The sequence below is a fragment of the Streptomyces sp. NPDC006393 genome, assembly GCF_040628575.1.
Taxonomy (GTDB): domain Bacteria; phylum Actinomycetota; class Actinomycetes; order Streptomycetales; family Streptomycetaceae; genus Streptomyces.
The window spans coordinates 1-55,463 of the sequence record NZ_JBEXZD010000004.1; the positions used below are offsets into that span (position 1 = coordinate 1).

The 55,463-nt window shown below is 71.6% G+C and carries 55 protein-coding genes and 5 pseudogenes (1 of these 60 running past the window's edge); 38 read left to right on the plus strand and 22 right to left on the minus strand.

Going from position 1 to position 55,463, the window contains the following annotated elements:
* On the minus strand, positions 1-1,535 hold a 1,535-nt coding region (locus ABZ484_RS02995), incomplete at its 3' end, for a transketolase (protein ID WP_358864137.1).
* A gap of 664 nt (positions 1,536-2,199) precedes the next feature.
* On the opposite strand from ABZ484_RS02995, the gene ABZ484_RS03000 reads away from it, so the two are divergent.
* The 3 genes from ABZ484_RS03000 to ABZ484_RS03010 all read left to right on the plus strand — a co-directional run bounded on the left by ABZ484_RS03000 (position 2,200) and on the right by ABZ484_RS03010 (position 4,798).
* Entirely contained in the window at positions 2,200-3,153 is a 954-nt protein-coding gene (locus ABZ484_RS03000; RefSeq protein WP_358864273.1) for a heme o synthase, read from the plus strand.
* Positions 3,154-3,242: 89 nt separating this feature from the next.
* Entirely contained in the window at positions 3,243-3,584 is a 342-nt protein-coding gene (locus tag ABZ484_RS03005) for a hypothetical protein (protein ID WP_358864138.1), read from the plus strand.
* Between the two features lie 107 nt (positions 3,585-3,691).
* Entirely contained in the window at positions 3,692-4,798 is a 1,107-nt protein-coding gene (locus tag ABZ484_RS03010) for an amidohydrolase family protein (protein ID WP_358864139.1), read from the plus strand.
* An 88-nt stretch (positions 4,799-4,886) separates the two neighbouring features.
* Here ABZ484_RS03010 and ABZ484_RS03015 read toward each other — a convergent pair whose 3' ends face one another.
* From ABZ484_RS03015 to ABZ484_RS03030, 4 genes and pseudogenes are all read right to left on the minus strand, one after another.
* Positions 4,887-5,897, minus strand: a complete 1,011-nt coding sequence (locus ABZ484_RS03015) for a COX15/CtaA family protein (protein ID WP_358864140.1) — start codon at positions 5,895-5,897, stop codon at positions 4,887-4,889.
* A gap of 55 nt (positions 5,898-5,952) precedes the next feature.
* Entirely contained in the window at positions 5,953-6,762 is an 810-nt protein-coding gene (locus ABZ484_RS03020) for an ABC transporter permease (RefSeq protein ID WP_358864141.1), read from the minus strand.
* A complete protein-coding gene (locus tag ABZ484_RS03025; protein WP_358864142.1) occupies positions 6,759-7,736 on the minus strand; it encodes an ABC transporter ATP-binding protein in 978 nt (325 codons plus the stop codon). Before ABZ484_RS03025 ends, ABZ484_RS03020 begins: the two co-directional genes overlap by 4 nt.
* Positions 7,737-7,767: 31 nt before the next feature.
* Positions 7,768-8,065: pseudogene (locus ABZ484_RS03030) on the minus strand (aminoglycoside N(3)-acetyltransferase); the annotation flags it as partial.
* Positions 8,066-8,371: 306 nt separating this feature from the next.
* Between ABZ484_RS03030 and ABZ484_RS03035 the strand changes: the two are divergent.
* The 10 genes from ABZ484_RS03035 to ABZ484_RS03080 all read left to right on the plus strand — a co-directional run bounded on the left by ABZ484_RS03035 (position 8,372) and on the right by ABZ484_RS03080 (position 16,013).
* A complete protein-coding gene (locus ABZ484_RS03035; protein ID WP_358864143.1) occupies positions 8,372-9,127 on the plus strand; it encodes a metalloregulator ArsR/SmtB family transcription factor in 756 nt (251 codons plus the stop codon).
* Entirely contained in the window at positions 9,124-10,545 is a 1,422-nt protein-coding gene (gene sufB / locus ABZ484_RS03040; RefSeq protein ID WP_358864144.1) for a Fe-S cluster assembly protein SufB, read from the plus strand. The genes ABZ484_RS03035 and sufB overlap by 4 nt, the downstream gene beginning before the upstream one ends.
* A gap of 60 nt (positions 10,546-10,605) precedes the next feature.
* A complete protein-coding gene (gene sufD, locus ABZ484_RS03045; protein WP_358864145.1) occupies positions 10,606-11,790 on the plus strand; it encodes a Fe-S cluster assembly protein SufD in 1,185 nt (394 codons plus the stop codon).
* Positions 11,787-12,110 carry a non-heme iron oxygenase ferredoxin subunit gene (locus ABZ484_RS03050; protein ID WP_306183726.1) on the plus strand — a complete coding sequence of 108 codons (324 nt, stop codon included), beginning with the start codon at positions 11,787-11,789 and terminating at the stop codon, positions 12,108-12,110. Before sufD ends, ABZ484_RS03050 begins: the two co-directional genes overlap by 4 nt.
* Positions 12,111-12,117: 7 nt before the next feature.
* Positions 12,118-12,903, plus strand: coding sequence for a Fe-S cluster assembly ATPase SufC (gene sufC, locus ABZ484_RS03055; protein ID WP_358864146.1), 786 nt, complete (start codon positions 12,118-12,120; stop codon positions 12,901-12,903).
* Positions 12,900-14,156 (plus strand): cysteine desulfurase, encoded by a 1,257-nt coding sequence (locus ABZ484_RS03060; RefSeq protein ID WP_358864147.1) that lies wholly within the window; start codon positions 12,900-12,902, stop codon positions 14,154-14,156. Before sufC ends, ABZ484_RS03060 begins: the two co-directional genes overlap by 4 nt.
* 20 nt (positions 14,157-14,176) lie before the next feature.
* Entirely contained in the window at positions 14,177-14,638 is a 462-nt protein-coding gene (gene sufU, locus ABZ484_RS03065) for a Fe-S cluster assembly sulfur transfer protein SufU (protein ID WP_358864148.1), read from the plus strand.
* Entirely contained in the window at positions 14,635-14,967 is a 333-nt protein-coding gene (locus ABZ484_RS03070) for a metal-sulfur cluster assembly factor (protein WP_030182234.1), read from the plus strand. Before sufU ends, ABZ484_RS03070 begins: the two co-directional genes overlap by 4 nt.
* Positions 14,968-15,093: 126 nt before the next feature.
* Positions 15,094-15,414, plus strand: a complete 321-nt coding sequence (locus ABZ484_RS03075; RefSeq protein WP_030182230.1) for a multidrug efflux SMR transporter — start codon at positions 15,094-15,096, stop codon at positions 15,412-15,414.
* Positions 15,414-16,013, plus strand: coding sequence for a TetR family transcriptional regulator C-terminal domain-containing protein (locus ABZ484_RS03080; RefSeq protein ID WP_358864149.1), 600 nt, complete (start codon positions 15,414-15,416; stop codon positions 16,011-16,013). The genes ABZ484_RS03075 and ABZ484_RS03080 overlap by 1 nt, the downstream gene beginning before the upstream one ends.
* Here ABZ484_RS03080 and ABZ484_RS03085 read toward each other — a convergent pair.
* Positions 15,940-16,875, minus strand: a complete 936-nt coding sequence (locus tag ABZ484_RS03085; RefSeq protein WP_358864150.1) for a winged helix-turn-helix transcriptional regulator — start codon at positions 16,873-16,875, stop codon at positions 15,940-15,942. The genes ABZ484_RS03080 and ABZ484_RS03085 overlap by 74 nt on opposite strands.
* A gap of 109 nt (positions 16,876-16,984) precedes the next feature.
* Between ABZ484_RS03085 and ABZ484_RS03090 the strand changes: the two genes are divergently transcribed.
* Positions 16,985-18,214 (plus strand): MFS transporter, encoded by a 1,230-nt coding sequence (locus ABZ484_RS03090; protein ID WP_358864151.1) that lies wholly within the window; start codon positions 16,985-16,987, stop codon positions 18,212-18,214.
* Positions 18,215-18,902: 688 nt separating this feature from the next.
* Positions 18,903-19,892, plus strand: coding sequence for a 2,3,4,5-tetrahydropyridine-2,6-dicarboxylate N-succinyltransferase (dapD, locus tag ABZ484_RS03095; protein ID WP_358864152.1), 990 nt, complete (start codon positions 18,903-18,905; stop codon positions 19,890-19,892).
* 445 nt (positions 19,893-20,337) lie between these two features.
* On the opposite strand, the gene ABZ484_RS03100 is transcribed toward dapD, so the two are convergent.
* The gene (locus ABZ484_RS03100; RefSeq protein ID WP_358864153.1) at positions 20,338-20,595 is read right to left on the minus strand and encodes a hypothetical protein; all 258 of its coding nucleotides are present in this window, start codon (positions 20,593-20,595) and stop codon (positions 20,338-20,340) included.
* A 77-nt stretch (positions 20,596-20,672) separates the two neighbouring features.
* Between ABZ484_RS03100 and ABZ484_RS03105 the strand changes: the two genes are divergently transcribed.
* Positions 20,673-21,002 (plus strand): hypothetical protein, encoded by a 330-nt coding sequence (locus ABZ484_RS03105; RefSeq protein ID WP_358864154.1) that lies wholly within the window; start codon positions 20,673-20,675, stop codon positions 21,000-21,002.
* 198 nt (positions 21,003-21,200) lie between these two features.
* Here the strand turns inward: ABZ484_RS03105 and ABZ484_RS03110 are convergent, their stop codons facing one another.
* The 3 genes and pseudogenes from ABZ484_RS03110 to ABZ484_RS03120 all read right to left on the minus strand — a co-directional run.
* Positions 21,201-21,659, minus strand: a complete 459-nt coding sequence (locus ABZ484_RS03110; RefSeq protein ID WP_358864155.1) for a hypothetical protein — start codon at positions 21,657-21,659, stop codon at positions 21,201-21,203.
* 156 nt (positions 21,660-21,815) lie between these two features.
* Positions 21,816-22,166, minus strand: coding sequence for a hypothetical protein (locus ABZ484_RS03115; RefSeq protein ID WP_358864156.1), 351 nt, complete (start codon positions 22,164-22,166; stop codon positions 21,816-21,818).
* A gap of 68 nt (positions 22,167-22,234) precedes the next feature.
* Positions 22,235-22,508 (minus strand): annotated as a pseudogene (locus ABZ484_RS03120) (IS110 family transposase); the annotation flags it as partial.
* Between ABZ484_RS03120 and ABZ484_RS03125 the strand changes: the two are divergent.
* The 3 genes and pseudogenes from ABZ484_RS03125 to ABZ484_RS03135 all read left to right on the plus strand — a co-directional run bounded on the left by ABZ484_RS03125 (position 22,441) and on the right by ABZ484_RS03135 (position 23,562).
* A pseudogene (locus ABZ484_RS03125) lies at positions 22,441-22,783 on the plus strand (hypothetical protein). The pseudogenes ABZ484_RS03120 and ABZ484_RS03125 overlap by 68 nt on opposite strands.
* Before the next feature lie 5 nt (positions 22,784-22,788).
* Positions 22,789-23,095: pseudogene (locus ABZ484_RS03130) on the plus strand (conjugal transfer protein TraS); the annotation flags it as partial.
* Between the two features lie 218 nt (positions 23,096-23,313).
* Positions 23,314-23,562, plus strand: a complete 249-nt coding sequence (locus tag ABZ484_RS03135) for an SCO4226 family nickel-binding protein (protein ID WP_358864157.1) — start codon at positions 23,314-23,316, stop codon at positions 23,560-23,562.
* Positions 23,563-23,680: 118 nt separating this feature from the next.
* On the opposite strand, the gene ABZ484_RS03140 is transcribed toward ABZ484_RS03135, so the two are convergent.
* Positions 23,681-24,196: a hypothetical protein gene (locus ABZ484_RS03140; protein WP_358864158.1), complete on the minus strand. Its 516-nt coding sequence runs from the start codon at positions 24,194-24,196 to the stop codon at positions 23,681-23,683.
* Positions 24,197-24,228: 32 nt separating this feature from the next.
* Entirely contained in the window at positions 24,229-25,146 is a 918-nt protein-coding gene (gene dapA, locus ABZ484_RS03145) for a 4-hydroxy-tetrahydrodipicolinate synthase (protein WP_358864159.1), read from the minus strand.
* Positions 25,147-25,355: 209 nt separating this feature from the next.
* Between dapA and ABZ484_RS03150 the strand changes: the two genes are divergently transcribed.
* The 6 genes and pseudogenes from ABZ484_RS03150 to ABZ484_RS03175 all read left to right on the plus strand — a co-directional run bounded on the left by ABZ484_RS03150 (position 25,356) and on the right by ABZ484_RS03175 (position 28,996).
* Positions 25,356-25,496 (plus strand): hypothetical protein, encoded by a 141-nt coding sequence (locus tag ABZ484_RS03150; protein ID WP_358864160.1) that lies wholly within the window; start codon positions 25,356-25,358, stop codon positions 25,494-25,496.
* Positions 25,493-26,017, plus strand: a pseudogene (locus ABZ484_RS03155) (hypothetical protein); the annotation flags it as partial. The gene ABZ484_RS03150 and the pseudogene ABZ484_RS03155, both read left to right, overlap by 4 nt.
* Positions 26,018-26,485: 468 nt before the next feature.
* Positions 26,486-26,923 (plus strand): phage holin family protein, encoded by a 438-nt coding sequence (locus ABZ484_RS03160; RefSeq protein ID WP_358864161.1) that lies wholly within the window; start codon positions 26,486-26,488, stop codon positions 26,921-26,923.
* Positions 26,920-27,474, plus strand: a complete 555-nt coding sequence (locus ABZ484_RS03165; protein ID WP_358864162.1) for a DUF3618 domain-containing protein — start codon at positions 26,920-26,922, stop codon at positions 27,472-27,474. The genes ABZ484_RS03160 and ABZ484_RS03165 overlap by 4 nt, the downstream gene beginning before the upstream one ends.
* A 177-nt stretch (positions 27,475-27,651) precedes the next feature.
* A complete protein-coding gene (locus tag ABZ484_RS03170; protein ID WP_358864163.1) occupies positions 27,652-28,248 on the plus strand; it encodes a helix-turn-helix domain-containing protein in 597 nt (198 codons plus the stop codon).
* 13 nt (positions 28,249-28,261) lie between these two features.
* Positions 28,262-28,996 (plus strand): SRPBCC domain-containing protein, encoded by a 735-nt coding sequence (locus tag ABZ484_RS03175; RefSeq protein WP_358864164.1) that lies wholly within the window; start codon positions 28,262-28,264, stop codon positions 28,994-28,996.
* Between the two features lie 40 nt (positions 28,997-29,036).
* Here the strand turns inward: ABZ484_RS03175 and ABZ484_RS03180 are convergent, their stop codons facing one another.
* Positions 29,037-30,863: an endonuclease/exonuclease/phosphatase family protein gene (locus ABZ484_RS03180; protein ID WP_358864165.1), complete on the minus strand. Its 1,827-nt coding sequence runs from the start codon at positions 30,861-30,863 to the stop codon at positions 29,037-29,039.
* Between the two features lie 298 nt (positions 30,864-31,161).
* Here ABZ484_RS03180 and ABZ484_RS03185 point away from each other — a divergent pair, with 298 nt between their 5' ends.
* From ABZ484_RS03185 to ABZ484_RS03195, 3 genes are all read left to right on the plus strand, one after another.
* Entirely contained in the window at positions 31,162-32,607 is a 1,446-nt protein-coding gene (locus ABZ484_RS03185; RefSeq protein WP_358864166.1) for a hypothetical protein, read from the plus strand.
* A 278-nt stretch (positions 32,608-32,885) separates the two neighbouring features.
* Positions 32,886-34,340 (plus strand): alkaline phosphatase PhoX, encoded by a 1,455-nt coding sequence (locus ABZ484_RS03190; RefSeq protein ID WP_358864167.1) that lies wholly within the window; start codon positions 32,886-32,888, stop codon positions 34,338-34,340.
* Between the two features lie 506 nt (positions 34,341-34,846).
* Positions 34,847-36,430, plus strand: a complete 1,584-nt coding sequence (locus ABZ484_RS03195; RefSeq protein WP_358864168.1) for a TROVE domain-containing protein — start codon at positions 34,847-34,849, stop codon at positions 36,428-36,430.
* Between the two features lie 48 nt (positions 36,431-36,478).
* On the opposite strand, the gene ABZ484_RS03200 is transcribed toward ABZ484_RS03195, so the two are convergent.
* The gene (locus ABZ484_RS03200) at positions 36,479-36,904 is read right to left on the minus strand and encodes a nuclear transport factor 2 family protein (RefSeq protein WP_358864169.1); all 426 of its coding nucleotides are present in this window, start codon (positions 36,902-36,904) and stop codon (positions 36,479-36,481) included.
* Between the two features lie 104 nt (positions 36,905-37,008).
* On the opposite strand from ABZ484_RS03200, the gene ABZ484_RS03205 reads away from it, so the two are divergent.
* Positions 37,009-37,584, plus strand: a complete 576-nt coding sequence (locus ABZ484_RS03205; RefSeq protein WP_358864170.1) for a helix-turn-helix domain-containing protein — start codon at positions 37,009-37,011, stop codon at positions 37,582-37,584.
* A gap of 29 nt (positions 37,585-37,613) precedes the next feature.
* On the opposite strand, the gene ABZ484_RS03210 is transcribed toward ABZ484_RS03205, so the two are convergent.
* From ABZ484_RS03210 to ABZ484_RS03240, 7 genes are all read right to left on the minus strand, one after another.
* The gene (locus ABZ484_RS03210) at positions 37,614-38,870 is read right to left on the minus strand and encodes a TerD family protein (protein ID WP_358864171.1); all 1,257 of its coding nucleotides are present in this window, start codon (positions 38,868-38,870) and stop codon (positions 37,614-37,616) included.
* 130 nt (positions 38,871-39,000) lie between these two features.
* The gene (locus ABZ484_RS03215) at positions 39,001-39,990 is read right to left on the minus strand and encodes a zinc-dependent alcohol dehydrogenase family protein (RefSeq protein WP_358864172.1); all 990 of its coding nucleotides are present in this window, start codon (positions 39,988-39,990) and stop codon (positions 39,001-39,003) included.
* Entirely contained in the window at positions 39,987-40,814 is an 828-nt protein-coding gene (locus tag ABZ484_RS03220; protein WP_358864173.1) for a carbohydrate ABC transporter permease, read from the minus strand. The genes ABZ484_RS03215 and ABZ484_RS03220 overlap by 4 nt, the downstream gene beginning before the upstream one ends.
* On the minus strand, positions 40,811-41,749 hold the full coding sequence (locus ABZ484_RS03225) for a sugar ABC transporter permease (RefSeq protein WP_358864174.1): 939 nt from the start codon (positions 41,747-41,749) through the stop codon (positions 40,811-40,813). The genes ABZ484_RS03220 and ABZ484_RS03225 overlap by 4 nt, the downstream gene beginning before the upstream one ends.
* Positions 41,746-43,119: a sugar ABC transporter substrate-binding protein gene (locus tag ABZ484_RS03230; RefSeq protein ID WP_358864175.1), complete on the minus strand. Its 1,374-nt coding sequence runs from the start codon at positions 43,117-43,119 to the stop codon at positions 41,746-41,748. Before ABZ484_RS03230 ends, ABZ484_RS03225 begins: the two co-directional genes overlap by 4 nt.
* Positions 43,120-43,241: 122 nt before the next feature.
* Complete coding sequence (locus tag ABZ484_RS03235; RefSeq protein WP_358864176.1) at positions 43,242-44,015, minus strand: DeoR/GlpR family DNA-binding transcription regulator; 774 nt, start codon at positions 44,013-44,015, stop codon at positions 43,242-43,244.
* 323 nt (positions 44,016-44,338) lie between these two features.
* Positions 44,339-45,148 carry an NAD(P)-dependent oxidoreductase gene (locus tag ABZ484_RS03240; protein ID WP_358864177.1) on the minus strand — a complete coding sequence of 270 codons (810 nt, stop codon included), beginning with the start codon at positions 45,146-45,148 and terminating at the stop codon, positions 44,339-44,341.
* A gap of 228 nt (positions 45,149-45,376) precedes the next feature.
* On the opposite strand from ABZ484_RS03240, the gene ABZ484_RS03245 reads away from it, so the two are divergent.
* Positions 45,377-46,327 (plus strand): 5-dehydro-4-deoxyglucarate dehydratase, encoded by a 951-nt coding sequence (locus ABZ484_RS03245; protein WP_358864178.1) that lies wholly within the window; start codon positions 45,377-45,379, stop codon positions 46,325-46,327.
* Positions 46,324-47,490, plus strand: coding sequence for a hypothetical protein (locus ABZ484_RS03250; RefSeq protein ID WP_358864179.1), 1,167 nt, complete (start codon positions 46,324-46,326; stop codon positions 47,488-47,490). Before ABZ484_RS03245 ends, ABZ484_RS03250 begins: the two co-directional genes overlap by 4 nt.
* A gap of 532 nt (positions 47,491-48,022) precedes the next feature.
* Here the strand turns inward: ABZ484_RS03250 and ABZ484_RS03255 are convergent.
* Positions 48,023-49,267, minus strand: a complete 1,245-nt coding sequence (locus ABZ484_RS03255; RefSeq protein ID WP_358864180.1) for an MFS transporter — start codon at positions 49,265-49,267, stop codon at positions 48,023-48,025.
* Between the two features lie 156 nt (positions 49,268-49,423).
* Here ABZ484_RS03255 and ABZ484_RS03260 point away from each other — a divergent pair, with 156 nt between their 5' ends.
* The 7 genes from ABZ484_RS03260 to ABZ484_RS03290 all read left to right on the plus strand — a co-directional run.
* Positions 49,424-50,023, plus strand: a complete 600-nt coding sequence (locus ABZ484_RS03260; RefSeq protein WP_358864181.1) for a TIGR03086 family metal-binding protein — start codon at positions 49,424-49,426, stop codon at positions 50,021-50,023.
* A gap of 171 nt (positions 50,024-50,194) precedes the next feature.
* A complete protein-coding gene (locus ABZ484_RS03265) occupies positions 50,195-50,851 on the plus strand; it encodes a GntR family transcriptional regulator (protein WP_358864182.1) in 657 nt (218 codons plus the stop codon).
* On the plus strand, positions 50,848-51,771 hold the full coding sequence (locus ABZ484_RS03270) for a dihydrodipicolinate synthase family protein (protein ID WP_358864183.1): 924 nt from the start codon (positions 50,848-50,850) through the stop codon (positions 51,769-51,771). Before ABZ484_RS03265 ends, ABZ484_RS03270 begins: the two co-directional genes overlap by 4 nt.
* Positions 51,768-53,498, plus strand: coding sequence for an L-arabinonate dehydratase (gene araD / locus ABZ484_RS03275; protein WP_358864184.1), 1,731 nt, complete (start codon positions 51,768-51,770; stop codon positions 53,496-53,498). Before ABZ484_RS03270 ends, araD begins: the two co-directional genes overlap by 4 nt.
* A gap of 115 nt (positions 53,499-53,613) precedes the next feature.
* Positions 53,614-54,549 carry a sugar ABC transporter permease gene (locus tag ABZ484_RS03280; protein WP_358864185.1) on the plus strand — a complete coding sequence of 312 codons (936 nt, stop codon included), beginning with the start codon at positions 53,614-53,616 and terminating at the stop codon, positions 54,547-54,549.
* Positions 54,550-54,557: 8 nt separating this feature from the next.
* The gene (locus tag ABZ484_RS03285) at positions 54,558-55,430 is read left to right on the plus strand and encodes a carbohydrate ABC transporter permease (protein WP_358864274.1); all 873 of its coding nucleotides are present in this window, start codon (positions 54,558-54,560) and stop codon (positions 55,428-55,430) included.
* Positions 55,431-55,438: 8 nt separating this feature from the next.
* Positions 55,439-55,463 carry the start of a Gfo/Idh/MocA family oxidoreductase gene (locus tag ABZ484_RS03290; RefSeq protein WP_358864186.1) on the plus strand. The gene runs 1,133 nt beyond the window's last position, so the window shows 25 of its 1,158 coding nt (coding positions 1-25); its start codon is at positions 55,439-55,441; the stop codon falls past the right edge of the window.

A 55,463-nucleotide genomic window follows, 5' to 3' on the forward strand; every position in this document is an offset into this window, starting at 1 on the left:
AGGCCCGGGATGGCGCGCAGCGAGGCCAGGTGCTCGACCGGCTGGTGGGTGGGGCCGTCCTCGCCCAGGCCGATGGAGTCGTGCGTCCACACGTACGTCACCGGCAGGTGCATCAGCGCCGACAGGCGCACGGCGTTGCGCATGTAGTCGGAGAACACCAGGAAGGTGCCGCCGTAGACGCGGGTGTTGCCGTGCAGCGTGATGCCGTTCAGCTCCGCGCCCATCGAGTGCTCGCGGATGCCGAAGTGGATGGTGCGGCCGTACGGGTCCGCCTCGGGCAGCGGGTTGCCCTCGGGCAGGAACGACGACGTCTTGTCGATCGTGGTGTTGTTCGAACCGGCCAGGTCGGCCGAGCCGCCCCACAGCTCCGGGATCACCTCGCCGAGGGCCTGGAGCACCTTGCCGGACGCGGCACGCGTGGCCACGCCCTTGCCGGCCTCGAACACCGGGATCTTCTCGTCCCAGCCCGTCGGCAGCTCGCCCTTCGCGATGCGGTCGAACTCGGCGGCCCGCTCGGCGTTCGCCTCGCGCCAGGCCTGGAAGGACTTCTCCCACTCGGCCTTCGCCTGCCGGCCGCGCTGAAGGGCCTGGCGGGTGTGGCCGATGACCTCGTCCGCGACCTCGAAGTGCTGCTCGGGGTCGAAGCCCAGGACGCGCTTGGTGGCGGCGACCTCGTCCTCGCCGAGCGCCGAGCCGTGCGCGGCCTCGGTGTTCTGGGCGTTCGGGGCCGGCCAGGCGATGATCGAGCGCATCGCGATGAAGGACGGCCGGTCGGTGACGGCCTTGGCCTTCTGGATCGCCTCGTGGATCGCCTGCGGGTCCAGATCGCCGTCCGCCTTGGGCTCCACGCGCTGTACGTGCCAGCCGTAGGCCTCGTAGCGCTTGACGGTGTCCTCGGAGACGGCCGTCTCGGTGTCGCCCTCGATCGAGATGTGGTTGTCGTCCCACAGCAGGATCAGGTTGCCCAGCTTCTGGTGGCCCGCCAGCGAGGACGCCTCGGCCGAGATGCCCTCCTGGAGACATCCGTCACCGGCGATGCAGTAGATGTAGTGGTCGAACGGGGACTCGCCCGCGGGGGCCTCGGGGTCGAACAGGCCGCGCTCGTAGCGGGCGGCCATCGCCATGCCCACCGCGTTCGCCACGCCCTGCCCCAGCGGGCCGGTCGTGGTCTCCACGCCCGCCGTGTGCCCGTACTCCGGGTGACCGGGGGTCTTGGATCCCCAGGTGCGGAAGGCCTTCAGGTCGTCCAGCTCCAGGCCGAAGCCGGCCAGGTACAGCTGGGTGTAGAGGGTCAGCGAGGAGTGGCCGGCGGACAGCACGAAACGGTCGCGCCCCACCCACTGCGGATCCGCCGGGTCGTGCCGCATCACCTTCTGGAACAGGGTGTAGGCGGCAGGAGCCAGGCTCATCGCCGTACCGGGATGGCCGTTGCCGACCTTCTGTACGGCATCGGCGGCCAGGACGCGCGCGGTGTCCACCGCACGCTGGTCCAACTCGGTCCACTCGAGGTCTGTGGTGGTCGGCTTGGTGCTCACCCTGGGTCAGGGCTCCTCTCCACATGTCGGATGCCGGCACACGTGAGCGCGCACCGGCTGCCGGCGTTTCTCGCGTCGGCCGGCCGTTGCTGAGCCTACCCCCGTAAGGACGTGCATTTTTTCGAGTCATTCCAGACTGCCGGGACTCTTCGAAATCCGCCTCCCGACTGGCCGGAACCATATTCGGCAACTGAATACGAAGCCGCTCATCCGATCGCTCAATCGAGCTGCCGCGCGCCCGTCGGAAGGGTGTCGGAAGAGTGTCGGAAGGGCGTCGGGAGAGGGGCCGGAAGGCTGTGGGGAGAGGGGCCGGAAGGGTGTCGGGAGGGATGCTGGAAGGTGTCCGAAGCCCATGTGGAAGGTGTTCCGAAAGACTGTTCCCTTCACTATTGCGAAAGACCGCCCACCCGTCGCCTCGGTCGCCGTTCCGGCAGGTCCGCTCGCATCGCCGTTCCGGTCGCGTTCCGGTCGCCGTACCGGTGGGTCCACCCGCGGCGCCGTTGCGGAGAGCCGCCCACCCGCCGCGGGGCCCGTCGCCGGGGCCCCGGCCAACACGACCCGACCCCCGCGAAGGCCGGGGTCTGGGCAACGTCTACAGTGGCGTGGTACGCGCGAGCCTTGCCGGAGTTCACGGGGTGGGTTCGCTGGGATGTCTCTGTCAGGGGTGTGCGTGACGGCCGTCGAATCCCGTCCAGCGGGTGTGCTCGGTGCGAGCCAGAGCCCGAGCCGCAGGCCGTTCGGGGCCCGGATCAAGGCGTTCGTGGCTCTGACGAAGCCGCGGATCATCGAGCTGCTGCTCATCACCACCGTTCCGGTGATGTTCCTGGCACAGCAGGGCGTGCCCGACCTCAAGCTGGTGCTGCTGACCTGCGTCGGCGGCTACCTGTCCGCGGGCGGCGCCAACGCGCTGAACATGTACATCGACCGCGACATCGACGCGCTCATGGACCGCACCTCGCAGCGCCCGCTGGTCACCGGGATGGTCAGCCCCCGCGAGTGCCTGGTCTTCGGCATCACCCTCGCGGTCGTCTCGACGCTGCTGTTCGGCCTCACCGTCAACTGGCTGTCGGCGTGGCTGTCGCTCGGAGCGCTCCTCTTCTACGTCGTCGTCTACACGATGATCCTCAAGCGGCGCACGTCGCAGAACATCGTCTGGGGCGGCATCGCCGGCTGCCTGCCGGTGCTCATCGGCTGGTCGTCCGTCACGAACTCCATGTCGTGGGCGCCGGTCGTCCTCTTCCTCGTGATGTTCTTCTGGACGCCGCCGCACTACTGGCCGCTGTCCATGAAGGTCAAGGAGGACTACGCGCGCGTGGGTGTGCCGATGCTTCCGGTCATCGCCTCCAACAAGGTGGTCGCCCGGCAGATCGTCATCTACAGCTGGGTGATGGTCCTTGTCTCCCTGCTCCTGACCCCGCTCGGCTACACGGGCTGGTTCTACACGGTGGTCGCGCTCGCGGCGGGCGGCTTCTGGCTCTGGGAGGCGCACGGGCTGCAGAACCGGGCCAAGGCCGAGGCGACCGGCGCGAAGCTGAAGGAGATGCGGCTGTTCCACTGGTCGATCACCTACGTGTCGATCCTCTTCGTCGCGGTCGCGGTGGACCCCTTCCTGCGCTGAGACGACTCGCCTGTGACGGGCGGGGTGCGTGGTCAAGGCCACGCACCCCGCCCGTCGCCGTTCGATCTACCCGTCGGTAGGCTCCTGCCATGGCAGACACGCAGCAGGTTGACCCGGTTGACCCCAAGGCCGGGCGCAAGGCGACCCGCCTCGCCCAGCGGATCGGTTCCTTCTCCAAGGCCCACGGCGGCGCCGAGGGCCAGGTCGCGTACATCGGGCAGCGCGGCGCCCGGATCGTCCTCGTCGGCGAGGACGGCGCCTGGGGCGACATCGTGGCCCCCACGTACGCCATCGCCGAGGAGGCCGTGCGGAAGTCCGGGATCACCGTCCACGAGTCGTTCGACGGCGAGTTCGCCGCCAAGGTGAGGACGGGCCCCTACGAGTGGTCCCGCATGGCGGGCATCCAGCTGGGCGGCCCGAGCAACCGCTGAACGCGGCTCGACCAACCGCTGAACAAGGACGCCGGGCGAGCAACACCTGAGAGCCGGTTCACCCGTTAGGCCCCGTGGAGGAAGTGGTCCACCCACGGGAGAACCGGATGATCGAGACGCCGTCCCTCGTGGACCAGTACTGCCACGGCGTACTGAGAACGGAGCTGGGCCTCGGCACCTTCGAGGCCCAGTTGGCCCGGACCGAGGGCCCGCCCGCGCCCGGCACCACCCTCTTCGACACCCAGACCGGCTTCGCCGTACGCCGCTGGTGCCCCCCGCTGCTCGGCCTGGAGCCGCACTGCGCGCCCGCCCGCTATCTCGCCCGGCGCCGGGAACTGGGCGTCCTGGAGGCAGGCCGCAGACTGCTGCGCGGCAGCGGCATCACGACGTACCTCGTCGACACCGGGCTGCCCGGTGACCTCACCGGCCCGGGCGAGATGGCCTCGGCGGGAGGCGCCGCCGCGCATGAGATCGTGCGCCTGGAACTCCTCGCCGAGCAGGTCGCCGACACCTCCGGCACCGTCGAGTCCTTCCTCGCCAACCTCGCCGAGTCGGTGCACGGCGCCGCCGCGCACGCCGTCGCCTTCACCTCCGTGGCGGGCGTACGGCACGGTCTGGCGCTCGCGCCCGAGCCGCCCGGACCGGGGGAGGTGCGGGGCGCCGCGGGCCGCTGGCTGGCCGGGCGGCGGGTCGGCGGGGAGCTGAGCGATCCGGTGCTGCTGCGCCATCTGCTGTGGATCGCGGTGGCCTCCGGGCGGCCCCTCCAGCTGCACGCGGGCCTCGGCGAGCCGGGCCTGCGCATCGACCGCACCGATCCGGTGCTGCTCACGGACTTCGTACGGGCGACGGCGGGCCTGGGCACGGACCTCGTCCTGCTGCACGGCTACCCCTACCACCGCCACGCCGCCCACCTGGCCGGCGTCTTCCCGCATGTGTACGCCGACTCGGGCGCCGCCCTGGTGCGCACCGGGGCCCGGGCCGCCACGATCCTCGCCGAGATCCTGGAACTCGCCCCCTTCGGCAAGATCCTCTTCTCCAGCGGCGCCCATGGACTGCCCGAGCTGCACGTGGTGGGGGCGCGTCTGTTCCGCGAGGCGCTGGCGAGGGTGCTCGGCTCCTGGGTCGCGGAGGGTGCCTGGTCGCCGGACGACGCGCAGCGGGTCGCGGGGCTGGTGGCGGCGGGGAACGCGCGGCGGGTGTACGGGCTGGAGTGACCGGAGCGACCCCTCAAGGCGCCCGGCCCGCTCCTGCCCTGCCCCGCGCGAGGGCGGGGCAGGGGCCTCAGGGCCTCGGGCCGGGGCCCTACGCCTTGGCCAGGGAGGCGGCCCCGGCGGGCTGCTCCTGGAGGTCGGTCACCGTCTCGGGCCGCTCGCGCAGCGACAGCAGCACCCGCAGCACCCCGATCCACATCAGGCACGAGCCCAGCATGTGGAGACCGACCAGGGCCTCGGGGAGGTGGGTGAAGTACTGGATGTAGCCCACCGCACCCTGGCACAGAAGCACGATGAACAGGTCCCGGGTGCGGTCCAGCGGCCCCTTCGGCGCGTCCACGGCCTTCAGCACGAACCACAGCGCGAACGTCAGCGTCACCACGATCCAGGCCAGCACCGCGTGCAACTTGGCGACCGTCTCCCAGTCGATCGGGATGCGGGCCACCTCCTTGGAGTCGCCCGCGTGCGGACCCGCCCCGGTCACCACCGTGCCCACGGCGATCAGCAGGCCGCTCGCCGCGACCAGGAACCACACCAGCTGCTGCACCGCCCTGCCGACCAGCGGACGCGGTGCCGTGTCACCCTCGCGGGAGCGCTGCCACATCACCGTGGCGACCGTGATCAGCGCCGTGGACAGCAGGAAGTGGGCCGCCACGGTGTAGGGGTTCAGGCCGACGAGGACCACGATGCCGCCGAGCACCGCGTTGCCCATGACGATCCAGAACTGCCACCAGCCCTGCCGGGTCAGGCTGTGCCGCCACGGCTTCTGCGAGCGGGCGGCGATGATCGCCCAGCCGACGGCGGCGCACAGCACGTACGTCAGCATGCGGTTGCCGAACTCGATCACACCGTGGAAGCCCATGGCCCGGGTGGTGGTCAGCGAGTCGTCCGTGCAGGTGGGCCAGGTGGGGCAGCCCAGACCCGAGCCGGTCAGGCGGACGGCGCCGCCGGTGACGACGATGACGACCGCCATGGCGAGCGCGGCGAGGGCCGCCCGCTGGACGGTCCGCGGGTGCGGGCTCCAGCGTTCGGCGATGAAGGCGAGCGGGTTGCGCACGACGGACAGGGCGTCGTCGCGGGTCAGCTTTGGCACGCGGTCCATCGTAGGGCGCCGCTTGTGCACGCTTTCACGAGGGTCCATCGGATGCCTCCCGGTCCTACTCCCAGCGGAAGAGCTTTCCGGCGGCGGCCAGCCCCACGACCGCCCACACGGCGAGGATCCCCAGGTCGCCCCACGGCATCCCGGCGCCGTGCTGGAGCACGTCCCTGAGGCCGTCCGAGAGGGCGGAGATCGGCAGCAGGCCGAGCACGTGCTGCGCGGCAGGCCCGAACTTCTCCAGCGGCACGATCACGCCGCCGCCGACGAGCAGCAGCAGGAAGACCAGGTTGGCGGCGGCCAGCGTCGCCTCGGCCTTGAGCGTGCCCGCCATCAGCAGGCCGAGCCCCGAGAACGCGGCCGTGCCGAGGACCAGCAGGAGCAGGACGGCGAAGGGGTCGCCGTGCGGGGACCAGCCCAGCGCGAAGGCGATCACGGTCAGCAGGAGGACCTGGAGGACCTCCGTGACCAGCACCGACGCCGTCTTGGCGGTCATCAGACCCCACCGGGGCAGCGGCGAGGAGGCCAGCCGCTTCAGGACGCCGTAGCGCCGCTCGAAGCCCGTGGCGATGGCCTGGCCGGTGAACGCCGTCGACATCACGGCGAGGGCGAGGATGCCGGGTGTGAGGAAGTCCACGGCCTCGCCGGCGCCGGTGTCCACGATGTCCACGGAGCCGAACAGCACCAGCAGCAGCGTCGGGATCACGACGGTCAGCAGCAGCTGCTCGCCGTTGCGCAGCAGCATCTTCGTCTCCAGCGCCGCCTGCGCCGCGATCATGCGGGGGAGCGGGGCGGCGCCGGGGCGTGGGGCGTAGGTGCCGGTGGGCGTTCCGGCGGGGGTGCCGGCGGACGTGCCGGTGGTGGTGGTCACGAGCGCAGCTCCTTGCCGGTCAGCTCCAGAAACACGTCCTCCAGGGTGTGCCGTTCGACGGAGATCTTCTCCGGCATCACCCCGTGCTGCGCGCACCACGACGTGACCGTGGCGAGCAGCTGGGGGTCGACCTTGCCGACGACCCGGTACGAGCCCGGCGTCAGCTCGGCGGCGGTGCTGTCGGCGGGCAGCGCCTTGAGGAGGGAGGCGACGTCCAGGCCGGGCCGGCCGGTGAAGCGCAGGGTGTTCTCCGCGCCGCCGCGGCACAGCTCCTCCGGGGAGCCCTGGGCGATGACCCGGCCGGCGTCGATGACGGCCACGTCGTCGGCGAGCTGCTCGGCCTCCTCCATGTAGTGCGTGGTGAGGATCACGGACACCCCGTCGGCACGCAGGTCGCGCACCAGGTCCCAGGTGGCGCGGCGGGCCTGCGGGTCGAGTCCGGCGGTCGGCTCGTCTAGGAAGACGAGCTCGGGCCGGCCGACCACGGCCATCGCGAGCGCGAGCCGCTGCTGCTGCCCGCCGGACAGCCGCCGGTAGCCGGTGCGCCCGCAGCTGCCCAGGCCCAGGCGCTCGATCAGCTCGTCCACGTCCAGCGGGTGGGCGTGCAGCTTGGCGACGTGCCGCAGCATCTCGTCGGCCCGTGCGCCGGAGTAGACGCCTCCGGACTGGAGCATGACGCCGATCCGGGGCCGCAGCTCGGCGGACTGCCTGACCGGGTCGAGGCCGAGGACGCGCACCGTGCCGGAGTCCGGCTTCCGGTACCCCTCGCAGGTCTCGACCGTGGTCGTCTTGCCCGCGCCGTTGGGACCGAGTACGGCGGTCACACCCGCCCGGGCCACCAGGTCGAGGCCGTCCACCGCGGTCTTCGTGCCGTACCGCTTCACCAGGGACCGGACCTCGACGACCGGGTGCGACGCGAGGCGGCTCCCTGAGGGGTGGTGGTCGGGAGACGGGCGGGCGGGCTCACTTCGCATGGGTCCAGAGTCTAGGGACGCGCCGGACGGATCAGGCGGCCGGGTGCGGGAAGTCCTCCTCACGGGGGCGGTGCGCCGGAAGCCGGCGCCCGGCGTACGCCACCGCGTCCGCCGGCGGGAACGGACGCGCCCCCGCCGTGCCCACCGTCCCGCGTGCCACCGGACGGTCCCGTTCGAAGTCGTGCCCGAGTTCGTCGAAGCGTTCGAAGGTGATGGTCACCTCGCTCACCACCTTCCAGCAGCAGCACGCGGGCCCCGGCGGCCTCCAGCCGGGCGAGCCGGCTCCGCTCGCCGAGCCGGCAGTCGGCGGCGTGGCCGTCCACGATCTGCGCGACGGCGCCGCCGCAGACCCGTTCGGGCGAACCGAGGGAGGGACGGACGAGGAGGGTCTCGCCGGGGCGGACACCGAGCGCGCGCCTGCTCAATGATCATGGTCCGGGTGGCAAGAGGGCCGGTCACGGGGGGTGTGGGCGTGGTCCGGCAGTGTGGTGCACGGTGCCGGGCGGAGTCACCGGTCCGATCGGCCGGTCACCGTTTCCGCAGGTCGGATTAGGTTTGCCTAAGTGACGCAGGGCACCGTCCGCTCGGACCAGGGTCGCTTGTCAGGCTCTCGGGAATTACGCAACAATGGCGTTGTGAAAAACGTCGGCGAGGCTCGGGAGACCCCCACGGGGACCCCTCAGGAGGAGCTCGCGGCCGGGATGCGCTCGGATCGTTCCACGCGCAACCGGGTCGCGCGGTCCATCCTGGACCACGGCCCGTCGACCGTCGCCGAGCTGGCCGGCCGGCTCGGGCTCACCCAGGCGGCCGTGCGGCGCCATCTGGACGCCCTGGTCGCCGACGACGTGGTGGAGGCGCGCGAGCAGCGGGTGTACGGGGCGCGGACACGCGGCCGGCCCGCCAAGGTCTTCGCGCTCACCGACTGCGGCCGGGACGCCTTCGACCAGTCGTACGACGCGCTCGCCGCGGACGCGCTGCGCTGGATCGCCGAGCGAGAGGGCGGGCAGAAGGCCGTCGCCGCGTTCGCCCGGGCCCGGATCGCCGCGCAGGCGAGCGCGTACCGCAAGGCGATCGAGGGTGTCAGCCCCGACAAGCGGGCCGAAGCACTGGCCAAGGCGCTGAGCCGGGACGGGTACGCTGCTACGGCGCGCAGCGCGCCCCTCCCGCACACGGGCGAGCAGCTCTGCCAGCACCACTGCCCGGTGGCGCATGTCGCGGAACAGTTCCCGCAGCTGTGCGAGGCGGAGACGGAGATCTTCGCCGAGCTGCTGGGAACCCACGTCCAGCGACTGGCGACCATCGCCCACGGCGACGGCGTCTGTACGACGTTCATCCCCCAGATTTCCACTGACGACGCATCTGCAAGCACGGCCGGGAGGAACCCCGCATGACTCTCCCCACGGAGACTGCTCACCCCGAACTCGAGGGCCTGGGCAAGTACGAATACGGCTGGGCCGACTCCGACGAGGCCGGTGCCGCTGCCAGGCGCGGTCTGGACGAGGAGGTCGTCAAGGACATCTCCGGGAAGAAGTCCGAGCCGGAGTGGATGACCAAGCTCCGCCTCAAGGGCCTCCGGCTCTTCGAGAAGAAGCCCATGCCGAACTGGGGCTCGGACCTGTCGGGGATCGACTTCGACAACATCAAGTACTTCGTGCGCTCCACGGAGAAGCAGGCGGAGTCCTGGGAGGACCTGCCCGAGGACATCAAGAACACCTACGACAAGCTGGGCATCCCCGAGGCGGAGAAGCAGCGCCTCGTGGCCGGTGTCGCGGCGCAGTACGAGTCGGAGGTCGTCTACCACCAGATCCGCGAGGACCTGGAGGAGCAGGGCGTCATCTTCCTGGACACCGACACCGCGCTGAAGGAGCACCCGGAGCTCTTCAAGGAGTACTTCGGCACGGTCATCCCGGCCGGTGACAACAAGTTCGCCGCGCTGAACACCGCCGTGTGGTCCGGCGGCTCCTTCATCTACGTGCCGCCGGGCGTCCACGTGGAGATCCCGCTCCAGGCCTACTTCCGGATCAACACCGAGAACATGGGCCAGTTCGAGCGGACCCTGATCATCGTCGACGAGGGCGCCTACGTGCACTACGTCGAGGGCTGCACCGCTCCGATCTACAAGAGCGACTCCCTCCACAGCGCCGTCGTCGAGATCATCGTCAAGAAGAACGCCCGCTGCCGCTACACGACCATCCAGAACTGGTCGAACAACGTCTACAACCTGGTCACCAAGCGTGCCGTGGCCTACGAGGGCGCGACCATGGAGTGGGTCGACGGCAACATCGGCTCCAAGGTGACGATGAAGTACCCGGCCGTCTACCTGATGGGCGAGCACGCCAAGGGCGAGACCCTGTCCATCGCCTTCGCCGGCGAGGGCCAGCACCAGGACGCGGGCGCCAAGATGGTCCACATGGCGCCGAACACGTCGTCCAACATCGTCTCGAAGTCCGTGGCGCGCGGCGGCGGCCGTACGTCCTACCGCGGCCTGATCGAGATCGGCGAGGGCGCCGCCGGGTCGAAGTCGAACGTGCTGTGCGACGCGCTGCTGGTCGACACCATCTCCCGGTCGGACACCTACCCGTACGTCGACGTCCGCGAGGACGACGTGTCCATGGGCCACGAGGCCACGGTCTCCAAGGTCTCCGAGGACCAGCTCTTCTACCTGATGAGCCGCGGCCTGAGCGAGGACGAGGCGATGGCGATGATCGTGCGCGGCTTCGTCGAGCCGATCGCCAAGGAGCTGCCCATGGAGTACGCGCTCGAGCTCAACCGGCTGATCGAGCTGCAGATGGAGGGCGCGGTCGGCTGACCGCCGCCGCAGGACCCCCGTCAAGCCCTTACGCAACGGAAAGCGAGCAATACGACAGCCATGGCCGAGGCCCAGAACATCCCCGTGGGTTCCACCACCGCGGGCTCGATCGCGGTCGCCGCCGAGTCGACCGTCGCCACGCGCATGAGCGCGCCCCCGTCCTTCGACGTGGCGGACTTCCCGGTCCCGCACGGCCGCGAGGAGGAGTGGCGGTTCACCCCGCTGGAGCGGCTGCGCGGTCTGCACGACGGCACCGCCACCGCGACCGGCACCGGGGTGAAGGTGGACGTCCAGGCTCCCGAGGGCGTCACCGTCGAGACCGTCGGCCGCGACGACGCCCGGCTCGGCCGGGCCGGCACGCCGGTGGACCGCGTCGCCGCCCAGGCCTACTCCGCCTTCGAGCAGGCCTCCGTCGTGACCGTCCCCAAGGAGACCGTCCTCACCGAGCCGATCCGCGTCGCCGTGCACGGCGAGGGCGGCGTCGCCTACGGTCACCAGGTCATCGAGCTCGGGGCCTTCGCCGAGGCCGTCGTCGTCATCGACCACACCGGTGACGCGGTGCTCGCCGCCAACGTCGACTACGTCCTGGGTGACGGCGCCAAGCTGACCGTCGTCTCCGTGCAGGACTGGGAGGAGAAGGCCGTCCACGTCGCCCAGCACAACGCGCTGGTCGGCCGGGACGCCTCCTTCAAGTCGGTCGTGGTCACCTTCGGCGGCGACCTGGTCCGGCTGAACCCGCGCGTGACCTACGCCGGCACCGGCGCCGAGGCCGAGCTGTACGGCCTGTACTTCACCGACGCCGGGCAGCACCAGGAGCACCGCCTGCTGGTCACCCACAACACCCCGCACTGCAAGTCGAACGTCGCCTACAAGGGCGCGCTCCAGGGCGACGCCGCGCACGCCGTGTGGATCGGTGACGTGCTCATCGAGGCCGGCGCCGAGGGCACGGACACGTACGAGATGAACCGCAACCTGGTGCTGACCGACGGCGCCCGGGTCGACTCCGTGCCGAACCTGGAGATCGAGACCGGCGAGATCGTCGGCGCCGGACACGCCTCCGCCACCGGCCGCTTCGACGACGAGCAGCTCTTCTACCTGATGGCCCGCGGCATCCCGGAGCACGAGGCCCGCCGCCTGGTGGTCCGCGGCTTCTTCGCCGAACTGGTCCAGCAGATCGGTGTCACGGACATCGAGGAGCGCCTGCTCGCCAAGATCGAGGAAGAGCTGGAGGCGTCGGTCGGATGAGCGCCGCCTTCGTACGCGTCTGCGGGCTGAGCGAGCTGGAGGACGACACCCCCAAGCGGGTGGAGATCGACGGCACACCGATCTCGGTCGTCAGGACCGAGGGCGAGGTGTTCGCCATCCACGACATCTGCTCGCACGCGAACGTCTCGCTCGCCGAGGGCGAGGTCGACGACTGCCACATCGAGTGCTGGCTGCACGGCTCGCGCTTCGACCTCCGCTCCGGCAAGCCGGACGCCCTGCCCGCGACGCGCCCCGTCCCCGTATACCCCGTCAAGATCGAAGGGGACGACGTTCTCGTCTCCCTCACCCAGGAGTCCTGAGGCACCCATGGCAACGCTTGAAATCCGAGACCTGCACGTCACCGTCGAGGCCGACAACGCCACGAAGGAGATCCTCAAGGGCGTCGACCTGACCGTGAAGCAGGGCGAGACGCACGCCATCATGGGCCCCAACGGCTCCGGCAAGTCGACCCTCGCCTACTCGCTCGCGGGTCACCCGAAGTACACGATCACCGGCGGCACCGTGCTGCTCGACGGCGAGGACGTCCTGGAGATGTCCGTCGACGAGCGCGCCCGCGCGGGCCTGTTCCTGGCGATGCAGTACCCGGTCGAGGTTCCCGGCGTCTCCGTCTCCAACTTCCTGCGCACCTCCGCCACCGCGATCCGCGGCGAGGCCCCCAAGCTGCGCACCTGGGTGAAGGAGGTCAAGGAGACCATGGAGCGGCTCCACATGGACCCCTCCTTCGCCGAGCGCAACGTCAACGAGGGCTTCTCCGGCGGTGAGAAGAAGCGCCACGAGATCCTCCAGCTCGAGCTGCTCAAGCCGAAGATCGCGGTCCTCGACGAGACGGACTCCGGCCTGGACGTCGACGCCCTGCGGATCGTCTCCGAGGGCGTGAACCGCGTCCGCGAGACCGGCGAGGTCGGCACGCTGCTGATCACGCACTACACGCGCATCCTGCGCTACATCAAGCCCGACCACGTCCACGTGTTCGCCGGCGGCCGCATCGTCGAGTCCGGCGGCCCCGAGCTCGCGGACAAGCTGGAGAGCGAGGGCTACGAGGCTTATGCGAAGCAGGACGTAGTCCACACGAAGGGTGGCGCATCCGAGTGACACAGCTGCCGGGCCTCCTCGACACCGAGGCGATCCGTAAGGACTTCCCCGTCCTGGACCGGCTGGTCCACGACGACAGGAAGCTCGTGTACCTGGACAACGCGGCGACCTCGCAGAAGCCGCGCCAGGTGCTGGACGCCCTGAGCGAGTACTACGAGCGCTACAACGCCAATGTCCACCGCGGTGTGCACGTGCTCGCCGAGGAGGCCACGGCGCTGTACGAGGGCGCGCGCGACAAGGTCGCCGCGTTCATCAACGCGCCCAGCCGCGACGAGGTGATCTTCACCAAGAACGCCTCCGAGTCGCTCAACCTCGTGGCGAACATGCTCGGCTGGGCCGACGAGCCCTACCGGGTGGACTCCGACACCGAGATCGTCATCACCGAGATGGAGCACCACTCCAACATCGTGCCCTGGCAGCTGCTGGCGCAGCGCACGGGCGCGAAGCTGAAGTGGTTCGGCCTCACGGACGACGGTCGGCTCGACCTGTCCCGCATCGACGAGGTCATCACGGAGAAGACGAAGATCGTCTCCTTCGTGCTGGTGTCCAACATCCTCGGCACCGTCAACCCGGTCGAGGCGATAGTGCGCCGCGCCCAGGAGGTCGGCGCGCTGGTCTGCGTCGACGCCTCGCAGGCCGCCCCGCACATGCCGCTGGACGTGCAGGCGCTCCAGGCCGACTTCGTGGCCTTCACCGGCCACAAGATGTGCGGCCCGACGGGCATCGGCGTGCTGTGGGGCCGCCAGGAACTCCTGGAGGACCTGCCGCCCTTCCTGGGCGGCGGCGAGATGATCGAGACGGTGTCGATGCACTCGTCGACGTACGCCCCCGCCCCGCACAAGTTCGAGGCGGGCACCCCGCCGATCGCGCAGGCGGTCGGTCTGGGCGCGGCGATCGACTACCTCAACGCCATCGGCATGGACAAGATCCTCGCCCATGAGCACGCGCTCACCGAGTACGCGGTCAAGCGCCTGGCGGAGGTCCCGGACCTGAGGATCATCGGCCCGACCACGGCCGAGGACCGGGGGGCCGCGATCTCCTTCACCCTGGGCGACATCCACCCGCACGACGTGGGCCAGGTCCTCGACGAGCAGGGCATCGCGGTCCGGGTCGGCCACCACTGCGCCCGCCCGGTGTGCCTGCGCTACGGAATTCCTGCGACCACGCGAGCGTCGTTCTATCTGTACTCCACGCCGGCCGAGATCGACGCACTGGTCGACGGCCTGGAGCACGTACGGAACTTCTTCGGCTGACGGGACGGACGAGCGATCGCATGAAGCTGGACTCCATGTACCAGGACGTCATCCTGGACCACTACAAGAACCCGCACGGGCGTGGTCTTCGGGACGGCGACGCCGAGGTGCACCACGTGAACCCGACGTGCGGCGACGAGATCACCCTTCGCGTGAAGTACGACGGCACGACGATCAAGGACGTCTCGTACGAGGGCCAGGGCTGCTCCATCAGCCAGGCCTCGGCCTCGGTGCTCAACGAGCTCCTCGTCGGCAAGGAGCTCGCCGAGGCGCAGAGGATCCAGGAGACCTTCCTGGAGCTGATGCAGTCCAAGGGCAGGATCGAGCCCGACGACGCGATGGAGGACGTCCTGGAGGACGCGGTCGCGTTCGCCGGGGTGTCCAAGTACCCGGCCCGGGTCAAGTGCGCTCTGCTGAGCTGGATGGCCTGGAAGGACGCGACGGCCCAGGCTCTGGACGGCGCCGAAAGGAAGACGGCATGACCGACACCGCAGAACTGAAGCCGGTCTCGGAGGAGGAACTCCGCGAGGCCCTGATGGACGTCGTCGACCCGGAGCTGGGCATCGACGTCGTCAACCTCGGCCTGATCTACGGCATCCACATCGACGAGTCGAACATCGCGACCGTCGACATGACCCTGACGTCGGCGGCCTGCCCGCTGACGGACGTCATCGAGGACCAGGCCAAGTCCGCCACGGAGGGCCTCGTCAACGAGCTGCGCATCAACTGGGTCTGGATGCCGCCGTGGGGCCCCGACAAGATCACCGACGACGGCCGCGAGCAGCTGCGCGCGCTCGGCTTCAACGTCTGACGGGACTCCGACGTCCGACGGAGACTCGACGTCCGACACACGAGAACGGCGAGGTCCGCACGGACCTGGCCGTTTTTCGTCCCACCGATATGTACGCTCGTACACAACCCTCGCTAGGCTCCCGCCATGGGATATGTGATGCTCGCGGGCGCCATCACCGCCGAAGTCGCCGCCACGACGGCCATGAAGTACAGCGACGGCTTCAGCAGACTCGGACCGTCCCTGGTCACCCTCGTCGGCTACGTCCTGTCCTTCTTCCTGCTGGCCCAGACCCTCAAGAGCGTCGCCATCGGCACGGCCTACGCCATCTGGGCCGGAATCGGCACGGCGGCCGTCGCCGCGCTCGGCCTGGTCCTCTTCGGGGAGGGCCTGAGCACGGCCAAGGTCGCCGGAATCGTGCTGATCATCGGCGGAGTGGTGGTGCTGAACCTGGGCGGGGCCCACTGATGGCCCGCCGCTACGACCCCGAACGCCGGCAGCGGATCATCGACGCGGCGATCCGCGTGGTGGGACGGCAGGGCATCGCCGGCCTGAGCCACCGCTCGGTCGCGGCGGAGGCCGACGTCCCACTGGGCTCCACGACGTATCACTTCGCCACCCTGGACGACCTCCTGGTCGCCGCGCTGCGCCAGGCGGAAGAGGGCTTCGCCAAGGCGGTCGCGACCCGCGGCGGCCTGACCGACCCGCACACGGACCTGGCCACGGACCTCGCCGGCCTGATGGGGGAGTGGCTGGCGGGCGACCGCACCGGCGTCGAGCTGGAGTACGAGCTCTACCTCGCCGCCCTGCGCCGCCCCGCCCTGCGCCCCGTGGCCGCCGAGTGGGCCGAAGACCTGGCCGCCCTCCTGGCCCACCACACCGACCCGCTGACGGCGAAGGCGCTCGTGGCACTGATGGACGGCATCTGCCTCCAGGTACTGCTCACGGACACGCCGTACGACGAGGACTACGCGCGCGAGGTGCTCGCCCGGGTCATTCCACCGGGTCCGTCTGCTCGCCCTTGCCCGGAACGTCCTCGTCAGGGTCCCCCTGGTTCAGACGCCTGACCGTCTCGAGGGCCGCGTCGACACTGCCCGCCACGTCCGTGATCGGGTACTGCACGCTCCGTACGACACGCTCGCGGTCGACGACCAGGGTGAGCCGCTTGAGACGGCCGGTGCCGGCCGCGCGGAACGTCGGCAGGCGCAGGGCGGCGATCAGGGACAGGTCGGCGTCGGACAGCAGCGGAAAGCCGAGCCGCTCCTTCGCCGCGAACGCCCGCTGCTCGTCCGGGCGTTGGGTGGAGACACCGTGCACCGTGGCGCCGGCCGCGGCGAACTCGGCGAGCCGGTCGCGGTAGGTGCAGGACTCCAGGGTGCAGCCGGGGGTCCCGGGGATCTCCGACCAGCCCGGAGGGTAGGCGTCGGCGCGGGCGTAGGCGCCGGGGAAGCAGTAGAGGACGGTGTACGGGGTGTGCGCGGCGACCGGGTCGCGCGCCGTCCCCTCGTCGTCCAGCAGTTTCAGCTCGGGAATCCGGGTTCCCGCCAGTTCGTGGACCCGCCGGGCCTCCGCGGAGGCCTCCTCGGCCGTCGCGGTCGTGCGGCCGTCGCCCAGGATCCAGGCGTCCCCCCAGTCCTGGAGGGCGACGAGGACGGGCAGCAGGGCGCGACCGCGGGCGGTGAGGTGGTACTCGTGGCGCACGGGCCGCTCCTGGTAGGGCACCCGGGTGAGCACGTCCGCCTCGACGAGGAGGCGCAGCCGCTCGGTCAGCACCTTGCGGGACAGGCCGAGTTCGCGCTGCAGCTCGTCGAAGCGGCGTACGCCGCGCGCCGCGTCGCGCACGATCAGCAGGGTCCACCAGTCGCCGACGACGTCCAGGGCCTGCGCGATGGCGCAGGTGGCGTCCTCCAGGCTCGTCCTGCGGGCCATGACCCTCGTCCCTTCGTCCGTCAGCACGTTGACCCGAGGCTGCCATGCTGACATAGTCAGTTCCCAAAAGGAACTCACTCGTCGCGGGTGTGGGCACGGAGGGGGACGGGTGCGGACGCTGCGGGAAGTACCGCGCACGGTGTGGCTGCTGGCCGCCGGAACATTCGTCAACATGGTGGTGAGCGTCGGATTCGTCTACCTCTTCCTCTACCTGACCGGGCCGCGCGGGCTCGGCGTGGGCGAGGCGGGCCTGCTCAGCGGAGCCGGGGGAGTGGGGCTCGTCGCGGGCAACTTCACCGGCGGCTGGTACGGGGACCGGCTCGGGCATCGGCGGGTGCTGCTGGCCTCGGCCGCCACCTCCGGACTGCTGCTGGCCGCCGTGCCGGTGCTCCCGACCACCGCGCTGTTCCTCACCCTGCCCCTGTGCGAGTACGCCTCCGGGGTGCAGCGCGCCGCCAACTCCGCACTCGTCGCGGCCATCGTGCCCGAGGGGGCCCGCCGTCCCGCGTTCGCCGTGGTGCGGGCCGCGGCCAACGGAGGGTTCACCGTCGGCCCGGTGCTCGGCGCACTGGTGGCCACCCGGTTCTCCTACGACTGGCTGTACGTCGCCGACGGGCTCGGCAGCCTCGGTCTCGCCTGCTGGACCGCCCGGGTGGTACCCGCCCACGGGATCCGGCGGGTCCGCAAGGGCCATGACGCGGGCGGCGTGTGGCCGCAGCTCCGGGCGCGGCCGGCCGTGCTGGTGCTGCTGGCGGCGATCGTCGTCATCGACGTCGTCTACCGGCAGCAGTACTCCACCTTCCCGGTCTTCCTCGCCGACCACGGCATGGACACCCGCCTGTACGGTTCCCTGCTCGCCGTCAACGGCGGCGTCCTGCTGTGCCTGGAGCTGCCCACCGCGCTCGCGCTGCGCCGCCGCTCGCCCCTGCCCGTCGTCGGCTGCGGGCTGCTCCTCGTCGCCGCGGGCTTCGGCGCGCTGCTCCTCGGCGCCGTGACCACCACCGCCGTCGTCGCCATGACGCTGCTCACCCTGGGCGAGCTGCTCTACAAGACCACCGCGACCGCCTACGTCGCCGACCAGGCACCGGAGCACGTCCAGGGCCGCTTCCAGTCCCTGTACGCCGGCGTGTCCATCAGCGGCATGGTGCTGGCCGCACCCCTCGGCGGTGCGCTGTACGCCGCGGCGCCCGGACTCCTCTGGCCGCTGTGCACGGCCTTCGGCGCGGCGGCCGGTTGCGCGGTGCTGGCGGCCGGCCGACTCCGGACACCCGCGCACGGCCGACGACGCGACCGACACCCCACCCCGGAACCCGCGACCGAGCCCGCGCCTGGTGCCTGAGGCGTGCTTCCACACCCTCACATCGCGGCGTGCACGCGGCGGCCGTCTGACGGTGTGCCGGTGTGCCGGTGTGCCGGTGCCCGTAGCCTGGCGGGGTCTTGCCACCCGGCGCCTGACGGGTCCTTTCGCCCCGCCGTGTCACAGCGGGTGTGGTGGCGTCTGACGGGTCCTTTCGCCCCGCCGTGTCACAGCGGGTGTGGTGGCGTCTGACAGGCAGGTCCCTTCACCCCGCCGTTTCACAGCGCGTGTGGCGGCGCCTGACGGGTCCCGGCGGCCGCCGGGTCACGGCGCTCGTGCCGCCATCCGACGGCCACGTGCGTGCCGTCCGCCCAGTACCCGCGACCTGACGGAAACCTCGCGCCCGTCACCTGGCGAGGCGCTTGCCGCGCGTGGCCTGCCCCGGCCCTCGCGCGTGTGGCCTGGGCGGGTCCTCGCGCGTGTGGCCTGCCCCGGCCGTCGCGCGTGTGGCCTGGGCGGGTCCTCGCGCGCATGGCCTGGGGGCCTGGGCGGGTCCTCGCGTGTGTCGCTCGGCGGCTCTGGGGCGCGCCCACCAACCGGGCCGCTCCGCCACCCGCCCCCGGCGGCTCCAAGGCACACGCCCACGCCCCCCCGCCCCTCCGCCGCCCGCCACCTGAGACGCAGGCCCACTGGTTCGCCTCTCCGGCCCCGCGCCGGTTAGGTTTCCCCTATGACCGACACGACTGCTCTTCGCACCACCGGCGCCGTGGCCGCCGGGCTTGCCACGATCGCTTCCGACGGCACCGTTCTCGACACCTGGTACCCCGCGCCCGAGCTGACGGACGAGCCCGGCCCGGCCGGTACCGAGCGGCTGTCCGCCGAGCGGGCCGCGAAGCTGCTCGGCGGCGGCGCGGCCGCGGCGATCGGCCCGGACGCCCGCCGGGGCGTCGAGGTGGTCGCGGTCCGTACGGTCATCGCCTCGCTCGACGAGAAGCCGCTCGACGCGCACGACGTCTACCTGCGTCTGCACCTGCTCTCGCACCGCCTGGTCAAGCCGCACGGCCAGAGCCTGGACGGCATCTTCGGCCACCTCGCCAACGTCGCCTGGACCTCGCTCGGCCCGGTCGCCGTCGACGACATCGAGAAGGTGCGGCTCAACGCCCGCGCCGAGGGCCTGCACCTCCAGGTGACCTCCATCGACAAGTTCCCGCGCATGACGGACTACGTCGCCCCCGAGGGCGTGAGGATCGCCGACGCCGACCGGGTCCGCCTCGGCGCGCACCTCGCCGAGGGCACCACGGTGATGCACGAGGGCTTCGTCAACTTCAACGCCGGCACCCTCGGCACCTCCATGGTCGAGGGCCGCATCTCCGCCGGCGTCGTGGTCGGCGACGGCTCGGACATCGGCGGCGGCGCCTCCACCATGGGCACGCTGTCCGGCGGCGGCAATGTGATCATCTCCATCGGCGAGCGCTGCCTGGTCGGCGCCGAGGCGGGCGTGGGCATCGCGCTCGGCGACGAGTGCGTCGTCGAGGCCGGCCTCTACATCACCGCGGGCACCCGCGTGACCATGCCCGACGGCCAGATCGTCAAGGCCCGCGAGCTCTCCGGCGCCTCCAACATCCTCTTCCGCCGCAACTCGGTCACCGGCACGGTCGAGGCCCGCCCGAACAACGCGGTCTGGGGCGGCCTGAACGAGATCCTGCACAGCCACAACTGATCACGGGCGGCCGTGACGTGCGGCCGCCGCCTCGATGAACGTCCTGACCTGCTGCCGAGCTGTCGGCAGTTGTCAGCGTTGGTCATCACTGAGCGCCCTTCCACGGCCCGAGGACGGCCCGGGAGGGCGCTCGTCTCTGTGTGGTCCGGTGGCATTGATGTCAGCCGGTGATGTCAGCTTGGATCGGCCCGTGGACTTCAACGCCGTCAGCATCGACGTCGCGGATTCTGAGATCGTCGCTGGACGCATCATCTTCGGGATCAAGACGCCCCGCGAGCATCTCGGCTGCTCGCTGTGCCCGGTTTTGGAAGATTGCGTACGCGGGTGGGCGCTGCCCTGGAGAGACAGTGACCTGCGCGTTCCTGGGATGCTCACTGCCGTTCCCTGGTGTTCCCCGCCGGTGGCCGCTCGGTCGGGCACGCAAGGGGCACGGTGCCTACCAGGGCTATTCGTAGATCCGAGCGGCAGTCAGGGCACGCGCGAAGAACATCCAGTCACCTTCTGGTGGCAGGTCGTGCCCGAAGTTCCGGTACCACCCCGGAGACGCAGCGACCCAGGCCTCCAGGGCTTCCAGGAACCTGTCCAGCGTCGGGTTCTCCCACTGTTGGCTGTTGGCTGCGCAATCGGCACGAAGACGCGCCAGGAAGGCGCTGAAGGCCTCGCGATCGCCGATGTGATCGTCAGGCGCCAAGGGGCTCGTCATGACTGCGACCATAAAGGGCGCACACGGGCCTTCGTCGGGCTAGGTCCGCTAGCATCCCGGCCTCGAGGGGGGCGGACATGGCCTTGGGGCGTAAGGGAGCACGGCGCATAGTCGTCGACGGCACGGTCTACCGATGGCGACTGAGACGCAGGCCCACCTACAGCCAGGCTCTCTGCTGGTCGCCGTGCACTTACGCCGTGGAGCACGCGGGTCGTCCTGGAATGACGCTCGTCGTCACCACCAACCAGCCTCACCCTGGCAACTGGCTCGGCCGTCCCGGCAACCCGGTACTGCCCACTGATGTTGCCGATGCCATTGCATCCGCCCTACAGCAGGGCTGGGTGCCCACGTGCACAGGCCCACGGTTTCAGCTCGACCAGTCCGCCGGCTTCTCTCCCTTGCCTTGAGTCGGCTGGGAGAGCACCGCTTTAGGAGAGAGGGGCGGGAGTGAGGACGCTTACCCTGGAGCTTCGATACCTGGCTAGGCCACCGAGAACTCGGCTGCGAGACAACCAAGTTGACCGTGGCTGACCCTTGTATCTGGCATGACTGTGGCCCGCGCCGAGACGGCTCGTAACCTGGCAGGCTCCGCCGGTGCTCGGTGCTCAACCGCCGTAGCGGCTACGCAAATCCTCGGTGATTCGCGACATCAGCCCAATCGGATCCTCACGTGGTGTCTCCATCAGCGGACGTTCTGCCTGGGGATCGTAGGCAGTCAGCCCGGTCTCCTTCTCGACGATCGCGGCAAGCGCGGAGATCTGGCCGAGCACGACTGCAGCGTCGTCTCCCGCATGCCAGTAGGGCACAGTGATGGTCACCTCGTCACCGAATACGGACAGGTCGATGCCGGTGCCCGAGTGGCTCAGGTCCCGCGACTCCTGCTTGTACTCCGTGATCTCTACTTCGCCCAGCAGGGTCCGAGCCTGTGGCACTATTCGGTCCCAAGCTCCAAGGAGGTGCGCGGGGATCGGCTCGCTGTCTTCGGCTGCCTCCTCCATCGCCTCCAGGACCTCATCCCAGGATTGCCCGTCGCGTCGGTTCAAGAAGTAGATGTCGTAGCTCACTGCGTGATCGTAGGCACGTGAACACCGCGAGGGCAGGGCTGCTGAGGACGCTTGCCCCTGCTGACTCCGTCGCTCCGTTGGCAGCATCAGCTTCGGAAGCTTCATTTGGGGCGGGCAAGGCCCCTGAGCTGGGCGTGCGCTTGGCACCAGGTCTCATCACCCTTGGTCGCCTTCACCGTGATTCCCTGCTGTTCCCCGCTCTATCTGGTGCGCTTGTGGTGCGTCGGTCGTGTCTTGGCCTTGTGCCGTCAACTCGCCGGCTCCGCCGTACAGATCGGAGCGGAGACGCTCCTTGGCTGCCTCAAGGCGCGGACCGTAGTCGGGCATGAAGATCTCACTCAGCGTCTTGTCCAGCGTTCCGGAGATCGCGTAGATCGGCGACCAGACGGCTCGATCGTGCACGATCCCCTCAAGGTCGTCGGACCGGAACATGACTTGGTACAGCCAGTCCGACAGCACGAACGCTTGATCGCGCGTGAGCCTGATGGTGATCGCATCCTCATCCACGCGCCCAACCTAGCCCTCGACTGGTTGTGCCCAGCCGGCGGAGACAGACATCCGATGCGGTTGATCAGTCAAGCGGTGGCGGGGAAGGCGGTGTGTTCGTCGTAGGGGATGTGGTGGGTGAGGCAGTGGTGCAGGCGGTTGAAGAGGTTGCGTTGGGCTGCGACGTGGCGGTCTTCGGCGGCGCGGCGGCGGTCGTAATGGGCTCGTGCTCCGGGGGATGCGGTGAGGGCGGCGAAGGCCCAGATGTGGCCGGCTGAGGCGAGGCTGGTTCTTGATGTGCCTGGCCAGGACGGTGGTCTTGCGGCCGGAGGATCGGGTGAGGGGGCCACCCCCGGCGCTGCTTCATCAGGCGGGCAGGCATGAAGGACGCGGTGACCGGTGAGGCGCTGATGACCGTCGGCGTCGCCTACATCGACGAGGGCGAGTCGTCGCTGATCCAGGTCACCGTCCCGGAAAGCGGAGTGACCGAGGGCCTGACGGTCGGTGCTCCGGTCTCGCTGCCGGGTTTGGTGGCGCGGCCGTGGAAGAACGTCTTCAACGGCCAGGAGCGGCACGGCATCGCCTACCGGGCGACCGCTGTTGCTCCGGGTGCCTTCCCGATGGCTCAGGCGAGCTGATCGCTGTGACGGACATGGTTACGTTGGCCGAGCTGGGTGGTCCGCTCGCTGCGATAGGCGGCGCCGCCTACGCCCGTCACGCCTACCCGGCGGCGTACTGGTCCACGGTCGGGCTGCCGCTCTCGGTTGGCCCGGCTGCTGGCCTCGTACTCCTCGACCATGGACGCCTGCGGCCTGACCGTGCAGCCGTCCCGGTGGCGGGCGCTGGCCGTCCGGGCGACCACCCGCCGTGAGATCCGGCCGGTGCCTCCGCGTCGGGGCGTCATCCGGCCCACCACGACTGGCCTGCGCATGCGGCTGCGGCTGGCTCCGCCGAAACGGCCCCCCGGGGCAAGCTGATCCCCTGACCTGCACTGCAATCCGAACAGCCACGACTGATCACGGGCGGCCGCGACCGACGGCCGCCCCGGCGGTCAACGGTCTGGTCGCCGTCACGGTCGTACGGGGACAGGATGGAGATGACGGAAGTGGCCCAGCGGACTCGGCGGCGCCGAACGCCGGGACGCGGCAGCGGAAGGAGATGCGCCGCCATGCCCCAGTTCATGGATGTCCACCACGGGATGAAGGGCATCTCGGCCGACCAGCTGCAGAAGGCGCACCAGGCCGATCTTGCCATCGAGGACGAAGAAGGCGTCCACTTCGAGAAGGCCTGGGCGGACCCGGAGTCCGGCACGGTCTACTGCCTCTCCGAGGCCCCCTCGGCCGAAGCGGTCCAGCGCATCCACGAGCGCGCCGGTCACCGGGCCGACGAGATCCACCCGGTGCCCCTGACCTCGTGACCTAGGCCGTACCAAGGCCGTACCAAGGCCGTGACCAAGGCCCCCGCCCGCGACGACTCCCGGAACCCGAGGACGGACCGCGGGCGAGGGTGGCCGGCCGTGCGCACGGACGCCCTGTTCATGTCGCCGTGTCGCGACGCAGCGAGTCCGCGAACCTCGCGAGCGCCGTGAAGTCCGGCGTCCGCAGACCCACCCGCGGGTCCACGTGGTGCAGCAGAGCAGGGCCGGGATGCCCGGCCGTCACGTACGCGGTGTCCGCGGGGGTCTGCTCGTCGTCCACCCAGGCGAAGGGGCGGCCCGCCGCGTACGTCACGATCGCCTCCGTCTTCCAGTGGACGCCGTCGGGCCGGAAGGCGAACAGTCCGTCGCCGAAGTCGACGTACGGCAGTTCGGGCAGGCCGAGGACCGGGGCGATCCAGCGGTTCGCGGCGTCCATCCAGGTGGTGGCCCAGCACAGGTCGTAGCCCAGCTCCAGCAGCGCCGGGCCGTGCGACGGGTTCAGCCAGACCCGCAGCACCCGGCCCGGATGCAGTGCCACCCGGATCGTCGTGTAGCCCTCGGGGCGCCGCTCCGGCTGGGCAGCCCACGGGTTGAGGGGGCCGTCTACGTCGAGGAACAGCAGCGGGCGGCTCACGAGGCCACCTTACGGCTCGGTCGCCCCGCGGCTCAGCTCCCGGGCGCGGACGCCGACAGGCGCTCGTGGGCGGCCCGCAGTGCCTCGACGGTCTCCCGGCCGGCGGGGCGCAGCGGTGCGCGCACCGGGCCCGCGGGCAGTCCGAGCGCGCCGAGCAGCCCCTTGACGGTCACGGTGCCGGGCAGCCCGGAGGCCATCGTCAACTCCACGAGCTCGATGGCTTGTTGCTGCAACCGCGCCGCCAGCGCGGTGTCGCCCGCGTCGAACGCGTTCAGGACGGCACGCAGTTGACGCGGTGCCGCGTTCGCGACCGTGCTGACGTATCCGGTGCCGCCCACCGCGTACAGGGCGAGGATGTGCTCGTCGCAGCCGGCGTAGACCGCCAACTCGGTGCGGGCCAGCAGCTTCTGGACGCCGAGGAGGTCGTAGGAGCAGTCCTTGACTGCCGTGATCCGGGGATGCTCGGCCAGCCGGAGCATCGTGTCGGGCTCGATGCGGGTGCCCGTGCGGCCGGGGATGTCGTAGAGCACGACCGGCAGGCCACAGGCGTCCGCGACCGTGCGGAAGTGCTCCTCCACAGCGTCCTGCGGGGGCCTGCTGTAGTACGGCGTCACCACCAGGACCGCGTCGGCGCCCGCCTTCTCGGCCGCCAGGGCGAGTTCGACGGTGTGCCGGGTGTCGGCCGTCCCCACGCCCGCCACGATCGAGGCCCGGTCCCCGACGGCCTCGCGCACGGCCCGGATCAGCGCCGCCTTCTCGGCGTCCGTCGTGGTCGGCGACTCGCCCGTCGTGCCGCTCAGGACCAGGCCGTCGCAGCCCTCGCGCACCAGCCGGTCGGCGAGCCGCTGGGCCCCGTCGAGGTCGAGCGCCTCCGCGTCGGCGGTGAACGGTGTGATCATGGCGCACAGGGCGCGGCCGAGCGGCGGGGCGGGAGCGGGCGCTGTTGTCATGCAGGCAGTGTCGGCGACCATACCGTGAAGCTCCACTTAAATCTTCTACGGAGTTCCGATAAGCGATGCTGCATAGTGTGGCGGCACAGTGATACCGCACAGTGTCCTCCACGCGCGGGACGGCGTCCCCTCCGGCGCCCTGTGTCCAAGTCGCCCGTCATGCGTCACCATGGGACTGAGGTCCCCGACGGGCAGCCCTGGGAGGCGTCATGAAGCTCGGCAAGGCACTGGCCACCGGAGTCGCGGAGGAGCAGCGGGAGCCGCGGGTCGCCGAGGAGGAGATCGAACGTCCCGAGGAGATCCAGGAACCGCAGGCCGCCGCGCCCGAAGAGGTCCCGGCCGCCCGATGAGGCTGCGGCTGCCGACGGAACGCCCGACGGAGCCGCCGACCGGTTACAAGATCGCTCACCCGGTGCTGTCCCAGGACGGCACCCGGGCCGGTTTCACCGGAGTGTCGCTCGGCGGCGCGCTGCCGTACGGCGTCGTCGCCGACGCGGCCTGCGTCTACGGCCGCCGGCACCGCCCGCCCGCCCGGCTGTGCGACTGCGGCTTCCACTGCGTGCACGAACGCACCGCGGCCGAGGCGCTGCTGTGCACCGCCGAGCACCGGTCCGCGGTGCTCCTCGAGGTGTCGGTGCTGGGCGCCTACATCCGCTTCGAGCGCGGCTTCCGCTACGCCCGGCAGCGGGTGCGGACGATGACGGTCGGCCCGTGCGCGTGCGGCGCGCCCGCCGTCGCGCTGGCCGACGCGGGCTGGGGGCGACCCGGACTGCGGGCCCTGGCCGCCGCGTGCGCGGCCTGCGTACGAGGACGTGTCTCCGTGACCCCCGCGAGCTTCGCCCGGCTGGCCGGGGACGGGCTGCGGGCCGTGACCGACGGCGCGCTGGGCGGCGCGGCCCTCGGTGACGTGCCGTCGGCACCGGGCGCCGGCACGGGAGCGCCCGGCGGGGCGGCGGGCGCGGGCCGGGGCCCGGGCGGGACGCGGGCTCCCGGTGCCGCCGAGGCGGACGGCGTGCCCGGGCGACCGACCACGCCTGATGGGCTCACCACGCCTGATGGTCTCACCACGCCTGATGGGCTCACCCCGCCGGACGGGTTCACCCCGCCCGTCGGGTTCACCCCGCCCGTCGGATTCCCCCCGCCCGAAGGACTCGGCGCGCCCCAAGAGCTGGGCGTGCCCGAACTCGCCGCCGAGGCCGCACTGTTGCAGGCGCGGCTCGACTGGTTCCAGACCCAGCTGGCGCGGCTCGGCGAGCGCGGGACCGGCCCGGCGGGCCACGGGTAGCGGGGGCGCCTCTGGGTACCCGGGTTGTTCCGGACCGAGAGGAGGCGGGACACCGTGACCGGGACCATCGAAGCCAGACCTGTGCGCGAGCTGCCCCACCCGGTGGGCGACCGCTCGGTGGGCGAACTCGTGCACCAGGCCACCGAGGACCTCTCCCTGCTCGTACGGCAGGAAGTGGCCCTCGCCAAGGAGGAGCTGACCGCGAAGGGCCGGCGCATGGGGCGCGGCGGCGGGCTGCTGGGCGCCGCGGGCGCCATCGCCTACGTCGGACTGATCGCGCTCGCCGGCACGGCCGTCGCCGCACTCTCCCTGGCGCTGCCCGTGTGGGCGTCGGCGCTCATCGTGACGGGCGCCCTGTTCGCGATCGCGGGGCTGCTGGCCGTGGTCGGCCGCTCCCAGTTGCGGCGAGCCGGACCGCCCACACCGCAGCGGACGATCGGCAGCGTCAAGGCGGACGTCGAGGAGCTCAAGGAAAGGGCGCACCACCGATGACGGACAGGACGCAGGGCACGGGCGGCGGGTCGAGGCGGGCCCTCGGCGCGAAGGGCCCCGACGAACTGCGCGCGCAGATCGAGCAGACCAGGAGCCGGCTCGGCGACACCGTCGAGGAACTGGCGGCCCGGGCCGATGTGAAGGGCCGGGCCAAGGCGCGCGCCGCGGATCTGCGCGACCGGGCCGGCGCGATGACGGTCGGCCTGCGGGGCACGGCCGCACAGGTCGGCCACCGCGCCCAGGAGAAGGCGACCCTGGTCGGGCACAAGGCGCAGGAGCGGGCCGGAGTCGCCGGGCACCGGGCGCAGGAGCGGGCCACCCTGGTCGGGCACCGTACCCAGGAGAGGGCAGCCCTGGTGGGACACCGGGCGCAGGAGAAGGCCACGTCGATGGGGCACAGGGCCGAGCAGGCGGTCCCCGGACCCGTGACCGACGCCGTCCAGGCCTGCCGGCGCAACCCACGCCCCCTGATGATCGCGGGCGCGGTCTGCGCGGCCGCGGTGGCGGCCGGGCTGCTGGTGCGCCGGTACAAGCGCAGGACATGCCAGTAGGGCCTCCTCCAAGGGATGCCGCCGCCCTCCACCGGACCGGTGGGGGGCGGCGGCCTGTCCGGGACCACTCGGGCCGGGCCGGCGCCGCACGCCGAACACCGAACACTCCGAAAACCGGGACCAGCCGAAAACTCGGGTCGTCTGGACAAAAAAAGTTTTCGGTGAGACGGTGGACCCATGCTGGACGTGACCGTGATCGAGGACCCCGAGGCGGCGGCGGTCTCCCTGGACCCCGTCCGGGCCCGGCTGCTCGCCGAACTGGCGGCCGGACCCGCGTCGGCCGCCATGCTGGCCGGGCAGGTCGGCCTGGCCCGGCAGAAGGTGAACTACCACCTCAAGACGCTGGAGCGGCACGGCCTGGTCGAGCTGGCCGGCGAGCGCCGCAAGGGCAACGTCACCGAGCGGCTGATGCGCGCGACCGCCGCGTCGTACGTCATCTCGCCGCTCGCGCTGGCCGCCGTGCAGCCCGACCCGGACCGCTTCCGCGACCAGCTGTCCGCGCGCTGGCTGCTCGCCCTCGGCGCCCGGCTGGTGCGCGACGTCGGCGCGCTGATCACCGGTGCGGCCAAGGCCCGCCAGCGGCTGGCCACATACGCGCTGGACGGCGAGGTGCGCTTCGCCTCGGCCGCCGACCGGGCGGCCTTCGTCCAGGAACTGACGGCGGGCGTGAGCGCCCTGATCCGCAAGTACGACGCCCCCGACGCCGAAGCCGGTCGCGACCACCGGATCGTCGTGGCCGTCCACCCCACCCTCAAGGCAACAGAGCAGGACTAGTCAGGAGCCCGCAATGTCCAAGGAATTCGAGATCGCCCGCGAGTTCGAGGTCGACGCCACCCCGGAGCAGGTGTGGGAGGCCGTCACCACCGGCACCGGAGGGTATCTGTGGCCGATGGAGCCGCCCGAGCCCCGGGTCGGCGGCAGGGGCCCCTTCGGGTCCAAGGTCACCGCATGGGAGCCGCCGCACCGCTACACCAACCGCGTCGAGGACGTCGAGGGCATCTCCGAGCAGACCCTCAACCAGCTCGACTACACGATCGAGCCCCGCGACGAGGGGCGACGGGCCTGGGTGCGGTACGTGCACAGCGGCATCTTCGTCGACGACTGGGACAACCAGTACGACGGCGCCGCCAAGCACACCGACTTCTATCTGCACACCCTGCGCGAGTACCTGGTCCACTTCGCGCCCCGGCCGGCCGCCTTCGCCACGTTCGACGGGCCCGAGGCGTCGAAGGCCGCCGACGCCCTCGCCGTGGTCGGGCGGGCGCTCGGTGTCGGCGAGGACGTGGCGGCGGGCACGCGGCTGACCGTCCGGGGGCCGGACACGTTCGAGGCCGTGGTCGACTTCCGCAACCCGTACTTCATCGGACTGCGCACGGACCGGGGCCTCACCCGCGTCTTCGGGCGCAACCACTGGGGGCACCCGGTCGGCATCTCCCTGCACGACTTCGCGCCCGGCGCCGACATCAAGGAGTGCGAGGCCGCCTGGCAGGACTGGCTGAACGACGTGTTCAGCCAGTCCTGAACCCGGCGCGCCGTTCAGCCGGTCCTGAACCTCGCGCGCCCTACGGGCGGAACCGCAGCACCTGCGGGTCGTGGTCGCTGATCTGGTCGTGGAACTCCGAGTTGATGTGCACGCTGTCGTACTCGAAGTCGCAGCCGCGCCGGATCGCCGGGCTGATCAGGATCTGGTCCAGGACCTGCTGGTTGCCCTGGTAGTCGTAGGTGTAACGCTCGCTCTTCGGCAGCGACTTGATCGCCGACCACAGCTCGCCGTCACCCTCGAGGATCTTCGCGGTGCCGGAGAACTCGAAGTCGTTCATGTCGCCGAGCGCGATGACGTTCGCGTTCTTCTGCACGGACAGGATGTCCTTGACGAACGCGTTGACCACGGTCGCCTGGGCGTGGCGCTGGATCTCCGAGCTGCGCACCGGCGGCTGGTACTGCGCGGCCAGACCCTGGTCGCCGCCCTTGGAGTTGAGGTGGTTGGCGATCACGAAGACCGTCTTGCCGCGGAAGACGAACTCGCTGGCCAGCGGCTTGCGGCTGTTGCTCCAGGCCGCGTCGGCCGGGTCGACGCGGCCCGGGGAGGCCGTCAGCCGAGCCTTGCCGTGCACCTTGGTCACGCCGACGGCGGTGGTGGAGTCGCCGCCCGGACGGTCCACGAAGGACACCCGCTCCGGGTTGAAGAGGAACACCTGGCGGATGTTGCCGCCCGGCTCGCCGCCGTCCTGGTCGTTGACCGGGTCGATCCCGCGCCAGTCGTACTTCGGGCCGCCCGCCGCGACGATCGCGTCGATCAGCTTGTTCACGGTCTCGCTCGCGTCGACCGTGCCGTCGTCCGTGGCGCCGTTGTCGTCCTGGATCTCCTCCAGCGACACGATGTCGGGCGACCGGAGGTTGTTCACGATCGCGGAGGCGTGCTGGTCGAAGGTGCTGTCCGACGGGTCGAGGTTCTCGACGTTGTAGGTCGCCACCGCCAGCTCGCGGCCCGACTGCTTCCGGGTCGTCTCGCGCTCCAGGCCGCCGGCCTTCAGCGTGCCGAGTTCGCTCGCGACCAGGGTGTAGCCGCCGTACTGGTTGAAGTCCAGCGGGCCGGTGGTGGTGCCCTCCAGGGTGTCGCCGACGTTCGCCACCGGGAAGTCGGCCGTCGAGCCCAGCGACTGGATCTGAAGGCGGCCGGTGTTCTGGGAGTCGTAGGAGCCGTAGACGGTGCCGCCGCGGGGGCTCGGGTGCTCGTGCGGCTTCACCGTCACCCACAGCTCGCTGTACGGGTCGGTGGCGGTGACCACGCGGGCGTCGGCGACCTGGACGTTCATGCCCTCCAGGGACTCGTAGTAGTCCAGGGCGTACGTCGCGGGGTCCAGGGTCAGGCCGTTGACCGAGCCGGACGCGGCGGTGTCGCCGGCGGGGGCGTACGCGTCCGGCACCGAGTCCTCGTCGACGACGACCGGCGCCGGGACCGCGTTTCCGGTGGAGACCGTGGTGATCACCGGCTTGGTGATCTCGGTGACCGACTGGTTGCCGGAGGACGCGCCGCCCGGGACGAACTCCGAGACCGTGCCGGTGACCGTGACGGAGTCACCGACGGCGACCTTCGGGGCGGAGCTGGTGAAGACGAACACGCCCTCGCTGGTGGCCGGGTCGTCGTCGGGGGCCGGGTCCTGGATCCAGAAGCCCCTGGAGGAGCCGTAGGCGCGGGTGGCCGTGACGATGCCGGGCACGTCCGTGACCTTCTGGCCCGCGAACGGCGATATTCGGGTCGTGCCCTGGATGTCGTGGACGCGCACCGAGTCGGCGTGCGCGGGCGTGGTGAGGACGACGGCCGATGCCGCCGAGCACACGGCGGCGACGGTGAGCGCGGCGAGGCGCGCGGAAGACCTGCTCGGCAAGGGATCCCTCCGGGGACGTGCGTGAGCGCCGGGACGAGGGTGGAACGGAAGCGTGCCGGGGCTCAGGCCCTGTCGTGACACGCGTAGAGCCGAGTGAACAGTTGTCCCCCCAACGTCTACGCGCGTCAATCTCCTGCCTGACGACGGGGGTTGTCAAGGTTTCGGCCATGTACGGCCGCTGGCGACCAGATGAACCGGGCGGCATCGGTGGAAATCCGTCTAGGCTGAGCGGTTGAGTCGTCAAGGCCCTCAGGCCCGCCCACGTCCAGGCCCTCAGGCCCGCTAGGAGAACCAGCCGATGTCAGACAGGTCCCCGTTGCCGCCGGTGCGGCTCGCTTCCGAACCGGAGCTGGCCCGGGACGCCCTCGCCACCCCGCTGCTCTCGCGCGCCGCCCGGCTCGCCCGCTGGGCCGGACCCGCCACCCGGGTCGACGCCGGCGGCGCGCTGGCCGAGGAGCAACTGCCCGAGGCGGCCGGAGTGCTGGGGCTGGCCGGGGACGACGCCGCGGCCCTGGCGAGCGAGGCCTGGCGGATCGCCGTCGACACCGGGCTCGTGGAGATCACCGACGAGGAGGAGGGCACCGTCGCCGCGGGCGCCGAGCTGCGCCTGCTCACCGGCGGCTCGCCGCAGGACGCGCTCGGGGTGTGGCTGACCGGGCTGGAGGCCGTGCTGGCCGACGCGAGCGTGCCCGATCTGGAGGGCCTGATCGACGCGATGGACGAGGGCGGCGCCGTCGACCTCTCCGCGCTCGGCTGGGACCCCGAGGCCGAGGCCGACTTCCTGGACGGCGTGCTCGCCAACCTCTACCTGCTCACCGCCGGCGAGGACGGCCCCGCCGGCGCCCCGGTGCCGCTGCCCGTCCTGGCCGCCTCCATGATCGTGCCCGGCGACATCGCCGAGCCCACCAACGACATGCTGGAACAGGTCTCCGACGCCATGATGCGGCTGGACGACCAGTTCCGGCTGCTGGAGCCGGCCGGACTCGTGGAGTACCGGCCGGTGGACGAGGCGCTCCTGGCGGACGCCGAGCACACCGAGGACACCGCCGCCGATCCGGCGGCCCCCGAGGGCGAGGTGGACGTCACCCGCTACGGCATGGTGCGGCTGACCCCCCTCGGACTGTACGGGGTGCGGGCCCGGCTGCTGGACGCCGGCCACGACGCCCCGGCGGTCGGCGACCTCGCGGACAAGGGCGCGGACGCGCTGCTCGACGGCACCGCCGGCTACCCGGCCGCCGCCACCCACGCCGAGACCGAGCAGTGGCTGGCGCGCCGCGAACCCCTCGGCGCGGCACGCGAGTTGCTGGCCGCGGCGCGCGGCGCGGACGCCGGGGCCCCGCTGCGGCGGCTGCGCTGCCAGCAGGCCCTGTCCCTGGTGGGCGCCGTGGCCGAACCGGCGCTGCGCGAGGTGCTCGACGACGCCGAACTGGGCGGGCTGGCCCGGGTCTGGCTGACCGAGCGGGGCCTGCCCGACGTACCGCCGCCGTCCCAGGACATGGTCTTCTGGCTCACCATCGACACCGTGGCCGCGCAACTGGCGGCCGAGGGGGACTCCGAGGAGCTGCACGCCCTCGTGCAGGGTCTCGCCGAGCAGCACAGCGGGTTCTTCGCGGCGGCCTGGCGGGTGGACCACCCGGGGACGGCGGACGTGCTGGAGGCCATGGGGCGGCTGCACCCGGACAAGAAGATCGCCAAGGAGGCCCGCAAGGCGGCCTTCAAGGCACGGTCGGCGCACGGGGGCTGACCGCTGCTGCCGCCGTGCCGGCGCTGGGTCGGCATCGGGTTGCCGCTGGGCCGGTAGTGGGTCGGCATCGGGTTGCCGCCGGGCCGGCACTGGGGCTGCGCCGGAGGTGTCCCGGCTGACTTGGGTCTTCCGTGGGGTCGCGCATACGGGTTCATGAAACAAGGCCCGGTGAAGTCGACCGGTGTTCAGCCGCCGTTCAGGCGCGGGCGGGACGGTTGCGCCGAACCGAGGCCCGCCACCCTCCACGGCAGCTTCCACCGTCTCAGGAGACACACACCATGTCGCTCACCCGCAGGGACTTCGCCAGAAAATCCGCGATCACCGGTGCCGGGGTCGCCCTGGCGGGCAGCGTCGGCGCGCTCGCCACCGCGCCGAACGCCCTCGCCGCCACGGACATCGACAGCGACGAGGCGGAGACCGCGCGCGGTGGCCACCACGCCGGCGTCGGCTACGGCCCGCTGATCGCCGACCCGAACGGCATCCTCGCGCTGCCCGCCGGCTTCTCGTACAAGGTCATCACCTACAGCGGCCGGACGAAGCTGGAGTCCGGCGAGTTCACGCCGTCCAACCACGACGGCACCGCCACCTTCGAGGGCCCCCGCGGCGCCGTCCTGCTGGTCAACAACCACGAGCTCGCCGGTGCCCGCGCCCAGTGGCCGCACCCGGTGCCGCTCACCGAGGGCCTGGTCTACGACCCGGCCGCGGCCGGCGGCTGCACCGTCGTCGAGGTCCGCCGCGGCGGCGAGGTCGCCGAGTGGGTGGGCATCGCCGGTACCGCCACCAACTGCGCGGGCGGCAGCACCCCCTGGGGCACCTGGCTGACCTGCGAGGAGACCGAGGACAAGGCCGGCAAGAACGGCTTCACCAAGGACCACGGCTACGTCTTCGAGGTCGACCCGGAGGACCACCGGGCCAACCGCGACCCCAAGCCGGTCAAGGCCTTCGGCCGCTACGCCCACGAAGCGGTCGTCATCGACCCCAAGCGCGGGCACGCGTACCTCACCGAGGACGCCTCCGGCCCCAACGGCCTGCTCTACCGCTGGACCCCGCCGGAGGGCTTCCGCCACGGCCGGGGCAGGCTGCGCACCCTCGCCAACGACGCGGGCGTCCTTCAGGCGTTCAAGTGCTTCGACTCCGGCGGCAAGTTCGTGGACGACCTGTCCCGCGCGACGAGGATCGGCACGGTCTACGGCGTCGACTGGGTGGACGTCCCCGACCGGGACGCCAAGCAGGTCTCCACCCGTAAGCAGTTCAAGGACGGCGAGATCACCCGCGCCCGCAAGCTGGAGGGCATGTGGTGGGGTGACGGCGGCACCTACATCGTCTCCTCCTACGCCCGCGAGGAGAGCCCCGTCCAGCACGACGGCCAGGTCTGGTTCTACGACCCCAAGCGCCGCACCCTCACCCTGAAGGTGCTGCTCGGCGTCAACCCGGACCCGGCCAAGGACGGCGCCTTCGACGGCCCGGACAACATCACCGTCTCCCCCTACGGCGGCCTCGTCATCGCCGAGGACGGCGAAGGCGTCCAGCACCTGTTCGGCGCCACCGAGAGCGGCCGCACCTACCCGATCGCCCGCAACGAACTGAACATCGGCACCGAGGAGGAGCCGGAGTACAGCGAGTTCACCGGAGTCACCTTCTCGCCCGACGGCAGGACCCTGTTCGCCAACATCCAGACCCCCGGCATCATGCTCGCCATCACCGGTCCGTGGAAGCGGCAGAAGCGGGGCTGAACCCCTTCTGAATGACCGGGAATTAATTCGCTCGCCCGTCCCGCGGCTCCCCTCCTAGAGTGATGCACGTCCAGGTGCGACAGGCAGGACCTACTTCCACTCTTAATGGGGAGGCCGCGGGTTCGAATCCCGCCACCGGCTCGACATGCCGGTGTAGCTCAGTGGCAGAGCACCGACCGTCGGTTCAGCCGCCCTCGATCTCTGGACACCGAAAACTTCATGCACCTCCCGGTGCGCCGGTGACGGCTACTTCTCTTTCAAGGGACGAAAACAGCCGCCGCCGACCTGATCTCGGGAGGCGCAGCTCATGGTGGGTGCCCGGTGCGCAGGCAACGGTTACTTCCTTGGATCGGACGGTTGCGGGTTCGAGTCCCGTCATCGACTTCGGGTCGATGTAGCTCAATCGGCAGAGCATCTGGCATAAAGTCCGTCGCCGACCCCTGATCTCGGGCACCCTCCTTCTGCTGCGCCTCCCCGACACTCTCTTGAATTCGGGGGAATTCATCATGGCGCGATTCAATTCCAAGGCAGCCAAGGCGCAGCCCACCTCGCGGGTCACCTCCACGGGGCGCGTGCTGCGCACGTACGAGGGCGGCCGGGGCCGCGAGCGCGACGCACGCTCGGAGCTCTTTCTGCTCGCGATCTCGAACATGGTCTCCCAGCAGACCTTCTACGAGTCCGGCGCCGACCGCGACGACCGGTTCGCGAAGCTCGTGCGCGAGCTCGCCGTCGCCGACCCGTCGTGGACGGCCGGCCTGCTCGGCTGGCTGCGCGGTGAGGGCAACATGCGGACGGCCTCGATCGTGGGCGCCGCCGAGTACGTCCACGCACGGCTGGCGGCGGGTGCGACCGACGGCCCGTCCAACCGGCAGGTCGTCGACAGTGTGCTCCAGCGCCCGGACGAGCCCGGAGAGCTGCTCGCCTACTGGACGGCGACCTACGGCCGTGCCGTGCCCAAGCCCCTCAAGCGCGGGATCGCCGACGCCGTACGGCGGCTCTACCACGCCAAGTCGCTGCTGAAGTACGACACCGCGTCCAAGGGCTACCGCTTCGGCGACATCCTCAACCTGGTGCACGCCGCGCCGGACCCGGACAAGCCGTGGCAGGGTGAGCTGTTCCGGCACGCCCTCGACCGGCGGCACCACCCGGAGAACGCCGTGCCGCCCGCGTCGATCCCGGTGCTGGCCGCACACCGCGAGCTGATGGCGCTGCCCGTCGAGCGGCGCCGGGCGGTCGTCAACGAGCCCGGCGGCGCCGAGCGGCTGGCCGCGGCCGGGATCACCTGGGAGGCGCTGGCCGGCTGGATCCAGGGCCCGATGGACAAGGCGGCCTGGGAGGCCGTGATTCCGTCCATGGGCGCGATGGCGCTGGTGCGCAACCTGCGGAACTTCGACCAGGCAGGCGTGTCCGACGAGGTCGCGGCCCAGGTGGCGGCAAGGATCAGCGACCCGGCCGAGGTCGCGCGCTCGCGGCAGTTCCCCTTCCGGTACCTCGCCGCGTACCAGCACGCGCCCTCGCTGCGCTGGTCCTATCCGCTGGAGCAGGCGCTCGCCCACTCGCTGGCCAACGTGCCGGCGCTGCCGGGCCGGACGCTCGTGCTGGTCGACCGCTCGGGTTCGATGTTCTGGTCGCAGGTGTCCGAGCGCTCGCAGCTCAACCGGGCCGACGCGGCGGCGATCTTCGGCACCGCGCTCGCGCTGCGTGCCGCGCACGCCGACCTCGTCGAGTTCGGCACCACCAGCAACGCGGTGGAGTTCCGCAAGGGCGAGTCCGTGCTGAAGGTTCTGGACCGCTTCGGCAACCTGGGCGGCACCGACACCACCGAGGCGGTGCGCCGGCACTACCGCAAGCACGACCGGGTGCTGATCGTCACCGACGAGCAGTACGCCCCGAACCGCCACGGCGACCCGACCGCCCAGGTCCCGGCCCACATCCCGGTCTATACCTGGAACCTCGAGGGCTACCGGGCCGGTCACGGCCCGTCGGGCAAGGGCAACCGCCATGTGTTCGGGGGACTCTCGGACGCCGCCTTCCGGATGGTCCCGCTGCTGGAGTCGGCACGCAGCACCGACTGGCCGTGGGCGGCCTGACGGCCGGACGGCCCGACTTCCGGGCCGTCGGCCGGCCCGGCAGCCGGGTCATCGCGGCAGCGCACCGGTGACCGCGAGGCCGTCCATGTAGTCGCGCACATGGACGAGCAGGCCGTCGCGGACCCGCATCACCAGCAGGCCGGGGACCTCGAAAGGTGCGCCGGTGGTGGTCACGGTCCCGGTGACGGTCTGCTCGACGGTGATCACCTCCGGGTCGGTGGACTGGTGCACCGCCACTTCGTGGACGGTCTCCGGGCGCGCGGGGCTCGCGCCCCACAGCGACCGGTAGCCCGCGCGCACCTCTTCGCGCCCCTGGTAGCGCGCGGGCAGGCCCGGGAAGCGGAACGGGAACTCGTGCACCGCGTCGACCGCGTACAGGTCGGCGAGGTCGTCGGCGGACTTGTCGAGGATCGCGCGGCGGTAGCGGGCCAGTACGGCCCGTGGGCCGGAGTCGGCCGAGGCAGAGCTGGACACGGGTCGGACTCCGTTCGGCGGATGACCGGGGACAACCGGGGACAGTCCCCGGTTTGTGCCCGATAACATACGGAGATGCTCTCCGGTTCGCAAGGAGTATCTGGATGACGCGGGGCAGGCCCATGCGCGCGGACGCTCGACGCAATTACGAGCGGTTGCTGAAGGTGGCGGCGGAAGCCTTCGCCGAGCAGGGGGAGAACGCGTCGCTGGACGAGATCGCCAAGCGGGCCGGGGTCGGTTCCGGCACGCTGTACCGCCACTTCCCGAACCGCAGGGCGTTGCTGGAGGCCGCCTACGTCGACCGGATCGAGGCCATCGCCGCCCGCGCCGACGAGCTGGCGGACGGCCTGGCGCCGGGCGAGGCCCTGACGGAGTGGCTGTACGAGCTGTGCGTGGGCTCGATCCAGGTGCGCGGCCTGAAGGCGCTGCTCGGGTCGGCCGTCACGGACGGTTCGCCCGGCGCGGTCACCGCCTGTGCCGCCTCGATCAAGGGTGCCGCGACCCGGATGGTGGAGGCGGCCCGGCGGGAGGGCGCCCTGCGTGCCGACCTCGAGCCGGTGGAGCTGCTGCGGCTGGCGCACGGGGTGGCGACGGCCGCCGAGCTGGCGGACGGGCACGGCGGGCAGATCCGCCGGTATCTGTCCCTGCTCATGGAGGGGGTGCGGGCGCCCCGCGGGTGAGGGCGCCCCGACCGTCGCACGGGCAGCGCCTACAGTGCCTGGGCCGCCGGCTTCACCATGTTCCGCACGGTGCGGGCCTTGACGAAGTCGCCCATGGCCGTCATCTCCCACTCGCCGGAGAACTGGCGGATCAGCTTGGCCATCATCACGCCGGTCTGGGCCTCGGCGTGGGTGAGGTCGAAGCGCACCAGCTCCTCGCCGGTGGTGGCGTCCAGGAGACGGCAGTAGGCCTTGGCGACGTCGGTGAACTTCTGGCCGGAGAAGGAGTTGACCGTGAAGACCAGGCCGGTGACCTCCTGCGGAAGACGCCCGAGGTCGACCGTGATCACCTCGTCGTCGCCCGCGCCCTCGCCCGTGAGGTTGTCGCCGGAGTGCTTGACCGAGCCGTTCAGGATGGCCAGCTTGCCGAAGTAGCAGCTGTCGATGTGGTTGCGCTGCGGGCCGTAGGCGATGACGGAGGCGTCCAGGTCGATGTCGGCGCCGCGGAACGCGGGCTCCCAGCCGAGGCCCATCTGCACCCGGGACAGCAGCGGGCGGCCGCCCTTGACCAGGGACACGGTCTGGTTCTTCTGCAGGCTGACCCGGCCCTTGTCGAGATTGATCTTCCCGGTGCCGGGCGCGGGCGCGGCGGCGGCCGGCGGGGCCGGGGGAGCGGGCGGGGCCTGCGGGGTGACCTGGGGCTGCATGGCCGGCGGCGGCGGGGCCATCGGCTGCGGCGGCGTGCCCGGGTGCGGCGGAGCGACCGGCTGGGCCGGTGCGGCCGGCTGCTGCGGGGCCGCCGGGGCCGCTGCCGGTTCCTCCACCGTCACGCCGAAGTCGGTCGCGATGCCCGCGAGGCCGTTGGCGTACCCCTGGCCGACCGCCCGCGCCTTCCACTGGCCGCCTCGCAGATAGATCTCGACGACCACCAGTGCCGTCTCGGCGCCGAGCTGCGGGGGCGTGAACGTGGCCAGGACACTGTTGTCGTCCGCGTTGCGGATCGTGGCCGTCGGTTCGATGCCCTGGAAGGTCTGGCCCGCGGCGTCCGGGCTCGCGGTGACGACGATCTTCTCGATGCCGGGCGGTACGGCCGCGGTGTCGACCGTGATCGCGTCGGGTGCGGTGCCGCCGCCCGAGCGGTAGGTCACGCCCGGGCCCGACGGCTGGTTGTAGAAGATGAAGTCGTCGTCGGAGCGCACCTTGCCGTCGGCGGTGAGCAGCAGGCCCGAGACGTCCAGCCGCACCGGAGCGGCCACGTCCACCGAGACGCGGGCGGCGGCGAGAGGGATGTTCGAGCCTGGGGTCATAGCTGTCATGTGGGGGGTAACGAACGAGGGCGCTTTACCGTTCCCTTACCTGAGGCCCCGACCCGGCGAACGGGTGACGCGCCCCGCCCCTGCCGCCGAACGGACCGCGCGCCCCCGTCGCCGCCGCGTCCTACGGCACCACCACGATCTTCCGTCCCACGCCCGCCGCGAACTGCTCCAGTGCCTCCGGGTAGCGCTCCAGCGGGATCCGGTCGCTGATGAAGACCTCCGGGTCCAGCACCCCGTTCGCGAACAGCTCCGCCGCGCGTTCGAAGCTGTGCAGCACGGCCATGGAGCCGGTGATCGTGATCTCCTGGTTGTAGATGCGGTACGGGTCGATCGTCACCCGTGTGGCGTAGTCGGCGACGCCGAACTGGAGGAAGGTGCCGGCCTTCGCCACCCGGTCCAGGCCGTCCTGGATGGCCGCCGCGTTGCCGGTCGCGTCGACCACCACGTCCCAGCCGTGTGGGCGGTCCAGTTCGTCGGCGCTCGCAGCGGACGCCGACACGCCCAGCCGCCGGGCCGTCTGGAGCCGGGCCGGGTTCAGGTCCACGACGTCCACGCTCGCCGCGCCCGTCCGCTTGGCCAGCTCCAGCATCATCAGGCCCATGGTCCCGGAGCCGTAGATCAGCACATGGGCGCCGAGCCGCGACTGGAGCACGTCGTAGCCGCGCACCGCGCACGAGAGCGGTTCCACCAGCGCCGCGTCCTCGGTGCGGACGTGCTCGGGCAGCTTGACGCAGTTCGCGACGGGCGCCACCGCGTACTGCGCCGCGCCTCCCGCCGTCGTCACGCCGATCGCCGCCCAGCGCTCGCACAGGTTGTTGTGGCCGGTGCGGCAGTAGCGGCACTCGTAGCAGTACAGGGACGGGTCCACCGCCACCCGGTCGCCGACCGAGACCTCCGTGACCTGGGCGCCGACGCCGACCACCTCGCCGGCGAACTCGTGGCCCGGCACGATCGGCAGCTTGGGCGCGAACTCGCCCTGGAGGATGTGCAGGTCGGTTCCGCACAGGCCGCAGGCGGCGACCTCCACGACGACCTCGCGCGGACCGGGCGTCGGGTCCGGGACCTCGGTGACGACGGCGCGGCCCACGGACTCGATGACGGCGGCCTTCATTTCACGGCTCCCAACGACAGGCCCTGGACCAGTTTGTCCTGGGCGGCGAACCCCGCGGCGAGCACCGGCAGGGAGATGACGAGCGACGCGGCGCAGACCTTGGCCAGGAACAGGCCCTGGCTGGTGATGAAGCCGGTCAGGAAGACGGGGGCGGTCTCGGCCACCACCCCCGTCAGGACCCGGGCGAACAGCAGCTCGTTCCAGCTGAAGATGAAGCAGATCAGGGCCGTCGCGGCGATTCCGGGGACGGCGATGGGGGCCACCACCCGGGCCAGGATCGTGGGCAGCCGGGCGCCGTCGACACGGGCGGCCTCGATGACCGCGACCGGCACCTCGGCGAGGAAGGACTGCATCATCCACACCGCGATCGGCAGGTTCATGGAGGTGTAGAGGACGACCAGGAGCCAGATGTTGTCCAGCAGCCCGGCGTTCTTGGCGAAGAGGTAGACCGGCAGCAGGCCCGCCACGGCCGGCAGCATCTTCGTGGACAGGAAGAAGAACAGCACGTCGGTCCACTTCCTCACCGGCCGGATCGACAGCGCGTAGGCCGCCGGCAGGGCCAGCAGGAGGACCAGCAGCGTCGACGCGACCGACGCCACCGCGGAGTTGACCAGGGCGGGCCAGGGGCTCGCCCCGCCGCCGGAGCCGAAGAACTCGCGGTAGCCGTCGAGTGTCAGCGACGCGGCGAAGGACGGCGGGTTGGTCGCCGCGTCCGCCTCCGAGTGGAAGGACGTCAGCGCCATCCAGGCGATGGGCAGGAAGAACACGATCCCGGCCAGCCAGGCCACGAGCCCCAGCCCGTTACGGCGGAGAACGGCGTTCATGCGCGGGACACCTCCTCGCGGAACAGGGACGACACCACGCGCAGGGCGAAGGTCGCGATGACGATGGAGCCGATGACGACGAGGACGCCCGCGGCGGAGGCCAGGCCGTTCTCGTGGGCCTGGTAGAAGCTCTGGTACACGGTGTAGGGCAGGTTGGCGGTGCCCAGGCCGCCGGAGGTGATGGTGAACACCGCGTCGAAGTTCTGCACGATGTAGATCGAGCCCAGCAGCGCGCCGAGTTCGAGGTAGCGGCGCAGATGCGGGAGCGTGAGGTGGACGAAGATCTGCCAGTCGCCCGCGCCGTCCACCCGGGCCGCCTCGATCTGCTGCTGGTCCCGGCTCTGCAGTCCCGCCAGCAGGATCAGCATCATGAAGGGCGTCCACTGCCACACCAGGGAGGCCTCGACCGCGAGCAGGGGAGTGTTCGAGATCCAGTCCGGCTGCGGTCCGCCGACGTAGTGCAGCAGGCCGTTGAGCAGGCCGTACTCGGGGTTGTAGAGCACGTGCTTCCACAGCAGGGCCGCCGCCACGGGCACCACCAGGAACGGGGCGATCAGCAGGGTCCGTACCGCGCCCCGGCCGGGGAAGCGGCGGTCCAGGAGCAGGGCGAGCACCAGGCCGAGGACGAGGCTGGCCAGCACCACCGCCACCGTCAGCAGCACGGTGGTCCACACCGAGTGGCGCAGGTCCGCGTCGGTCAGCACCTGGTGGTAGTTGTCCAGGCCCGTGAAGTGGCGGGCCTTGGGGTAGAGGGCGTTCCAGTCGAAGAAGGAGATCACCAGCGTGGCCACGAACGGCAGCTGGGTCACGGCGATCATGAAGACGAGCGCGGGCAGCAGCGGCGCCCGGGTGGCCCAGGCGCGCAGCCGGGCCGAGGGCTGCCGGGTGGTGCGCGCGGGGGTGCCGGCCAGAGGGGCCGTGGTCGTGGCGGTCATCGTCCCTCGTACTCCTTGGAGATCTTCGCGGCGAGTTTCTGGGACTTGTTCAGGGCCGAATCGACGGACTGGCGTCCGGCGATGGCCGCGCTGATCTCCTGGGAGACCTTGGTGCCGAGGTCGGTGAACTCGGGGATGCCGACGAACTGGATGCCGGGCGCGGGCCGGGGCTGCACGCCGGGGTCGTTGGGCCGGGCGCTCTCGATGGCGTCCTTCGTGGTCTCCTGGAAGGCGGCGGCCTCCTCGCGGTAGGCGGGGTTGTCGTACGTCGAGGCGCGCTTGCCCGCGGGGACGTTCGACCAGCCGGAGGTGTCGCCGACCAGCTGCTCGTACCCCTTCCCGGAGGCCCAGGAGACGAACTTCCAGGCCTTGTCGGGGTTGTGGGAGGCCTTCTGGATGCCCCAGGCCCAGGTGTAGAGCCAGCCGGAGGACCTGGTCCGCTCCACCGGTGCGGGGGCGTAGCCGACCTTGCCCTTGACGGGGGAGCCCTTGGCCTCCAGGGAGCCGGCCGCGCTCGTGGCGTCGTACCACATGGCGACCTTGCCCTGGGTCATGTTGTTCAGGCACTCGGCGAAGCCGGACTGGGAGGCGCCGGACTCGCCGTGCTCGCGCACGAGGTCGACATAGAACTTCGTCGCCTTCTCGAACTCGGGGGAGTCAAGGCGCGCCTTCCAGTCCTTGTCGAACCAGGTGCCGCCGAAGGTGTTCACCACCGTCGTCAGCGGTGCCATCAGCTCGCCCCAGCCGGGCAGGCCGCGCAGGCAGATGCCCTTCATACCGGGCCGGGCGCCGTCCGCCTTCGCGGCGAGGTCGGCGACCTGCTGCCAGGTGGGGTGGGCGGGCATGGTCAGGCCCTTGGCCGCGAACACGTCCTTGCGGTACATGAGGAAGGACGACTCGCCGTAGAAGGGTTCGCCGTAGAGCTTTCCGTCGTCCGCGGTGAGCGACTGGCGCATCGGTTCCAGCACGTCCTGCTGGTCGAAGGCGCGGTCCTGGGCGACGTAGGCGTCCATGGGGTGCAGCCAGCCGTTGCGGGCGTAGATCGGTATCTCGTAGTTGGACAGGGTGGCCACGTCGTACTGGCCGGCCTGGTTGGCGAAGTCCTGGCTGATCTTGTCGCGGACGTCGTTCTCCGGCAGGACGGTGAAGTTCACCTTGATGCCGGTCTCCTTGGTGAAGTGCGCCTTGGTGAGCTTCTGCAACTCCACCATCTGCGGGTTGTTGACCATCAGGACGTTGATGGAGTCACCGCCTGACCCGGCGCCGCCCGCCCCGACCCAGCAGCCGGAGAGCAGCGGGGCGAGCAGCGTCCCTGCGGCGACCGCGGCGAGCGTGGCCCGCGGCGGTCGTCGTCGGCTCTGGGTTCGCATGGATCGCTCCTGGACGTGAAGGGGGACGTTGATGGGGACGTGTAGGGAGATGTTGATGGGGACGTGTAGGGAGATATGGGGCGTCCGTGGGTGCGGGACGCCCGTGGGAGGGGGCGGGAAGGTCAGACCCGGACGACCTGCGGGCCGAGCAGGGCGTACCGGTGGGCCTCGGCCGCCGGGAGCAGCGTGCTGGTCACGATCGCCTCCAGCGCACCCACCTCGGCGAACCGGCAGAAGCTGACCGCGCCGAACTTGGTGTGCACCCCGGCGAACACGGTGCGCCGCGCGGCCCGCATGGCCTGTGCCTTGACCTCGCTGACCGCGGGGTCGGGTGTGGTCAGGCCGTGTTCGCGGGAGATGCCGTTGGCGCCGATGTAGGCGAGGTCGAGGACGAAGCCGGCCAGCATCTTCGTCGTCCAGTGGTCGACGGTCGCGAGCGTGCCCGCGCGCACCCGGCCGCCGAGGAGCAGCACCGAGACGTTCTCGGCTTCGGCGAGAGCGCCCGCGACCGGGAGGGACGCGGTGACCACGGTCAGCGGGCGGTCCCTGGGCAGGGCCTCGGCGATGAGCTGCGGGGTGAAGCCCTCGTCGACGAAGACCGTCTCGGCGTCCCCGAGCAGTTCGGCCGCCGCGGCGGCGATCCGGCGCTTCTCGGGCACGTGGCTGGTGGCCCGGTAGGCGAGCGTCGTCTCGAATCCGGCGCTCTCGACCGGGTAGGCCCCGCCGTGGGTGCGGCGGATCAGCCCGTGGTCCTCCAGGGCGCGCAGGTCCCTGCGGACGGTCTCCTTGGCCACGCCGAGTTCGGCGGCGAGCGCGGTGACGTCCACCTGGCCGGTGGCGCGGGCGGCCCGCACGATCTCCCGCTGCCGCTCCTCCGCCGTCCGCGCGTCGCCCATGGCCGACACCTGCTTCCCTGCCGTGCTGATCGGTCTCACCCGGTGGTGCCCGTTCGGGCCCGGTGGGGCCCTTGGGGGAAAGTTCTACAGCGGCTGTGCGGTGCTGACCAGGTCTGTTGCGGGTCCGATGCTGCCCGGGTGTGCCCGTTTGCCGGGGCGTGTGCCCGCCTCGGACCTGCGGGGCTGCGGGGGAGGGGCGTGGGAACGGGCAGGGCGGATGCCCGAAAGCGGGGGCGGGCGGGCCCGTTCGGTGCCCGCCCGCCCCCGCGAACGATCGTTTTCGGCCGGTCGGCCGGTTCGGTCGGCCGGTTCGGCCGTCCGGTTCAGTACGGCCAGATCGGCGGGTCGGTCACGAAGTGGCCGCCCAGGCAGGCGTGCGCCGGGTTGTCCGGGTCCAGCTCGCCCTGCTCGGCGATCAGCTTCCCGGCGTACGGCTCGGAGTCGTCCCGCGGCTCGTAGCCCAGCGCCCGCGCGCTGGTGAGGTCCCACCACAGGCGGGTGTTGGCCGAGGAGCCATAGACGACGGTGTGGCCGACGTGCTCGGCGGTCAGGGCCGCGTGGAAGAGGCGGGCGCCGTCGGCGGGGCTCATCCACATCGAGAGCATGCGCACGCTGGTCGGCTCGGGGAAGCAGGAGCCGATGCGCACCGAGACGGTCTCCAGGCCGTGCCGGTCCCAGTAGAGCTGGGCCAGGTCCTCGCCGAAGGACTTCGACAGGCCGTAGAAGGTGTCGGGGCGGCGCGGGGTGTCGACGGGGATCAGCGGTTCGTCGCCCTGCGGGCGGGGGGTGTAGCCGACGGCGTGGTTGGAGGAGGCGAAGACGATCCGGCCGACGCCCTCCTCGCGGGCCGCCTCGTACAGGTTGTACGTGCCCTCGATGTTCGCCCGGAGGATCTTCTCGAACGGGGCTTCCAGGGAGATGCCGGCGAGGTGGATGATCGCGTCGACGCCCCGGACCGCCTCGCGCAGGGCCGCCCGGTCCGAGAGGTCCGCGGTGATCGCGTCCGGCTCGTCCTCGATCGGCCGGACGTCGAGGAGGCGCAGCGCGTAGCCGTACTCGGGCAGCAGGCCCCGCATCAGGGTGCCGAGCCCGCCGGCGGCGCCGGTGAGCAGAACGGTGCGGGGAGCGGGCATCCTCGGATCTCCTTCAGTCGGCAGACCGCATGTATAGACGGCATTCACATGCGTGGACACGCTAGGGATGCGGGTCGCGCCGCGTCAAGTGTGGCGTGCGGGCGCGGATTCCGCCGCCGTGTTGCCGGTTCGCGCGCTTGACCGGCCCCGATGGGGCCCCTTAGCGTGGGTTCGTTCATGAATATGGACGCAAATCAGAAACGTGAGCGCCTGCCCAAGGGAGAGCCCGTGCCGTCAGCCCCCCTCGCCGAACGACTCAGCATCCCCAGCGGGCCGCTGTTCTTCCCCGTCACCGCCTACGGCCCGGACGGCTCCGTCGACCTCGACGCCTACCGCACCCATGTGCGCCGCGGCGTCGAGGCGGGCGCCGCCGCCGTCTTCGCCTGCTGCGGCACCGGGGAGTTCCACGCGCTCACCCCCGAGGAGTTCGAGGCCTGCGTCCGCGCGGCCGTGGAGGCGGCCGAAGGGCGCGTACCGGTCGTGGCGGGCGCCGGCTACGGCACCGCGCTCGCCGTCCGCTACGCACGGCTCGCCGAGGCCGCCGGCGCGGACGGACTGCTCGCCATGCCGCCCTACCTGGTGGTCGCCGGCCAGGAGGGACTGCTGCGCCACTACCGCGAGCTGACCGCCGCGACCGCCCTGCCCGTCATCGTCTACCAGCGCGACAACGCCGTCTTCACCCCGGAGACGGCCGTCGAACTGGCCCGCACGGAGGGCATCATCGGCCTCAAGGACGGCGTCGGCGACCTGGACCTCATGCAGCGGATCGTCAGCGCCGTCCGCGGCGAGGCCCCCGGCGACTTCCTGTACTTCAACGGGCTGCCCACCGCCGAACAGACCCAGCTGGCCTACCGCGGCATCGGCATCACCCTCTACTCCTCCGCCGTCTTCTGCTTCGCCCCCGAGATCGCCCTCGCCTTCCACAGGGCGCTGCGCGACGGCGACGACGCCACCGCGCACCGGCTGCTGGACGGCTTCTACCGTCCCTTCGTCGAACTGCGCGCCCGGGGCAAGGGCTACGCCGTCTCCCTGGTCAAGGCGGGCGTACGGCTGCGCGGACTGGACGTGGGCGAGGTGCGCCCGCCGCTGCACGAACCGGCCGAGGAGCACGTCAAGCAGCTCGCCCAGCTGATCGAGCGAGGCCAGGCGCTGCTGACGGAGGAAGGGGACCACGCGTGAGGACGTCGGCGTTCGTCTACCCCTGGGACGTGGTCGGCGACCCGGCGGCACCGGCCCGCATCGCCGCGCTCGGCGTCGAGCAGGTGACGCTCGCCGCCGCCTACCACTCCACCCGCGCCCTGACCCCCCGCCACCCGCGCCACCGCGTGGTCACCGCCGAGCACGCCGCCGTGCTCTACCCGCCCGGCGGCCACTGGGCGGGCCGCACCCTGCGGCCGTACCCGGCCGGCGACTGGGCGCCCGGGGACGCCTACGGCGAGGCGGCGGCCGCCCTCGCCGAGGCCGGCCTGGACGTGCACACCTGGGTGGTCCTCGCCCACAACTCCCGCCTCGGCGCCGAGCACCCGGACATCTCGGTCGTCAACGCCTACGGCGACCGCTACCCGTGGGCGCCGTGCATCGCCCGGCCCGCCACCCGCGCCTACCTGGTCGACCTGGCCGCCGAGGCCGCCGTACGGCCCGGCGCGCGCGGCACCGAACTGGAGTCCCTCGGCTGGTACGGCCTCGCCCATCTGCACGCCCACGACAAGACCGCGGGCGTCGCCCTCGGTGAGGCCGGGCAGTACCTGATGTCCCTGTGCTTCTGTCCGGCCTGCCGCGCGGGCTACGGCGAACGCGGCCTGGACCCCGAGGAGCTGGCCGCCGCGGTGCGCACCGCCCTGGAACCGGTCTGGCAGGGCGCGGCGCCCTCCGACGGAGGCTGGGCCGGCGTCGAGAAGCTGCTCGGCGAGACCACGGCGGCCGTCACCCGCGCCTGGCGCGACGACACCGCCCGCATGCTCCAGGAGGCGGCGGTCGCCGCCGTCCGCGCGGCGGCCCCCGCCGGCTTCCAGGTGCTGCTGCACGCCGACCCGGTCTCCTACCACTGCGGCGCCAACGCCGGCGTCGACCCCGCGCACATCCTCTCCGTCGCCGACGGAGTGGTGGTGCCCTGCACGGGCGGTGCCGGCCTCCTCACCCCGTTCACCGAACAGAACCGCCCCGGCGCCGTGCTCGCGGCCAACCTGACCATCGTCTCCGGCATGGGCGGCAGACCGCACACCCTTGCCCAGGACGCCGACCGCGCCCGGGCCCTCGGCGCGACCGAACTGCGCCTGTATCACGCCGGGTTGGCGTCGGACGGCGACCTGGCGGCCGTGCGCTCGGCGCTCGCCGGGTTGTGAGCCGGGGCTGCCGCCGTTGCGGCGTCAGGGTGGGGTGGTGTCCGGTGTGACCATGGTGTCCCGTACGGGGGTGGGGCGGACGCGCTGGGGGCGTGGGCCGGGCGCGGGCCCGGTCGCGAGCGGACCGCGGCCGTGACATGTCGGGTCCGCGTGGGACTGCGACCCGGCGGCGGTGAGGTCGGGGCTTGCCGGGCGGTGAGCTCGGGTTGCCGCCGTTGCGGCGTCGGGGGTGGGGTGGTGTCCGGTGTGACCATGGTGTCCCGTACGGGGGTGGGGCGGACGCGCTGGGGACGTGGGCCGGCACGGGCCCAGTCGCGAGCGGACGCGGCCGTGTCATGTCGGGTCGGCGTGGGACTGCGACCCGGCGGTGGTGCGGTCGAGGCTTGCCGGGCGGTGAGCTCGGGCTGCCGCCGTTGCGGCGTCGGGGGTCGGGGGTGTCCGGTGTGACCATGGTGTCCCGTACGGGGGTGGGGCGGACGCGCTGGGGGCGTGGGCCGGGCGCGGGCCTGGTCGTGAGCGGACCGCTGCCGTGTCATGTCGGGTCGGCGTGGGACGGTGATCTGGCGGCCGTGCGGTCGGGGCTCGCCGGGCTGTGAGCCAGGGCCGCCGCCGTCACCAGCAGCCCCACGCCCAGCAGGACCAGCAGCGCGCGCTGGTCGACGGCCTCGACCAGTCCGGCTCCCGCCGCGAGCCCGACGACGTTCGGCACGAAGACCAGCGTGTGGGCGGTGGCCGCCGCCCGGCCCACCAGTTCCGCCGGTGTCTCGCGCTGCACGGCGGTGAACACGGCGATCAGCACGCACGGCAGCCCCGCGCCGATCGCCGCACTGCCGGCCAGGACCGCCGGGTCGTGCGGCACCGCCCGCACGGCCACCCCGGCCGCCGTGAGGGCGATCCCGTACACCGCGAACCGGCGCCCGCCCAGGCCGCGCAGCCCCGCACCCGAGAGCAGCCCCGCAACGGCCGACCCGGTGCCCTGGACGGCGTACAGGACCCCGGCGTACGCCGGAGCGTGCCCGACGGCGTCCACGACCGCGTAGAGCAGCGCCCCGTTCAGGCCCGCGCACAGCATCGTGACGCCCCCGGCCGTCACCAGGGGCCGCAGCCGCGGGTGCGCCCACAGGCGGCGGGCGCCGTCGGCCGTCTGCTCCCACCAGGAGCGGGCGGGCCGTACCGGCTTCTCCTCGCGCAGGCGCAGCCGCCCGTACAGGACCGCGGCGAGCACGAACGTGACCGCGTCCAGCAGCGCCACCGACCCGCCGCCGTAGGCCGCGTACAGGCCCGCGCCCGCCAGGGGCGCGACCAGCTTCATGCCCTCCGTCGCGGCCGTGCGCAGTCCGTTGAAGTCGCCGAGCAGCGCCGGTGGGACGGCCGAGGCGACCAGCGCCGACCCCGCCGCGTCCTCCACGACGCCCGTGGCGCCGTAGAGGAGCAGGACCGCGTACAGCAGCCAGACGCGGCCGGCGGAGTCGACGACGAGGAGGACGGGCAGGACGGCCGCGAGCAGCAGGTTCGTACCGACCAGCAACGGCCTGCGGCGGACGCGGTCGGCGAGCGTGCCCAGCAGCGGTCCGGCCAGGGCCGGCGCCCACATCGCCGACAGGCACAGCGCGGCGAGCCCGTCGGAGCCGGTGAGGTCCTTCACCCATACGCCGCAGGCCAGCCACAGCGCCGACGAGCCGAAGCCGGAGATCACCACCGCCGCCAGGCACGGTCCCGCCGCGCGGTCCCGTAGCACCCGGAGCACCGTCCACTCGGTCGTCCCGATCGTCCTCATGCCTGGCGATCGTGGTCCTAAGGCCCCCTCGTACGGATGGGGCAGATGCCGTAAGCCGGGGTGCCGCCGCCTCCCTCTCCGGCGGCGGGCGATGAGTTCCGGGGCCGGGGACGGTCTGAACTTCGGGAAGGACTCGACCGGAACGAGGAGCAGCCGATGAACGACACGATCTTCGACCTCGGCCCGCAGACCCGGGCCGTGGCACGGCTGGCGGAGGGCGTGCGCGACGAGCAGCTCGCCGGCCCCACGCCGTGTCCGGACCTGACGACCCGGAACCTGCTGGGGCACCTGCTGGGCCTGTCGGTGGCCTTCCGCGACGCCGGGCGCAAACACCTGGGCGTCACCACGGACACGCCCCCGAACACCGCCGTGCCCGACATCGGCCCCGCCTGGCGCGAAGAGCTCCCGAAGGCACTCGACGACCTCGCCGAGATCTGGCGCGACCCGGCCGCCTGGACCGGCATGACCCGCGCGGGCGGCGTGGACCTGCCCGGCGAGGTCGCCGGCGCCGTCGTCGCCGACGAACTGGTGATCCACGGCTGGGACCTCGCGCGCGCCACCGGCCAGGAGTACGAGCCGGACCCGGCGGCGCTGCGGGCGTCGTACGGCTTCCTGCACGCGGCGGCGGGCGACGGCCTCGCCCGCGGCCGTGGCATCTTCGGCCCCGTCGTGCCCGTCCCGGAGGACGCCCCGCTGCTGGACCGCGCGCTGGGGCTGAGCGGACGCGACCCGCGCTGGAGCCCGCGCCTGCCCTGACCGCCCGCGCAGGTCCTCCGGGGGCGTCCGCGCCCGGCACCGACAAGCCGTCCGCCCCATCTTTGTCAGAAGCATTGACGAAACACCGCGCCCCTCTTACCTTCATCGCGTCGTACTCCATACGTCATATATGAGACGCGATACGCGATACGCGAGATCCGAGAGGCGCGCATGACCTCTGTGCCCACCCCGATCCCCTCCCGCACGCAGTTCGTGCTGGAGGAGATCAAACGCCGCATCCTCACCGGGCAGTTGTCGCCGGGCCAGGCCCTGGTCGAGACCGAGCTCGCCGCACAGTTCGGGGTGTCCAAGACCCCGGTGCGCGAGGCGCTCAAGACCCTGGCCGGCACCGGGCTGCTGGTGATGAGCCAGTACAAGGGCGCCACGGTGCGCATGGTGGACGCGGACATGGCGCGCGAGGTCTACGACGTGCGGCTCCTGCTGGAGCCCGAGGCCCTGAAGCGCTCGGTCCGGCGCGGGGCCTCCCTGGACGCCGCCCAGGACGCGCTCCGCCGCGCCGACGAGGCGGCCGACACCGCCGAACGCTCCCTCGCCAACCGCGAGTTCCACCGCGCGCTGTACCTGCCCTGCGGCAACCCGCTGCTCGGCCGGATGCTCGACGAGGTCCGCGACCAGGCCGCCCTCGTCTCCGCCGTCGCCTGGTCCGCCGACCCCTCCTGGGAGCGGGAGGCCGCCGAGCACCGGGAGATCCTGCGGCTCGCCCTGGAGGGTGACGCCGACGGCGCGGCCCGTGCCCTGCACTCCCACATCGCGTCGTTCGTGCACCGGGCCTTCCCCGAGGTCCTCGACGAGGAAGGCGGACAATGACCACCACCGCGTTCGACACCCGGTTCGGCACCCAGCGGGCGGCCCTCGCCGACGTGGTGGCGATCCCGGTGACCCCGTTCGCCGAGGACGGCCGCATCGACCAGGACACCCACCGGGCGCTGCTGCGCCGGCTCCTCGACGGCGGCGTCACCACCCTCACCCCGTGCGGCAACACCGGCGAGTTCTACGCCCTGACCCCTCCGGAGCGGCGGCTGGTCACCGAACTGACCGTGGAGGAGGCCGGGGACCGCGCGAGCATCCTCGTCGGCGTCGGCCACGACGTGCCCACCGCCGTCGCCTCCGCCCGGCACGCCCGCGAACTGGGCGCGCGGATGGTCATGGTCCACCAGCCCGTCCACCCCTACGTCTCCCAGGCCGGCTGGGTCGACTACCACCGCGCCATCGCGGAGGCCGTGCCCGAGCTGGGCGTCGTCCCCTACCTCCGCAACGCGCAGCTGCCCGGCGCCCGCCTCGCCGAACTCGCCGACGCCTGCCCGAACGTGATCGGTGTGAAGTACGCCGTCCCGGACGCGGCCCGGTTCGCCGCCTTCGCCCGGGACGCGGGACTCGACCGCTTCGTGTGGGTGGCCGGGCTCGCCGAGCCGTACGCCCCCTCGTACTTCTCCGCGGGCGCGACCGGCTTCACCTCCGGCCTGGTCAACGTCGCCCCCGCCGTCTCCCTGGAGATGCTCCGGTCGCTGCGGGCCGGTGACTACCCGGCCGCGATGAAGGTGTGGGAGCGGATCCGCCGCTTCGAGGAGCTGCGCGCCGAGGGCGGCTCCGCCAACAACGTCACCGTGGTCAAGGAGGCCCTCGCCTCGCTCGGCCTGTGCCGGCGGGACGTGCGCCCGCCGAGCAAGCCGCTGCCCGAGAGCGAGCGCGCCGAGGTCGCCGCCATCGCCGCGGGGTGGTCGATATGACCGCCCGCAAGCGCCCGGAGGAGCTGCGCAGCCACCAGTGGTACGGCACCGACGGCCTGCGCTCCTTCAGTCACCGCGCCCGCACCCGGCAGCTCGGCTACCTGCCCGAGGAGCACCTGGGCAAGCCGGTCGTCGCGATCCTCAACACCTGGTCCGACATCAACCCCTGCCACGTCCACCTGCGCGACCGCGCCCAGGCCGTCAAGCGCGGGGTGTGGCAGGCCGGCGGCTTCCCGCTGGAGTTCCCGGTCTCCACCCTCAGCGAGACCTTCCAGAAGCCCACCCCGATGCTCTACCGCAACATGCTCGCGATGGAGACCGAGGAGCTGCTGCGGTCCTACCCGGTCGACGGCGCGGTGCTGATGGGCGGCTGCGACAAGTCCACTCCCGCCCTCCTCATGGGCGCCGCATCCGTCGACCTGCCCACCGTCTTCGTACCGGCCGGCCCCATGCTGCCCGGCCACTGGCGGGGCGAGGTCCTCGGCTCCGGCACCGACATGTGGAAGTACTGGGACGACAAGCGCGCCGGCCTGATCGGCGACTGCGAGATGGCCGAGCTGGAGAGCGGACTCGCCCGCTCCCCCGGCCACTGCATGACGATGGGTACGGCGTCGACCCTCACCGCCGCCGCCGAGGCCCTCGGCGTCACCGTCCCCGGCGCCTCCAGCATCCCCGCGGTGGACTCCGGGCACGACCGGATGGCGGCCCGGGCCGGCCTGACGATCGTCGAACTGGTCCACCAGGACCGGAAGCTGTCCGAGATCCTCACCCCCGAGGCCTTCGAGGACGCCGTCACCACGGTCCTCGGCCTCGGCGGCTCCACCAACGCGGTGATCCACCTGATCGCGATGGCCGGCCGGGCAGGGGTGAGGCTCACCCTCGACGACTTCGACCGCATCGCCCGCACCGTCCCGGTCCTCGCCAACGTCCGCCCCGGCGGCGAGCGGTACCTCATGGAGGACTTCCACTTCGCGGGCGGCCTGCCCGGCTTCCTCTCCCGCATCCCGGACCTGCTCCACCTGGACCGGCCGACCGTCTCGCACGACACCCTGCGTGAGCAGATCGCCGGGGCGCAGGTGCACGACGACGACGTGATCCGGCCGAGGGACAACCCGGTCGCGGACGAGGGCGGGGTCGCCGTGCTGCGCGGCAACCTCTGCCCGGACGGCGCCGTCATCAAGCACATCGCCGCCGAACCGCACCTGCTCAAGCACACCGGGCCCGCCGTCGTCTTCGACGACTACAAGCAGATGCAGCGGACCATCAACGACCCGGCGCTGAACATCACCGCCGACAGCGTGCTGGTGCTGCGCAACGCCGGTCCCAAGGGCGGCCCCGGCATGCCCGAGTACGGCATGCTCCCCATCCCCGACCACCTCCTCAAGCAGGGCGTGCGGGACATGGTGCGCATCTCCGACGCCCGGATGAGCGGCACCAGTTACGGCGCCTGTGTGCTGCACGTGGCGCCGGAGTCGTACGTCGGCGGGCCCCTGGCTCTCGTACGGACCGGGGACCCGATCACCCTGGACGTCGAGGCCCGCACCCTGCATCTCCGCGTGGACGACGAGGAGTTGGCGCGACGCAGGGCCGCCTGGACGCCGCCGCCCACGCGCTACGAGCGTGGCTACGGCGCCCTGTACCACGACCAGATCACCCAGGCCGACACCGGCTGCGACTTCGAGTTCCTCTCCCGGCCGGGCAAGGTGCCGGACCCGTACGCCGGCTGACCCACATATCCAGAGAGGTGAAGCGCTTCACCCATGTGTACGTAGCAAGCGCTTCCTACGGCCCCTTGTAAGTGCCCCACCGCTGTAAGTGCCCCACTGCGAACGGAGAACAGTCATGGCCCAAGCCGCAGCCGTGGCGAAACCGCCCGCGCCACCCCGGCGGCGCCGTGCCTCCGCCACGCCGCGCAGGCTCCCCTACCTGCTGATCGCCCCGGCCGCCCTGCTGATGCTGGGCTTCATCGCCTACCCGGTGCTCAGCGTCTTCTACTACAGCCTGCGGAACTACAACCCCACCAAGCCGTGGCGGAACGGCTTCGCGGGCCTCGACAACTTCACGCAGATCTTCTCGCACGACCCCCAGTTCTGGGACACGCTGACCTTCAGCGCCAAGTGGGTCGTGGTCGAGGTCGGGTTGCAGCTGCTGTTCGGCCTGGCGCTGGCCCTGATCGTCAACCAGACCTTCGTCGGGCGGGCGCTCGGACGCGCCCTCGTCTTCTCCCCGTGGGCCGTCTCCGGGGTGCTGACCTCCGTGATCTGGGTGCTGCTCTTCAACTCCCAGACGGGCATCACCCGTTACCTCGCCGACATGGGCATCGGCTCCTACGGCACCAGCTGGCTGTCGGACACCTCGACGGTGTTCCCGGCGGCGGTGGTCGCCGACCTGTGGCGCGGGGTCCCCTTCTTCGCGATCCTCATCCTCGCCGACCTCCAGTCCGTCCCCAAGGACCTCTACGAGGCCGCCGAGGTCGACGGGGCGAGCCGGCTCAAGCAGTTCTGGCACATCACCCTGCCCCATCTGAAGGACGCCATCGTCCTGTCCACGCTGCTGCGCGCGGTGTGGGAGTTCAACAACGTCGACCTGCTCTACACCCTCACCGGTGGCGGCCCGGCGGGCGAGACCACCACCCTGCCGCTCTACATCGCCAACACCAGCGTCGACGCCCACAACTTCGGCTACGCGTCCGCCCTGACCACGGTGGCGTTCGTGATCCTGCTCTTCTGCTCGATCGTCTATCTGCGGCTGAGCAAGTTCGGAGGTGAGTCCAAGTGATCACCGAGATCGCCCCGGCACCCGAGCGTGTGGTGTCCCGGCAGACCCGGCCGCGCACCCGGCGCCGCGCCTGGGACGAGGTCCCGCGCTGGCAGATCTATCTGCCGCTCTCGATCTATCTGCTGTTCACCCTGGTCCCGTTCTACTGGATCCTGCTGTTCGCCCTGCGCCCGGCCGGTTCCACCTCCCTGGTTCCCTGGCCGGTCACCTTCGACCACTTCGAGAAGGTGTGGACCGAGCGGAGCTTCGGCACCTACTTCCAGAACAGCGTCCTGGTGGGCCTGGCCACCCTGGTCCTGACCACCGTCGTCGCGCTGGCCGGCGGCTACGCCCTGGCCCGGTTCGACTTCCGGATCAAGCGCGCCTTCATGCTCGCGCTGCTCTGCTCGCAGTTCGTGCCCGGCGCGCTGCTGCTGGTCCCGCTCTTCCAGATCTTCGCCAAACTGTCCATGATCAACTCGCTGGGCAGCGTCATCATCGCCGAGACCGTCTTCCAGCTGCCGCTGTCGATGATCCTCATCAGCGGTTTCATCCGGAACGTGCCGCCCTCCCTGGAGGAGGCCGCCTGGGTGGACGGCTGCAACCGCTTCGCCGCCTTCCGGATCGTCGTGCTGCCGCTGCTGCGGCCCGGGCTGGTCGCCGTCGGCTCCTTCGCCTTCGTGCATGCCTGGAACCACTTCCTGTTCGCCCTGATGTTCCTCTCCGACCAGGGCAAGCAGACCATCCCCGTCGGCCTCAACACCCTGATGAGCGCGGACAGCGTCGATCTGGGCGCGCTGGCCGCCGGAGGCATCGTCGCCGCCGTACCCGTGGTGATCGTGTTCGCCTTCATCCAGAAGTGGCTGATCACCGGCTTCAGCGCGGGGGCGGTGAAGGGATGACCACCGACATGCCCACCACCACGAGCCCCCTGC

Bases quoted from the DNA above. Each gene is read 5' to 3' on its own strand.
- ABZ484_RS03005 (WP_358864138.1), top strand. From the start codon at position 3,243: ATGGCAGACACGCAGCAGGTTGACCCGGTTGACCCCAAGGCCGGGCGC.
- ABZ484_RS03010 (WP_358864139.1), top strand. From the start codon at position 3,692: ATGATCGAGACGCCGTCCCTCGTGGACCAGTACTGCCACGGCGTACTG.
- ABZ484_RS03015 (WP_358864140.1), bottom strand. From the start codon at position 5,897: ATGGACCGCGTGCCAAAGCTGACCCGCGACGACGCCCTGTCCGTCGTG.
- ABZ484_RS03025 (WP_358864142.1), bottom strand. From the start codon at position 7,736: ATGCGAAGTGAGCCCGCCCGCCCGTCTCCCGACCACCACCCCTCAGGG.
- sufB (WP_358864144.1), top strand. From the start codon at position 9,124: ATGACTCTCCCCACGGAGACTGCTCACCCCGAACTCGAGGGCCTGGGC.
- sufD (WP_358864145.1), top strand. From the start codon at position 10,606: ATGGCCGAGGCCCAGAACATCCCCGTGGGTTCCACCACCGCGGGCTCG.
- ABZ484_RS03050 (WP_306183726.1), top strand. From the start codon at position 11,787: ATGAGCGCCGCCTTCGTACGCGTCTGCGGGCTGAGCGAGCTGGAGGAC.
- sufC (WP_358864146.1), top strand. From the start codon at position 12,118: ATGGCAACGCTTGAAATCCGAGACCTGCACGTCACCGTCGAGGCCGAC.
- sufU (WP_358864148.1), top strand. From the start codon at position 14,177: ATGAAGCTGGACTCCATGTACCAGGACGTCATCCTGGACCACTACAAG.
- ABZ484_RS03070 (WP_030182234.1), top strand. From the start codon at position 14,635: ATGACCGACACCGCAGAACTGAAGCCGGTCTCGGAGGAGGAACTCCGC.
- ABZ484_RS03075 (WP_030182230.1), top strand. From the start codon at position 15,094: ATGGGATATGTGATGCTCGCGGGCGCCATCACCGCCGAAGTCGCCGCC.
- ABZ484_RS03080 (WP_358864149.1), top strand. From the start codon at position 15,414: ATGGCCCGCCGCTACGACCCCGAACGCCGGCAGCGGATCATCGACGCG.
- ABZ484_RS03085 (WP_358864150.1), bottom strand. From the start codon at position 16,875: ATGGCCCGCAGGACGAGCCTGGAGGACGCCACCTGCGCCATCGCGCAG.
- dapD (WP_358864152.1), top strand. From the start codon at position 18,903: ATGACCGACACGACTGCTCTTCGCACCACCGGCGCCGTGGCCGCCGGG.
- ABZ484_RS03100 (WP_358864153.1), bottom strand. From the start codon at position 20,595: ATGACGAGCCCCTTGGCGCCTGACGATCACATCGGCGATCGCGAGGCC.
- ABZ484_RS03105 (WP_358864154.1), top strand. From the start codon at position 20,673: ATGGCCTTGGGGCGTAAGGGAGCACGGCGCATAGTCGTCGACGGCACG.
- ABZ484_RS03135 (WP_358864157.1), top strand. From the start codon at position 23,314: ATGCCCCAGTTCATGGATGTCCACCACGGGATGAAGGGCATCTCGGCC.
- dapA (WP_358864159.1), bottom strand. From the start codon at position 25,146: ATGACAACAGCGCCCGCTCCCGCCCCGCCGCTCGGCCGCGCCCTGTGC.
- ABZ484_RS03150 (WP_358864160.1), top strand. From the start codon at position 25,356: ATGAAGCTCGGCAAGGCACTGGCCACCGGAGTCGCGGAGGAGCAGCGG.
- ABZ484_RS03165 (WP_358864162.1), top strand. From the start codon at position 26,920: ATGACGGACAGGACGCAGGGCACGGGCGGCGGGTCGAGGCGGGCCCTC.
- ABZ484_RS03170 (WP_358864163.1), top strand. From the start codon at position 27,652: ATGCTGGACGTGACCGTGATCGAGGACCCCGAGGCGGCGGCGGTCTCC.
- ABZ484_RS03175 (WP_358864164.1), top strand. From the start codon at position 28,262: ATGTCCAAGGAATTCGAGATCGCCCGCGAGTTCGAGGTCGACGCCACC.
- ABZ484_RS03185 (WP_358864166.1), top strand. From the start codon at position 31,162: ATGTCAGACAGGTCCCCGTTGCCGCCGGTGCGGCTCGCTTCCGAACCG.
- ABZ484_RS03190 (WP_358864167.1), top strand. From the start codon at position 32,886: ATGTCGCTCACCCGCAGGGACTTCGCCAGAAAATCCGCGATCACCGGT.
- ABZ484_RS03195 (WP_358864168.1), top strand. From the start codon at position 34,847: ATGGCGCGATTCAATTCCAAGGCAGCCAAGGCGCAGCCCACCTCGCGG.
- ABZ484_RS03205 (WP_358864170.1), top strand. From the start codon at position 37,009: ATGACGCGGGGCAGGCCCATGCGCGCGGACGCTCGACGCAATTACGAG.
- ABZ484_RS03210 (WP_358864171.1), bottom strand. From the start codon at position 38,870: ATGACCCCAGGCTCGAACATCCCTCTCGCCGCCGCCCGCGTCTCGGTG.
- ABZ484_RS03215 (WP_358864172.1), bottom strand. From the start codon at position 39,990: ATGAAGGCCGCCGTCATCGAGTCCGTGGGCCGCGCCGTCGTCACCGAG.
- ABZ484_RS03220 (WP_358864173.1), bottom strand. From the start codon at position 40,814: ATGAACGCCGTTCTCCGCCGTAACGGGCTGGGGCTCGTGGCCTGGCTG.
- ABZ484_RS03225 (WP_358864174.1), bottom strand. From the start codon at position 41,749: ATGACCGCCACGACCACGGCCCCTCTGGCCGGCACCCCCGCGCGCACC.
- ABZ484_RS03230 (WP_358864175.1), bottom strand. From the start codon at position 43,119: ATGCGAACCCAGAGCCGACGACGACCGCCGCGGGCCACGCTCGCCGCG.
- ABZ484_RS03235 (WP_358864176.1), bottom strand. From the start codon at position 44,015: ATGGGCGACGCGCGGACGGCGGAGGAGCGGCAGCGGGAGATCGTGCGG.
- ABZ484_RS03240 (WP_358864177.1), bottom strand. From the start codon at position 45,148: ATGCCCGCTCCCCGCACCGTTCTGCTCACCGGCGCCGCCGGCGGGCTC.
- ABZ484_RS03255 (WP_358864180.1), bottom strand. From the start codon at position 49,267: ATGAGGACGATCGGGACGACCGAGTGGACGGTGCTCCGGGTGCTACGG.
- ABZ484_RS03260 (WP_358864181.1), top strand. From the start codon at position 49,424: ATGAACGACACGATCTTCGACCTCGGCCCGCAGACCCGGGCCGTGGCA.
- ABZ484_RS03265 (WP_358864182.1), top strand. From the start codon at position 50,195: ATGACCTCTGTGCCCACCCCGATCCCCTCCCGCACGCAGTTCGTGCTG.
- ABZ484_RS03270 (WP_358864183.1), top strand. From the start codon at position 50,848: ATGACCACCACCGCGTTCGACACCCGGTTCGGCACCCAGCGGGCGGCC.
- araD (WP_358864184.1), top strand. From the start codon at position 51,768: ATGACCGCCCGCAAGCGCCCGGAGGAGCTGCGCAGCCACCAGTGGTAC.
- ABZ484_RS03280 (WP_358864185.1), top strand. From the start codon at position 53,614: ATGGCCCAAGCCGCAGCCGTGGCGAAACCGCCCGCGCCACCCCGGCGG.